Annotated in this window: 49 protein-coding genes (2 of these 49 cut by a window edge); 21 read left to right on the top strand and 28 right to left on the bottom strand. The window is 45.1% G+C overall.

Features of this window, described 5'->3' with window-relative positions; translation table 11 throughout:
- Positions 1-637: the 3' portion of a phosphoglucomutase/phosphomannomutase family protein gene (locus OCV19_RS02835; RefSeq protein WP_065676699.1), read on the top strand. 776 nt of this gene lie to the left of the window's left edge; 637 of the gene's 1,413 nt are visible here — the last part of the coding sequence; the start codon falls outside the window, past its left edge; the stop codon is at positions 635-637.
- 150 nt (positions 638-787) lie between these two features.
- Here OCV19_RS02835 and OCV19_RS02830 read toward each other — a convergent pair whose 3' ends face one another.
- The 5 genes from OCV19_RS02830 to glnK all read right to left on the bottom strand — a co-directional run bounded on the left by OCV19_RS02830 (position 788) and on the right by glnK (position 6,590).
- Positions 788-1,816, bottom strand: a complete 1,029-nt coding sequence (locus OCV19_RS02830) for an ABC transporter ATP-binding protein (protein ID WP_065676698.1) — start codon at positions 1,814-1,816, stop codon at positions 788-790.
- Positions 1,816-3,441, bottom strand: a complete 1,626-nt coding sequence (locus OCV19_RS02825) for an ABC transporter permease (protein WP_017059418.1) — start codon at positions 3,439-3,441, stop codon at positions 1,816-1,818. Before OCV19_RS02825 ends, OCV19_RS02830 begins: the two co-directional genes overlap by 1 nt.
- A gap of 244 nt (positions 3,442-3,685) precedes the next feature.
- Positions 3,686-4,699, bottom strand: a complete 1,014-nt coding sequence (locus tag OCV19_RS02820; RefSeq protein WP_065676697.1) for a Fe(3+) ABC transporter substrate-binding protein — start codon at positions 4,697-4,699, stop codon at positions 3,686-3,688.
- A 295-nt stretch (positions 4,700-4,994) separates the two neighbouring features.
- Entirely contained in the window at positions 4,995-6,224 is a 1,230-nt protein-coding gene (locus tag OCV19_RS02815) for an ammonium transporter (RefSeq protein ID WP_017059420.1), read from the bottom strand.
- A gap of 27 nt (positions 6,225-6,251) precedes the next feature.
- On the bottom strand, positions 6,252-6,590 hold the full coding sequence (glnK, locus tag OCV19_RS02810) for a P-II family nitrogen regulator (RefSeq protein ID WP_004738200.1): 339 nt from the start codon (positions 6,588-6,590) through the stop codon (positions 6,252-6,254).
- A gap of 331 nt (positions 6,591-6,921) precedes the next feature.
- Between glnK and OCV19_RS02805 the strand changes: the two genes are divergently transcribed.
- A protein-coding gene (locus tag OCV19_RS02805) for an IS5 family transposase (protein WP_261875687.1) occupies positions 6,922-7,682 on the top strand; the annotation gives its coding sequence in 2 pieces (ribosomal slippage) (positions 6,922-7,186 and positions 7,186-7,682; 762 coding nt in all).
- Between the two features lie 31 nt (positions 7,683-7,713).
- Here OCV19_RS02805 and OCV19_RS02800 read toward each other — a convergent pair.
- From OCV19_RS02800 to hrpB, 5 genes are all read right to left on the bottom strand, one after another.
- Positions 7,714-8,082 carry a YacL family protein gene (locus OCV19_RS02800; protein ID WP_019824378.1) on the bottom strand — a complete coding sequence of 123 codons (369 nt, stop codon included), beginning with the start codon at positions 8,080-8,082 and terminating at the stop codon, positions 7,714-7,716.
- 267 nt (positions 8,083-8,349) lie between these two features.
- Positions 8,350-10,938, bottom strand: coding sequence for a bifunctional aconitate hydratase 2/2-methylisocitrate dehydratase (gene acnB / locus OCV19_RS02795; RefSeq protein ID WP_065676633.1), 2,589 nt, complete (start codon positions 10,936-10,938; stop codon positions 8,350-8,352).
- Between the two features lie 272 nt (positions 10,939-11,210).
- Positions 11,211-13,544: a patatin-like phospholipase family protein gene (locus OCV19_RS02790; RefSeq protein ID WP_065676632.1), complete on the bottom strand. Its 2,334-nt coding sequence runs from the start codon at positions 13,542-13,544 to the stop codon at positions 11,211-11,213.
- 38 nt (positions 13,545-13,582) lie between these two features.
- On the bottom strand, positions 13,583-15,982 hold the full coding sequence (gene mrcB / locus OCV19_RS02785) for a penicillin-binding protein 1B (RefSeq protein WP_065676631.1): 2,400 nt from the start codon (positions 15,980-15,982) through the stop codon (positions 13,583-13,585).
- Positions 15,979-18,477 carry an ATP-dependent helicase HrpB gene (gene hrpB, locus OCV19_RS02780; protein ID WP_083994324.1) on the bottom strand — a complete coding sequence of 833 codons (2,499 nt, stop codon included), beginning with the start codon at positions 18,475-18,477 and terminating at the stop codon, positions 15,979-15,981. Before hrpB ends, mrcB begins: the two co-directional genes overlap by 4 nt.
- A gap of 34 nt (positions 18,478-18,511) precedes the next feature.
- Between hrpB and sfsA the strand changes: the two genes are divergently transcribed.
- The 7 genes from sfsA to panC all read left to right on the top strand — a co-directional run bounded on the left by sfsA (position 18,512) and on the right by panC (position 24,611).
- Positions 18,512-19,237 (top strand): DNA/RNA nuclease SfsA, encoded by a 726-nt coding sequence (gene sfsA, locus OCV19_RS02775; RefSeq protein ID WP_048612328.1) that lies wholly within the window; start codon positions 18,512-18,514, stop codon positions 19,235-19,237.
- Between the two features lie 135 nt (positions 19,238-19,372).
- Positions 19,373-19,819, top strand: a complete 447-nt coding sequence (dksA, locus tag OCV19_RS02770; protein ID WP_004738189.1) for an RNA polymerase-binding protein DksA — start codon at positions 19,373-19,375, stop codon at positions 19,817-19,819.
- 179 nt (positions 19,820-19,998) lie between these two features.
- The gene (gluQRS, locus tag OCV19_RS02765; protein WP_065676630.1) at positions 19,999-20,874 is read left to right on the top strand and encodes a tRNA glutamyl-Q(34) synthetase GluQRS; all 876 of its coding nucleotides are present in this window, start codon (positions 19,999-20,001) and stop codon (positions 20,872-20,874) included.
- A gap of 183 nt (positions 20,875-21,057) precedes the next feature.
- Positions 21,058-22,413 (top strand): polynucleotide adenylyltransferase PcnB, encoded by a 1,356-nt coding sequence (gene pcnB / locus OCV19_RS02760; protein ID WP_017059432.1) that lies wholly within the window; start codon positions 21,058-21,060, stop codon positions 22,411-22,413.
- Positions 22,410-22,895, top strand: coding sequence for a 2-amino-4-hydroxy-6-hydroxymethyldihydropteridine diphosphokinase (folK, locus tag OCV19_RS02755; RefSeq protein ID WP_004735459.1), 486 nt, complete (start codon positions 22,410-22,412; stop codon positions 22,893-22,895). Before pcnB ends, folK begins: the two co-directional genes overlap by 4 nt.
- A gap of 22 nt (positions 22,896-22,917) precedes the next feature.
- Positions 22,918-23,712, top strand: coding sequence for a 3-methyl-2-oxobutanoate hydroxymethyltransferase (gene panB / locus OCV19_RS02750; RefSeq protein WP_065676629.1), 795 nt, complete (start codon positions 22,918-22,920; stop codon positions 23,710-23,712).
- Between the two features lie 8 nt (positions 23,713-23,720).
- Positions 23,721-24,611: a pantoate--beta-alanine ligase gene (gene panC, locus OCV19_RS02745; RefSeq protein WP_048605734.1), complete on the top strand. Its 891-nt coding sequence runs from the start codon at positions 23,721-23,723 to the stop codon at positions 24,609-24,611.
- 107 nt (positions 24,612-24,718) lie between these two features.
- On the opposite strand, the gene OCV19_RS02740 is transcribed toward panC, so the two are convergent.
- The 3 genes from OCV19_RS02740 to OCV19_RS02730 form a co-directional block, all read right to left on the bottom strand.
- Entirely contained in the window at positions 24,719-25,489 is a 771-nt protein-coding gene (locus OCV19_RS02740) for an ABC transporter permease (RefSeq protein WP_010435987.1), read from the bottom strand.
- A 1-nt stretch (position 25,490) separates the two neighbouring features.
- Positions 25,491-26,408 carry an ABC transporter ATP-binding protein gene (locus tag OCV19_RS02735; protein WP_065676628.1) on the bottom strand — a complete coding sequence of 306 codons (918 nt, stop codon included), beginning with the start codon at positions 26,406-26,408 and terminating at the stop codon, positions 25,491-25,493.
- 335 nt (positions 26,409-26,743) lie between these two features.
- Positions 26,744-28,375 carry a SulP family inorganic anion transporter gene (locus tag OCV19_RS02730; RefSeq protein ID WP_170926823.1) on the bottom strand — a complete coding sequence of 544 codons (1,632 nt, stop codon included), beginning with the start codon at positions 28,373-28,375 and terminating at the stop codon, positions 26,744-26,746.
- 286 nt (positions 28,376-28,661) lie between these two features.
- On the opposite strand from OCV19_RS02730, the gene can reads away from it, so the two are divergent.
- Complete coding sequence (gene can, locus OCV19_RS02725; protein ID WP_017059437.1) at positions 28,662-29,330, top strand: carbonate dehydratase; 669 nt, start codon at positions 28,662-28,664, stop codon at positions 29,328-29,330.
- 74 nt (positions 29,331-29,404) lie between these two features.
- On the opposite strand, the gene hpt is transcribed toward can, so the two are convergent.
- Complete coding sequence (gene hpt, locus OCV19_RS02720; protein WP_017059438.1) at positions 29,405-29,935, bottom strand: hypoxanthine phosphoribosyltransferase; 531 nt, start codon at positions 29,933-29,935, stop codon at positions 29,405-29,407.
- Positions 29,936-30,272: 337 nt separating this feature from the next.
- Between hpt and OCV19_RS02715 the strand changes: the two genes are divergently transcribed.
- Positions 30,273-30,878 carry a LuxR/HapR/OpaR family quorum-sensing transcriptional regulator gene (locus OCV19_RS02715; RefSeq protein WP_019824386.1) on the top strand — a complete coding sequence of 202 codons (606 nt, stop codon included), beginning with the start codon at positions 30,273-30,275 and terminating at the stop codon, positions 30,876-30,878.
- A gap of 261 nt (positions 30,879-31,139) precedes the next feature.
- Here the strand turns inward: OCV19_RS02715 and lpdA are convergent, their stop codons facing one another.
- The 5 genes from lpdA to ampD form a co-directional block, all read right to left on the bottom strand.
- The gene (lpdA, locus tag OCV19_RS02710; protein WP_048659365.1) at positions 31,140-32,570 is read right to left on the bottom strand and encodes a dihydrolipoyl dehydrogenase; all 1,431 of its coding nucleotides are present in this window, start codon (positions 32,568-32,570) and stop codon (positions 31,140-31,142) included.
- 242 nt (positions 32,571-32,812) lie between these two features.
- Positions 32,813-34,705: a pyruvate dehydrogenase complex dihydrolipoyllysine-residue acetyltransferase gene (gene aceF, locus OCV19_RS02705; protein WP_065676627.1), complete on the bottom strand. Its 1,893-nt coding sequence runs from the start codon at positions 34,703-34,705 to the stop codon at positions 32,813-32,815.
- A 26-nt stretch (positions 34,706-34,731) separates the two neighbouring features.
- Positions 34,732-37,395, bottom strand: a complete 2,664-nt coding sequence (gene aceE / locus OCV19_RS02700) for a pyruvate dehydrogenase (acetyl-transferring), homodimeric type (protein WP_065676626.1) — start codon at positions 37,393-37,395, stop codon at positions 34,732-34,734.
- A 62-nt stretch (positions 37,396-37,457) separates the two neighbouring features.
- Positions 37,458-38,219 (bottom strand): pyruvate dehydrogenase complex transcriptional repressor PdhR, encoded by a 762-nt coding sequence (gene pdhR / locus OCV19_RS02695; protein WP_009847596.1) that lies wholly within the window; start codon positions 38,217-38,219, stop codon positions 37,458-37,460.
- Between the two features lie 483 nt (positions 38,220-38,702).
- The gene (gene ampD / locus OCV19_RS02690) at positions 38,703-39,302 is read right to left on the bottom strand and encodes a 1,6-anhydro-N-acetylmuramyl-L-alanine amidase AmpD (RefSeq protein WP_065676625.1); all 600 of its coding nucleotides are present in this window, start codon (positions 39,300-39,302) and stop codon (positions 38,703-38,705) included.
- Between the two features lie 83 nt (positions 39,303-39,385).
- Here ampD and nadC point away from each other — a divergent pair, with 83 nt between their 5' ends.
- The 8 genes from nadC to yacG all read left to right on the top strand — a co-directional run bounded on the left by nadC (position 39,386) and on the right by yacG (position 46,502).
- Complete coding sequence (gene nadC, locus OCV19_RS02685) at positions 39,386-40,276, top strand: carboxylating nicotinate-nucleotide diphosphorylase (protein WP_017065901.1); 891 nt, start codon at positions 39,386-39,388, stop codon at positions 40,274-40,276.
- Positions 40,277-40,530: 254 nt separating this feature from the next.
- Entirely contained in the window at positions 40,531-40,974 is a 444-nt protein-coding gene (locus OCV19_RS02680) for a type IV pilin protein (protein ID WP_065676624.1), read from the top strand.
- Complete coding sequence (gene pilB, locus OCV19_RS02675; protein ID WP_065676623.1) at positions 40,974-42,659, top strand: type IV-A pilus assembly ATPase PilB; 1,686 nt, start codon at positions 40,974-40,976, stop codon at positions 42,657-42,659. Before OCV19_RS02680 ends, pilB begins: the two co-directional genes overlap by 1 nt.
- 15 nt (positions 42,660-42,674) lie before the next feature.
- The gene (locus OCV19_RS02670; RefSeq protein ID WP_065676622.1) at positions 42,675-43,904 is read left to right on the top strand and encodes a type II secretion system F family protein; all 1,230 of its coding nucleotides are present in this window, start codon (positions 42,675-42,677) and stop codon (positions 43,902-43,904) included.
- 65 nt (positions 43,905-43,969) lie between these two features.
- Positions 43,970-44,839, top strand: a complete 870-nt coding sequence (locus tag OCV19_RS02665) for a prepilin peptidase (RefSeq protein ID WP_065676621.1) — start codon at positions 43,970-43,972, stop codon at positions 44,837-44,839.
- A gap of 2 nt (positions 44,840-44,841) precedes the next feature.
- Entirely contained in the window at positions 44,842-45,456 is a 615-nt protein-coding gene (coaE, locus tag OCV19_RS02660) for a dephospho-CoA kinase (RefSeq protein ID WP_065676620.1), read from the top strand.
- A gap of 26 nt (positions 45,457-45,482) precedes the next feature.
- Positions 45,483-46,223, top strand: a complete 741-nt coding sequence (zapD, locus tag OCV19_RS02655; protein WP_017063237.1) for a cell division protein ZapD — start codon at positions 45,483-45,485, stop codon at positions 46,221-46,223.
- An 81-nt stretch (positions 46,224-46,304) separates the two neighbouring features.
- Positions 46,305-46,502 (top strand): DNA gyrase inhibitor YacG, encoded by a 198-nt coding sequence (yacG, locus tag OCV19_RS02650; protein ID WP_010435916.1) that lies wholly within the window; start codon positions 46,305-46,307, stop codon positions 46,500-46,502.
- 298 nt (positions 46,503-46,800) lie between these two features.
- Here yacG and rplS read toward each other — a convergent pair whose 3' ends face one another.
- The 5 genes from rplS to ffh all read right to left on the bottom strand — a co-directional run bounded on the left by rplS (position 46,801) and on the right by ffh (position 50,415).
- Entirely contained in the window at positions 46,801-47,154 is a 354-nt protein-coding gene (gene rplS / locus OCV19_RS02645; RefSeq protein WP_004735514.1) for a 50S ribosomal protein L19, read from the bottom strand.
- A gap of 59 nt (positions 47,155-47,213) precedes the next feature.
- The gene (gene trmD, locus OCV19_RS02640) at positions 47,214-47,954 is read right to left on the bottom strand and encodes a tRNA (guanosine(37)-N1)-methyltransferase TrmD (protein ID WP_065676619.1); all 741 of its coding nucleotides are present in this window, start codon (positions 47,952-47,954) and stop codon (positions 47,214-47,216) included.
- Positions 47,955-47,980: 26 nt separating this feature from the next.
- Positions 47,981-48,535 (bottom strand): ribosome maturation factor RimM, encoded by a 555-nt coding sequence (rimM, locus tag OCV19_RS02635; RefSeq protein ID WP_017063236.1) that lies wholly within the window; start codon positions 48,533-48,535, stop codon positions 47,981-47,983.
- Between the two features lie 24 nt (positions 48,536-48,559).
- The gene (gene rpsP / locus OCV19_RS02630) at positions 48,560-48,808 is read right to left on the bottom strand and encodes a 30S ribosomal protein S16 (RefSeq protein ID WP_004410028.1); all 249 of its coding nucleotides are present in this window, start codon (positions 48,806-48,808) and stop codon (positions 48,560-48,562) included.
- Between the two features lie 212 nt (positions 48,809-49,020).
- Positions 49,021-50,415, bottom strand: coding sequence for a signal recognition particle protein (gene ffh / locus OCV19_RS02625; RefSeq protein WP_010435884.1), 1,395 nt, complete (start codon positions 50,413-50,415; stop codon positions 49,021-49,023).
- A 200-nt stretch (positions 50,416-50,615) separates the two neighbouring features.
- Here ffh and OCV19_RS02620 point away from each other — a divergent pair, with 200 nt between their 5' ends.
- On the top strand, positions 50,616-51,410 hold the full coding sequence (locus OCV19_RS02620; RefSeq protein ID WP_019825854.1) for a cytochrome C assembly family protein: 795 nt from the start codon (positions 50,616-50,618) through the stop codon (positions 51,408-51,410).
- A gap of 127 nt (positions 51,411-51,537) precedes the next feature.
- Positions 51,538-52,809 carry an HlyC/CorC family transporter gene (locus OCV19_RS02615; protein WP_019825852.1) on the top strand — a complete coding sequence of 424 codons (1,272 nt, stop codon included), beginning with the start codon at positions 51,538-51,540 and terminating at the stop codon, positions 52,807-52,809.
- A 114-nt stretch (positions 52,810-52,923) separates the two neighbouring features.
- Here OCV19_RS02615 and luxS read toward each other — a convergent pair whose 3' ends face one another.
- The 4 genes from luxS to OCV19_RS02595 all read right to left on the bottom strand — a co-directional run.
- A complete protein-coding gene (luxS, locus tag OCV19_RS02610; RefSeq protein WP_065676618.1) occupies positions 52,924-53,442 on the bottom strand; it encodes an S-ribosylhomocysteine lyase in 519 nt (172 codons plus the stop codon).
- A 24-nt stretch (positions 53,443-53,466) separates the two neighbouring features.
- A complete protein-coding gene (locus tag OCV19_RS02605) occupies positions 53,467-54,117 on the bottom strand; it encodes a transglycosylase SLT domain-containing protein (RefSeq protein ID WP_083994322.1) in 651 nt (216 codons plus the stop codon).
- Positions 54,118-54,127: 10 nt separating this feature from the next.
- Positions 54,128-55,696, bottom strand: a complete 1,569-nt coding sequence (gene gshA / locus OCV19_RS02600) for a glutamate--cysteine ligase (RefSeq protein WP_065676616.1) — start codon at positions 55,694-55,696, stop codon at positions 54,128-54,130.
- A gap of 99 nt (positions 55,697-55,795) precedes the next feature.
- Positions 55,796-57,671 carry the 3' portion of a M16 family metallopeptidase gene (locus OCV19_RS02595; RefSeq protein ID WP_065676615.1) on the bottom strand. It continues 983 nt past the right edge of the window, so the window shows 1,876 of its 2,859 coding nt (coding positions 984-2,859); its start codon lies beyond the right edge, outside the window; its stop codon occupies positions 55,796-55,798.

The raw sequence follows: 57,671 nt of genomic DNA, 5'->3' as shown, positions 1-57,671 counted from the left end.
TGAGAAGGGTCACTTCATTCACCCTAACGAAGTACTGCTGCTGCTTTACTACTACTTGCTGGAATACAAAGGCTGGAAGGGCTCTGTTGTTCGAAACATCGCAACCACACACCTGCTAGATAAAGTCGCAGCGGATCATGGCGAAAAGAGCTTTGAGGTTCCTGTAGGCTTTAAGCATATCAGCTCGCAAATGGAGGCCGATGACTCACTGATTGGTGGCGAAAGCTCAGGCGGTTTAACCATTCGTGGTCACATCAAAGGTAAAGATGGTGTCTTCGCGTCAAGCCTACTGGTTGAGATGATCAGCGTAACAGGTAAGAAATTGTCTGAGCTGCTTGATGAAATCTACTCTAAATATGGCTATGCCTACACCGCTGAAGGCGATTGTAAGTTTAAGCCTTCGGAGAAGGAAGCTCTCTACACTAAGATCTACGTAGAGAAACAACTGCCTGAATTTGAATACGAAATTGAAAAAGTCAGCTATGAAGATGGTGCTAAGGTGTACTTCAAGAATGGCGGCTGGGTGATTGCTCGTTTCTCAGGAACAGAGCCGTTACTACGAATCTTCGCAGAAATGGAAGATAAAGACACTGCAGAACGTGTTCTTCAAAAAGTGAAAGACTTCCTCTCTCTATAGGCTTATAGAGTGCAGCAGTTTTGTATGGGACTTAACAAATCACTGCCTTGTTAAAGCCTATAAGTGAAGAACTCTTGCCCAGTACTTTGATTAAAGTGCTGGGCTTTTTTATCGCGATTATTGTAACGATTAGTATCGCGTTATATCTCTTTAAAAAGCCAATACGCCTTTGGTATCCACTTTTACGTTGACCGGCATACCCACTTCAAGTGCTTCTGATGAGGTTGCTAATAACTTCTGACCATGCGCTTCGATTACATAACGACAGTGATCGCCCATAAATTGCTGTTCTAGCACTGAAATAGCACTGTCTTGTTCATAACTAGCTTGAATATGCTGTGGTCTTAAAAGAAGCTCACACGCACTGCCGAATTCAATCTCCGTTTGTGGTTTAGCTTCAACCACACCCAAGCTGGTTTCAAACTCCAGCTCTGAAATACGCTGTGCATTAAGGTAGCTACCGCCACCCAAAAAGTCTGCAACGAACTTACTCGAAGGATGGAAATATAACTCAGAGGCCGAACCATACTGCTCAATCACACCGTCGTTCATTACTGCCATCTTATCTGCAAACGCGAACGCTTCTTCACGGCTGTGAGTTACAAAGATAGCTGTGACACCCTGCTTCTTAAAGATCTTACGAATCTGAGAAATCAGCTCATGACGAACCTGAGTATCGATATTTGAGAATGGTTCATCCAATAATAATAAGTCTGGCTTGTACGCCAAAGAGCGAGCAATAGCGACACGCTGTTGTTGGCCACCTGAAAGTTGGTGTGGGTAACGGTCACCGTACTCATCTAAGTGAACCAGCTCCAGCATCTCTTGAACCTTGTCTTTCTTTTGCTGCTCAGAAAGGTCTTTCAAGCCAAAGCCGACATTCTGGTTTACCGTCAGGTGCGGAAACAGGGCGTAATCTTGGAAAATCATACCAATGTTACGCTGCTCTGGTGGCAACCAATTCTCGCCATCATCAATGGTTTGACAGTTCAAACTCATCACACCGCTACTTAATGGAAGTAAGCCCGCAATCGCCTTCAGTAAGGTCGTTTTACCGCAGCCACTCGCACCAAGAAGACAAACAATTTCACCATGCTCAACTTCTAACGAGAGCGCTTCCAAAATGGTTTGCGACTCATACTTACAAGTCAGATCTTTAATTGATAATGCACAACTCATTAGTTTTTCTGCTCCAAGGAACGGTTTACGATGATCAGAGGAATTAAACCCACCAACACCAATAATACAGCAGGCATCGCCGCCAATTCTAGGTGCTCATCTGAGGCATAGTTATAAACATAAGTCGCCAATGTCTCGAAGTTGAAAGGACGCAGCAGCAATGCCGCATTCAACTCTTTCATTGATTCGATAAACACCAGTAAACCAGCGATCAATGCGCCACGTTTAATCAAAGGTAAATGAACACGGCGTAACATCTGATTGGTATTGCAACCCATAGTTTTCGAAGCCATATCCAATGAAGGAGATACTTTACTCAAGCTACTTTCAATACTGCCAATTGCCACTGCCGAAAAGCGCACCACCATGGCAAAGATTAGCGCGAACATCGAACCAGAGAAGATCAAACCGGGTCGCCCCCACTCCATCACTTTCGCAATGTCATTGACCAAGTGATCCATGAACAAAACAGGTACCATCACCCCAATCGCTAACACGGTGCCTGGGACGGCATAGCCCATCGAAGCTAGGCGCATATAAGCCTGATTTTTCTTACTCGGACTAACGCGTTGGTTAAAGTTAACAATCATCGCGATAATCACGCCAATAATCGCAGCAGCTACCGAAACGTAAAGGCTATTGATGGCATACTCTCTGAATTCAGGGGTCCAGCTTTGAGCAAAATATTTGTAGGCGTAAATTATGAGCTGGCCAAGAGGGAATAAGAACGCAACGCAAACTAATCCCCAGCACCAGAATAGTGCCAGCCATTTTTTCCAACCAGAAAGGTCGTAACGAAAATCTTCGCGGCTGCTGAACTGATTCTGGAATAGCTTCTGCTTACGGCGACTGTATCGCTCTGAGCTCAACAGTAGGATCACGATAACCAGCATAATTGCCGATATTTTCGCTGCTGCCGTTAAGCTTGAGTAGCCTAGCCAAGTATCATAAACCGCAGTCGTTAAAGTATTTACTGCAAAGTAACTCACGGTACCAAAGTCACCGATGGTTTCCATAGCAACAAGCGATAAACCGACCGCCATTGATGGACGAACAAGTGGTAAGGAGATACGACGGAAGCTTTCCCAAGGTGAGCATTTTAACAAACGAGCGGATTGCAATAAGGAGACGTTTTGCTCCATAAATGCCGCGCGGCACAGCAAATAAACATAAGGATAGAGAACGAGAGATAGAACAATAATAGCGCCAGATAAGGTTCTAATATCCGGGAACCAATACTCACCGGGTCCCCACCCAGTAAGATCTCGCAGTAGAACCTGAACAGGGCCAGCAAAGTCGAACCAATCAGTAAAGATATAGCCAACGATATAGCCTGGCATTGCTAATGGCAGGACGAGTGCCCACTGCAAAACACGCTCTCCCGGAACACGGCACATTGCCATAACCCAAGCCGACGGAATACCAAAAACTAAAGACAGGAACATGGTTCCTATGACTAAAACCACCGTATTGTAGGCATAGGTCGGCATCACTGTGGACATCAGATGAGAAAATAGCTCATCTGTTTCTCCAACAGCCGTCGTAAAAATCGCTAAGATCGGTAAGACCAGTAATACAGCAATAATGCCGCTACTGGTGTTCCATAAATAATTCTTTTCTTTCATCGCCTAACTACAACGAGGCTTAATGAAACACAAATGCATTTGCAAATACATCTCATATCCTTTTAATGGTGGGGTTATTTATACCCATATACTCTAATGACTTCAAGGTGAGATGCTAATAACTCAAGGGATTAACGGGGTGCTTTGTATCAAAAAGTGATTTTCCAATAACAAACAACCCCAAGTAGCCAAAATGGCGACTTGAGGTTGTCATTTTACTTAGGCCGAAGCCTACCGTAATAAATTATAGATCGAACTTAACTTCGTCCAATAGCTTGATTGCAGCCGCGTGGTGGTTTGCAATTTCATCTAGAGAAACAGTATCCGCTTTGAACTCACCCCATGAAGCAACAAGCTCAGAAGGTTTAACGTCTGCTTTCACTGGGTATTCGTAGTTCACTTCTGCGTACATGCTTTGTGCTGTGTTACCAGATAGGAATTCCATTAGCTTAACGGCATTCTCTTCATTTGGAGAGTATTTAGCCATTGCCATACCAGAGATGTTTACGTGAGTACCTGTAGTCTCTTGGTTAGGGAAGTTAATGTAAACAGAGTCAGCCCAAGCTTTTTGCTCTTTATCATTAACCATCTTACCTAGGTAGTAGCTGTTACCAAGAGCAACATCACATAGACCTTCTTTAATCGCTTTAACTTGCGCGCGGTCGTTACCTTGAGGCTTACGTGCTAGGTTTGCTTTTACGCCTTCTAGCCATTCTTTCGTTTCAGCTTCACCTTTGTGAGCGATCATCGAAGATACTAGAGAAACATTGTATGGGTGCTTACCGCTACGAGTACAGATTTTGCCTTTAAATTCAGGCTTAGTTAGATCTTCGTAAGTGAACTCTTCACCTAGACGACCAACACGGTCACGTGAAGAATAAACGCTACGTGTACGAGTTGTTAGAGCGAACCACTCATTATCTGTATCTTGGTATTGAGCAGGGATGTTCTTTTCAAGTACATCGCTCTCTACAGATTGAACTAGACCTTGTTTAGTTAATTCAGATAGACGGCTGATATCTACAGTTAAGACAACGTCAGCTGGGCTGTATTCACCCTCTTGAGCTAACTTCTCTGCTAAACCTTTTTTAGCAAACTTAACGTTTACTTTAATACCAGTCTCTTTTGTGAACTCTTTGAACATTGGCTCAACAAGGAAAGGTTGACGGTAAGAGTATACGTTTACTTCTTCCGCAGCCATTGCTGTCGGGGCAATTACACCACACGCTAGAGCTGAAAGTGTTAGCAGTTTCTTCATTGTAAAATCCTTTATATCGAAATGATAATGTCTATCAGTTGCGTTATTATATTCATCATTAACATAATTACAATGACGACCAACAAAAAATCCGTCTACTCAGACCATTCAAACTCTCACTTTTGTAACAAACCATTTCAACTTTGTGTCTTGTCATTCCCCTTAAACAATGAGCCTAACTTCAACGTTCGTGTTTATATATTGTGCAACCATAAATACAACAAAGCCCCGCAACAAGAGTTGCGGGGCTTTCTTTGTCTAACCTAACCCATTCAGATTAGGCGACGACTGTTGATTATTTTACTGATACAAACTCAGGGTAAGCGCCGACACCACAATCGTGCATGTCCATACCTTCAAGTTCTTCATCTTCCGTTACTCGGATACCGATTGTTGCTTTAAGCACTGCCCATACTGCTAGGCTAGCACCGAATACCCATGCAAAGATGACCGCTGCACCCATTAGCTGAGCACCAAACGTTGCATCAGCATTGCTTAGTGGCACAGCCATTAGACCGAAGAAACCACATACACCGTGTACAGAGATAGCACCTACTGGATCATCAATCTTAGCTTTATCTAGAGCGATGATGCTGAATACAACCAATGCACCAGATACCGAACCAATCGCTACAGCAAATAGAGGTGATGGTGATAGAGGGTCCGCAGTGATTGCTACTAGGCCAGCTAACGCGCCGTTAAGAATCATTGTTAGGTCTGCTTTACCCCAAGTCGTTTTACATACTAGTAGTGCTGCGATTGCGCCAGCTGCCGCTGCTGCGTTAGTGTTAAGGAAGATTTGACCAACTGCTGTCGCGTTCTCGAAATCTGAAACCATCAATTGAGAACCACCGTTGAAACCGAACCAACCAAACCAAAGAATAAATGTACCTAGTGTTGCAAGCGGCATGTTTGAACCAGGAATCGGGTAGATTTCACCGTTCTTACCGTATTTACCTTTACGAGCACCAAGTAGTAGAACACCTGCTAATGCAGCTGCTGCACCGGCCATATGTACGATACCCGAACCTGCAAAGTCACTGAAACCCGCTTCTGATAGGAAACCACCGCCCCAAGTCCAGTAACCTTCAACTGGGTAAATGAATGCTGTTAGTACTACCGAGAAGATAAGGAACGACCAAAGTTTCATACGCTCAGCAACTGCACCAGATACCACAGACATTGCAGTTGCAACGAATACTACCTGGAAGAAGAAGTCTGATTCTAGAGAGTGGTCTGCGCCTTCACCTTGAGTTCCAATCAGAGTACCGAATGATGGCAACCAACCGCCTTCGCCGTTGTCGACATACATAATGTTGTAACCAACCACTAAGAACGCTGTACAAGCAATCGCGTACAAGCAGATGTTCTTAGTTAAAATTTCTGTGGTGTTCTTTGAACGAACTAGGCCAGCTTCAAGCATCGCGAAGCCTGCTGCCATCCACATTACCAACGCACCTGAAATGAGGAAGAAAAAAGTGTCTAGTGCGTAACGTAGTTCCGTTACTGTTGTTGTAAGTTCCATATTAAAGTCTCCAGTCCTTGTAATTCTTTAAAGTGCTTCAGCATCCATTTCACCAGTACGAATTCGTACGGCTTGGCTTAGGTCATACACAAAAATTTTGCCATCGCCGATTTTTCCGGTGTGTGCCGCTTGGCTAATCGCTTCAACAACTCGGTCAACATTCTCAGCTTGGGTAGCAATCTCTAGCTTCACCTTTGGTAGGAAATCCACTTGGTACTCTGCACCACGATACAATTCAGTGTGTCCCTTCTGACGACCAAAGCCTTTCACTTCAGAAACAGTCATACCTTCAATACCCACATCAGAGAGCGCTTCGCGTACATCATCTAATTTGAATGGCTTAACAATGGCATTTATTAATTTCATATTCGTTCCTTAAATTCTTACTTAATCCGTTAATTCTCTTATTACAATCCAAGTAGCGTGCCAAAAAGTTAAGTTCTTGATTTTAAATAATATAAAGATAACAAGGTCGTAATAACGAAAAAGGCCGCACCAATATGGTGCGGCCTTTTCACTATCTTAATGCGTAATGCTCTTATTGCTCCAGTTTTGGGCAACGGAGCCTTCAAAGCTCTGAGTGACTAACAAATAGGTATTAGAGACTAGGGCGTGTTGATCTTTCGTGAGTGTTTTTTGAACAGCATGGTAAAGAGTTATAATTTGCTTCGCCAAAAGTAAAACCATAACCAATACCATGCCAAGAACAATGCTAACTGATATTCGCTGGGAACTGCTACTCCAAGTTATGAAAAGTACAGGTCGTATTTACGATAAAACTGAACATCGAATGACATTTGAAGGAATACTTTATCGAATGAGAACAGGTATTCCTTGGCGAGATCTACCCTCTGAGTTCGGAGAGTGGAGTACCGTTTACAGACGATTTAATCTTTGGTCAAAGAAAGGGATTTTAGATAATCTTTTCAAAAGCTTATCTAACATGGCTGATTTTGAATGGTATTTCTTGATGGCTCTATAGTTAGAGCACATCAGCATAGTACAGGTGCAGCTACTGAAAGTTCAGAGCAAATAGGAAAAAGTCGCGGGGGCAACTCAACCAAAATTCACTTAGCCGTAGATAGTGGTGGCCTGCCGATTTGCTTTGATTTATCAGAGGGACAACGCCACGATATAGTGCATGCCGAAAGCTTAGTTGAGCAACTCGATGAAGTTAATACCATCGTTTGTGATAAAGGATATGACAGCGAACCTTTCCGTATTTTTGTTAAGGAACGTGGCGGAGAAACGGTAATTGCTAAACGCAATTACGGACAAGATATAGACAAAGACAGTATGGATTGGTGTTTATACAAGTATCGTCACTTGGTCGAAAATGCCTTTGGGAGAATTAAGCATTATCGAGCTATTTCAAGTAGATATGACAAGCTAGAAAGGAATTATGCCAGCATGTTATCGCTGGCATTCATGTTAATGTGGCTACCGATGTATTGTTGAACGCGAAATGTACAGCAAAGATCAACACGCCCTAGTAACCTAAAAAGTCCATCCAGCGTTCGATGAGCAGTTCGAAATCGTCGATTCCGCAGCTTGCTTGGCTTTCACAGTTATAGAAGTCGAATTCACTGCCCTCTTCCATCTCTTGCTCATGCGCTAACACGTTTTCTTGAATCGTTACTTCATCTTCATTGATCGCAAGGCTAATCTCTTTGCCAAGCAGCGTCACTTCATTACTCAGGTCCTGTCGAGATTGCTCAATAAGCGCCATCACATGATCTAGTTTCTGCTTATCTTTACCGATCTCTTCTTGTAACCAGCGGCCAACGATCTCGTGCCCCATACTGCACTTTACATAGTACTCGCCCATTAAAGTGTTTCTTGTAAATTCAAATTCCATAAAGGCTCCGCGCACTAATGACAGATAGGGTTAAAAATGAGGCGAGAGTATATAGCGAAGTCATCAAGAGATCGAGTCGCTCGTCTTCTAACATTCAGACATAAAAAAACGCCTACCGAAGTAGACGCTCTATCATTTGGGTTCCTCTAAATAGTTGGAGTGGCAGCTAGGCGACAAGTACGTTCATCCCTATGAGCATAGAAGCTCTATGTGATTAGGGTGAACGTACGCAGTCAACAACGCTGCCGCTACAAATATGACGAGGGACTAGGCTGGTTCCTGGAAGATAACCGTGTCTGCTTTTTCCGTGTACTGACCCATTTTATGGAAGTTCAGGTAACGGTATGTATCAGCAGCCGTTGCATTAATCTTCTCAGCGTACTCTAAGTACTCTTCTTTCGTTGGGATGCGACCTAGAATCGCACCAACAGCAGAAAGCTCAGCAGAAGCCAGATAAACGTTCGCGCCATTACCTAAGCGGTTCGGGAAGTTACGCGTTGACGTCGACATAACCGTCGAAGCATCAGCAACACGAGCTTGGTTACCCATACATAGTGAACAGCCAGGAGTTTCGATACGTACCCCAGCACGACCGAAGATGCCGTAGTAGCCTTCTTCTGTCAGTTGGTCTTTATCCATCTTCGTTGGCGGAGCCACCCATAGGCGAGTATTTAGTGAGCCGTTAAACTCTTCTAGCATCTTACCTGCAGCACGGAAGTGACCGATGTTGGTCATACAAGAACCGATGAACACTTCTTGAATCTCAGTACCTTGAACGTCAGCAAGAAGACGAGCATCATCTGGATCGTTTGGTGCACATAGGATTGGTTGATCGATGTCAGCAAGATCAATCTCGATAACGTGCGCGTATTCCGCATCTGAATCAGCAGATAGCAACTCAGGGTTCGCTAACCACTCTTCCATTGCTGTGATACGACGCTCAATCGTACGAACATCACCGTAACCTTCAGCAATCATCCACTTAAGCATAACGATATTCGAGTTCAGGTACTCATCGATAGACTCTTGAGATAGCTTAACCGTACAACCTGCAGCAGAACGCTCAGCAGATGCATCAGAAAGCTCAAATGCTTGCTCAACAGATAGGTGTTCAACGCCTTCAATTTCTAGTACACGACCAGAGAATTCATTGATCTTACCGGCTTTCTCTACCGTTAGTAGACCTTGCTTGATACCGTAAAGAGGAATGGCATGTACTAGGTCACGTAGCGTGATACCCGGTTGCATTTCACCTTTAAAGCGAACCAAGATAGATTCAGGCATATCAAGAGGCATAACGCCTGTTGCTGCAGCAAATGCTACCAAGCCAGAACCCGCAGGGAATGAAATACCTAGAGGGAAACGAGTATGCGAGTCACCACCTGTACCTACAGTATCAGGAAGAAGCATACGGTTTAGCCATGAGTGAATAACGCCATCACCCGGACGAAGTGAAACACCCGCACGGTTCATGATGAAATCAGGTAGCGTATGGTGAGTGTTTACATCGACTGGTTTAGGGTATGCAGATGTGTGACAGAAAGACTGCATTACAAGGTCTGCAGAGAAACCAAGACACGCCAGATCTTTAAGCTCATCGCGAGTCATAGGACCGGTCGTATCTTGAGAACCGACTGTCGTCATTTTAGGTTCACAGTACTGACCAGCACGCACACCTTCAACGCCGCATGCTTTACCAACCATCTTCTGAGCTAGCGTGTAGCCTTTATCAGATGCAGATGGGTCGATTGGTTTAGCAAACAGATCCGTTTCTTCTAGACCTAGAGCGTCACGAGCACGACCCGTTAGACCACGACCGATGATCAGTGGAATACGGCCACCAGCACGCACTTCATCAAGAAGTACTTTGCTTAGCTCAAAGTTTGAAATCACAGAACCGTTCTTGTGAACAACACCTTCGTACGGGTAGATATCAATGATATCGCCCATGTTCATGTCTTGTACGTTCAGTTCAATGGGTAGTGCGCCTGAATCTTCCATTGTGTTGTAGAAGATTGGTGCAATTTTACCACCAAGACAAACACCGCCAGTACGCTTATTTGGTACGAATGGGATATCTTCACCCATAAACCAAAGTACTGAGTTTGTTGCCGATTTACGTGAAGAACCTGTACCAACAACATCACCAACGTAAGCCAATGGAATGCCATCTTTTTGCATTTCTTCAATTTGTTTGATTGGACCAACGCTACCCTGTTCATCTGGAGTAATGCCATCACGTTCCATCTTCAGCATCGCTTTCGCGTGTACTGGGATATCAGGACGTGACCATGCATCAGGCGCTGGAGATAAGTCATCGGTGTTCGTTTCACCGGTAACTTTAAATACTTTAACGGTGATCTTTTCCGCTACTTTGTTTTTCGCTGTAAACCATTCAGCATCAGCCCAAGATTGAAGTACTTGTTGTGCAGATGCATTGCCCGCTTTCGCTTTCTCTTCTACGTCATAGAACGCATCGAACATCAGTAGAGTATGAGATAACGCTTTAACAGCGATTGGAGCAAGCTCAGCATCGTCTAGTAGAGATACTAGAGATTCGATGTTGTAACCGCCTTGCATGGTACCAAGCAGTTCTGCAGCTTTTGCTTTGCTTACTAGTGGAGAAGCTACTTCACCTTTAGTGATAGCCGTAAGGAAGCCAGCTTTTACGTAAGCAGCTTCATCTACACCCGGTGGAATGCGATTTTCTAGTAGGTCAAGAATGATTTCTTCTTCACCTTGAGGTGGATTCTTCAGAAGTTCAACTAGGCCAGCTACCTGCTCAGCATCTAGTGGTTTTGGAACAACTCCTTCGGCAGCACGTTCTTCGACGTGTTTACGGTAGGCTTCAAGCACGACTTTTTTCCTCTCATTGCGGTTCACTTCTTCCCTTCATAATTGTTAGTAAAATAAAGAAGTGAACATCCTTGGAAACTTGGCTCTCCATTGCCATTTTTGTCATTCAATTTGTATTGATGAGCGGCGTCATAGAGGCCAAACTGTGGGCGGTAGAATAGCAAATTTAACGTTAAATTAAAATCTTATCATTTTGACCAACATAGCAAGTTAAGACGAAAGTCCCACTATTTTTGCCTAATTACGCACTTAAATGGCGACTCTGCGCATGATTATTTGTAGGACGTACCTACAATCAGATACACCGAATCGAAGTTATCTTCGGTTCGGCCATAAGCTAAAATGATTGGCCCGATGGGTGAATCGACACCTGCGAAAACAGAACCCGCGGTGTACATTGGCGCTTCATCAATACTCAAATCATTGTTCGACCAAACACCACCATGTTCAATGGATGCCCCCACGTAGAATGGTGATTTAAAGAGACCGAAGTCATTTTCAAACCACTTATAGCGATAAATCAAACTGGTGTATGCTAAGTTTTGACCGATCAAGCTATTCCTTGGAATACCGGATAGATTGAGGAACCCTCCTAGCTCTTTGGGAGCGATTGGAAAAACAGAGTTTTTACTTTCTACAATGCCGTAATCAAGCTTTGCGACTAAAGTATGCTTCTCAATACTCTTTGCTGCCATGAAATTGGCCGAAAACTCATAAACCGTATCACTCTCAGACGTTAAATCCGATTCACCAAGAGAGCTGTCATTATCAAAATCATCATGAGAAACGAGGTACTCTAAATCGACAAAGTAACCCTTGGTCGGTAAGCTGAAATTATCCAAAGTATCCAGTCGGTAACCCATGAAGCCACCAATACGCTTGTAGCCACCACTGCCCAATGAAGGTAACGAAGAAACCTCAACATCCCCATCAGTATAACGAACACCAAATTTCAGCTCCTGCCACAAGGTTGGTTGATAGCCTAATGCCAATTCACCGACATATTCACTATACGTCATAGGGAGATAATCTTTCGTTACGTCCAGTGTCGGTTCTTCAATATCATCAATATCTGCGGGTAGGTTTCTGTTCTCTTTGCTGTAAACAACCGATGCCGAAGTAAACAGCTTTTGACTCGAAAAGAATGGCGAGTAAAGTTCCGCTTCAATTCGTTTGTCCGTTCCCATCTCGATATTGGTTCTTAGCTCTGCACCATGCTTATTAATATCAGTAAAGTTGGCTGAGACACCGAGCGAGTATTGGCTTGTAGTAGAGAAATCATCCTCAAGAAAGAAACGAAAGTTGAGGTAGTTTGGCCCCCAAGACTTTTCGTTCACATCAACCTGCAGTTGTTCCTCGCCATCTACAGTGTCAAATTCATAAGTCACCAACTCGAATCTATCTAGCGCATAGAGGTCTTGTACTTTAGATTCAATTTCACTGGTCTTCAGAACCTCTCCTGAATCAAGGTTTAAACGGTTTTCGATCAGCTTATCGGAATAGTGGGTATTGTTATTGATAACAACTCGGTCAACGACGGTCTGATCGCCGTGTTTTAGCTGTCTGCGTGCTTTTTGCTTGTCCTCGATATAATGCTGATAATCGGCATTTGAGAGCGATAGCTTAGAAAGTTCATCAGTATGCTGCTTAGCGGCTTCATAGCCCGCGAGGAAAGCCGATGGCATTTTATCAAATTCTGTCGTCTCCATTTCCCCAACATCTGGGCGCAGGAAGACATCATCGTCTGTTAGAGTTTCAGCTTGCTCTTGGGTGCTGCGTTGAACAAGATAATTAGAGAGTTGGTCAGCTGCAGCTAGAAAATTCGTGAAATCATCTTTGCCTTTGTAGTTGGTACTGATATCCACCGCAATGACAATGTCCGCGCCCATCGCTCTGGCAACGTCGATGGGCATGTTATTGGTGACACCACCATCAACCAGCATTCGACCATCTAGGGAATAAGGGGGAAGCGCGCCGGGTACTGACATACTCGCCATCATGGCATCAACAAGGTGGCCATGATCGATGACAACCTCTTCAAGTTCGATGATGTCAGTTGCGACTGAACGGTAGGGAATAGCAAGATGGTCAAAAGAGTCGAGTGGAGAGAGGTTACCTGTGGTCTCACGTAGAATACGCAACATATTCTGGCCTTGCACCACCCCTTTCCTAGCTTTGATTTCGCCCCAACCTAAACCGAGATCGGTGTTCAGTTGGTAGCGGTCTTCATACTCTTTGTCACGCACTCGGCGATCACTACGGTTAACGCGATCACGATAACCACGATTCCAATCAACCGTATAAATAAAGCTCTCGATCTCGTCTGCGCTCATCCCTGTCGCATAAAGACCACCAACGTATGAGCCCATACTAGTACCGGTAATATAATCCACCGGGATTTGCATCTCTTCTAAGGCTTTAAGTACACCAATGTGAGCTGCACCTTTGGCACCACCACCAGCAAGAACGACAGCAACGGTTGGCCTTTTATGAGCTTGTTCAGCTTGCTGAGATTGATCAACCTGTGTCGCGGTAGATGCAAACAGCTGAAAACTGATTACAGTGCCCACAATACCTAAGCCGCTCACTATCCAACGAGAAATCATTCTTTAAACTATCCTTGTCATTCTTTTCTGTTATGACTTTACCACTGAAAAAGCTTCTTTAGCCACTGTTTTGGTTGACTTTCACAGCCCTTTTTAATGTTTCCATTCTCATCCCAAACAGGCAGTTTCATCGCTCCATCACAGTCAAACTCTAAAGCCCCTTCAGAAGTTCGAGTAAAACTGGCCGTCGTAATCCCATTCGGCCAAGGCAGTAATAATTGCTCCGGAGTTCTATGTTTAAGATAATCGGCATAGACACGTAACGCACCACTTGAGCCCGTTAGTTTAGTTGGCTTATTATCATCGCGCCCTAGCCAGATAGTGGTGACTTCACGGCCATCAACACCCACGAACCAACTGTCTCGACTGTCATTACTGGTGCCCGTTTTACCGGCTAACCCTGCCCAAGCAAACTGACCTTGTAGGAAACGACCCGTACCTTCCGATACACCACGCTTCATCGCATAAGTTGTTAACCAAGCAGCTTGCTGATCAACACTTTGCGATACGCGAGGGATTGATTGATATAAAACCTCGCCATCATTATCAACCACAGAACGAAGAGCAGACAAAGGTGCGATACGACCAGAGTTGGTAATGGTTTGGTACATCTGCGCTACTTGGAACGGAGTCAGTGAGAACGAACCCAAAAACATCGACGGCACTGGGCGTATCTCATTTTTATCGACACCCAGCTTTTCAATCGTATCCGAGACGCTATCAATGCCTAACTGCATGCCCAAACGAACGGTAGGTACGTTGTAAGACTTAGAAAGCGCCACATACAAGGGCACATCTCCGCGGAACTTACGATCGAAGTTTCTTGGGCTCCATACGCTGCCTTTACTGCCTTTCAAGCTCAGTGGCGTGTCCTTCAGTGTTGTCGCCAACGTGTACTTTTGGGGTTGTTCTAAGGCGGTTAAGTAGATTGCAGGCTTAACCAAAGAACCAATAGGACGACTCGCATTCAAGGCACGGTTAAAACCATCGTAGCCAGTACGTTTACCACCGACCATAGCTCGGATTTCACCGGTATTTCTATCCACGGCAATAGCTGCAGCTTCCAGTTTGTTACCTGCGGTTTTCGATAAATCAGGCACCTTACGTGCAATCGACTTCTCTAACTTGTCTTGGGAAACCGGATCCAAAGAGGTAAAAACTCGAATGCCTTTTTTCGCTTCAAATCGATCGCCGACATACTTCTTAAGCTCAATATTGACTTGCTGGAAGTAAGCGGGCTGACGGCTAGCAATACGTGGGTTGTCTTGAATATCCAAATCACGACTCGCCGCTTCTTCGTATTGTCGCGGAGTTAATATGTCTTGCTGCATCAACAAGCGAAGCACCAGATCGCGTCGAGTCTTAGCACGCTCAGGATAACGAACCGGATTGTAATACGAAGGTCCCTTTACCATACCGACAAGCAGTGCTAGCTGATCAATACGGAGCTCTTGAATAGGTTGACCGAAGTACAAGCGAGACGCCAAACCGAAACCATGAATCGCTTGCCCGCCATTTTGCCCAAGGTAAACCTCGTTTAAGTAAGCCTCTAGGATTCGGTCTTTGCTGTAACGATGGTCTAAGATAAGCGCAATGTAGGCTTCACGAACCTTACGCCACAATGTACGTTCACTGGACAAGAACAGGTTCTTCGCCAACTGCTGAGTCAGCGTACTACCACCTTGTACCGTGCGCCCGGCTTTAACATTCACCACCATCGCACGAGCGATCGCCAATGGCGAAACCCCATCATGTTGATAGAAATTTCTGTCTTCGGTCGCCAGTAGCGCATCAACCATCACTTCTGGGAATTGGTTACGTTTTAAGAACAGTCGTTGCTCGTCGTTGCTTTTCTCAAGCATGCCCAGCATTTTCGGCTCAACACGCAAATACCCCATGTCGCCTTTCTTCTCTAACGACTGAATTCGAGTTAACTCGTTACCGTTGAAATGCAGCATCACATGACGATCCGCTTCGGGTCCATCGACAAACTCGAACGGACGACGAATCATTTCAATCTTGGTTGAAGAAGAGGAGTATTCGCCCGGGTGACGAGGCGCGTTCACCTTACGATAATTAAGCACATCGAGCTCATTCTTAACCTGCACCAAACTCACTGGAGTTCCAGGAGACAGGTCTAGTACTCGCGCATAAACCACGGTTGGCAAATCAAACAGCTGACCTTCAAAACGCTGCTTGACCACAGAATCAAGATAAATACCGACAAACAACAGCAATGCCGCGAGCGCTATGCCCGCTTTCCAAGAAATACCCCACAGGATCTTCAACCAACCTCTTTGACCTGACTTCTTAGCCTTAGGTTTGGTCTTTTTCGCAGCCGCTCTTGGTTTTCTTGGCTTGGCTTTGGTCGCGGGTGACTTCTTTGTTGGCGCTTTTTTAGGTGGTGCCTTTTTTGGCGTTAACATTTTGGTCATCATCGATTCAACTGTCGTTTGGTTTTAGTGGTTGCTACATGGTTAGCAGGGTCATCCGGCCAAGGATGTTTTGGGTAACGGCCTTTCATCTCTTTTTGTACTTCTTTGTACGCGCCAGCCCAAAAGCCAGCTAAATCTTGAGTAATTTGCAGTGGTCGCTGTGCTGGAGAAAGTAGCTCAAGCACGACTTTTTTACGCCCTTGCGCAATCAATGGCGAATCTTGTTCACCAAAGACTTCCTGCATTCGCACTGAGATCACGGGTTCAGACTGACATTGATAACGAATGATCTTCTTGCTGCCTGTCGGCATCACATAGTGCGTTGGTAACCATTGGTCTATCTCTTGATTCAAAGGCCAGCCAAGATAAGCAGACAACGCCTGCTCAATCGAAACACTAGTCAGCCCTTTTGCCGACTTAATGCCATTCAGATAGGGTGATAGCCACTCATCAATATGTTCAACCAAACTCGCGTCATCCATCGCTGGCCAATCATGTTCAGGCATCCAAAGCTGAGCGCAGCGTACACGCTCAACCAGCTGTTTAGCCGAAGGTGTCCAATGTAATCGATCCAGCCCGCATCGAGCGACATAGTTGAGCAGCGCTTGGCTCGCCTGATTCGAATCGGGATCGGGTAAAGCTTTGGTGCTGATAATCAGTTTGCCCAGGGACACTCGCTGCTCGGCAACTAAACGGCCACGCTTCTCATCCCAATCGGCGTAATCGGAACGCACAAACAGTTTGGGAAATTGAGCTTCTAGCTGCGCAATATCAACCGCGGTGGCCAAGAAAATCTGACTGGCTCGCCCTGTGCTGCGCATCAAATCAATCACTACGATATAGTCATTGTTCGCCAATGGATCATCGTCACGAACCTCGGCGCCGTGGCCATTAGCAAGACGGAAAGCACTGCTGGTCGCGCTTCTCACTTGTGCAATCCGGTCCGGGAAGGCAAAACAAAGCACTAATGGTAGCAATGATTCGTCAGCTTGTGACAAATCTAAGTGATGATTGAGTTTGCTGGCGAGACTTTTCGCTCGCTGCATCACCACGTTATTTTTCGAATGTTTTCTTTGCTTAAGTCGGTGCAACGAATGCTGAATATCTGTGACGTTGCGTTCAGGCTCTTCAAGTAAAGCGGCGGCGACAATCGCAGCATTCAGCAATGCTTGGCCGTTCTGTTGCGCTTTTATCAGCATGCTGGCGATACGTGGTTCAAGGCCTAAACGTTGAGCCAGTTTACCTAGCGCCGTAAATTGACCATTGCTGTCTAATATATCAAGGCTTTGCAGCAGTTGCTTGGCTTGCTCCACTGCAGCTTGGGGCGGAATGTCTAACCATTGCAACTCGTCTGCATTCGCAGCGCCCCATTGCGTAAATTCAGACACCAGCGAAGACAAATCAGAATGAAGAATCTCAGGCTCTGGTACAGCAGGTTGCTGCATTAGTTGCGTTTCGCTGTACAAACGAACGCACAAGCCCTCTTCAATTCGTCCTGCACGACCCGCTCGTTGTTCAGCAGAAGATTGTGAGATTTTCACTTGCTCGAGCTTGGTGATACCAGTTTTCAAATCAAACTTAGCGACTCTTTCAAGCCCGGAGTCCACCACTAATCGAATACCTTCGATAGTCAAAGAGGTTTCCGCGATATTGGTGGCCAATACCACCTTTCGACGCCCTTTCTCTGATGACGCGATCGCTTTCTGTTGTTGAGGAAAGCTAAGTTGCCCATAAAGAGGGCAAACATCGATATCACTGGCCAGTTGTTCTAGTTGAGATTCCACCTGCTTAATCGCAGAAACGCCCGGCAAAAAGGCCAGAAGTGAGCCTGACTCTTTCTCCACCAGAGAACGAATCACGTTAGCCATTTTAGGGGCTAGATATTCATTTGCGCCAAGAGGCTGATAACGGAAATCGACCGGAAAGGTGCGACCTTGTGATTCAACGTATTTGGCATTCGGTAGCAAAGTTTGCAGTGTTTGTTGATCTAAGGTTGCCGACATCACAACCACTTTTAGATCATCACGCAACGCATCTTGGATCTCCAAACTAAACGCCAATGCGGTATCGGCGTGAATGCTGCGCTCGTGAAATTCATCAAAGATCACCATATCAACCCCAGTTAATTCAGGGTCGGTTTGGATCATTCTTGTCATTATCCCTTCGGTGACGATTTCCAAGCGAGTTGCACTGCTGGTTTTAGATTCACCACGAACTCTAAAGCCAATGCTCTCTCCCACCTTTTCTCCCAATTGGCTCGCTAAGTAAGTGGCAATATTCCTTGCAGCCAAACGCCTCGGTTCAAGCATGATGATTTTGCCTTGAACGGCGTTGGTCTTAACTAACTGTAAAGGGAAGAATGTTGACTTACCCGCACCGGGAGCGGCCTTTAGAATAAGTTGAGTGTGTGTTTCTACGCCAGCGAGCAGATCTGGCATCACAGCTTCTATGGGCAGTTGTGGCAATGGGAGAACCTTGTGGTGTAATGTTGGCAACATTGTACATAAAAACCTACCTGTCTAAATAAGTAATATGCACTTCAATCCGCCATTAGAGCCAGCGACTCTTATTAAACGCTATAAACGCTTTCTCACTGACATCCAACTTCCTGACGGCAGCGAACGCACTATTCACTGCGCTAACACTGGAGCGATGACAGGATGTGCGACTCCTGGCAATACGGTGTGGTACTCAACCTCCGATAATGCAAAAAGAAAGTACCCAAACAGCTGGGAGATCTCAGAAACAGACAAAGGTCATCGTATTTGTGTAAATACTGCGCGGGCAAACCAGCTAGCAGTGGAAGCAATTGAAAATGGGACTATAGTTGAACTCTTAGGTTATAACGCGTTACGAACCGAAGTGAAATATGGCAGTGAGAATAGTCGCATTGATATTCTGCTTGAAGATAACGAAAAGCCGCCTTGCTATATCGAAGTGAAAAGCGTCACTTTGCTCGACGAGCTAGAAACGTCAACTAAAGGGCAAGGTTTTTTCCCTGATGCGGTCACAACCAGAGGCCAAAAACATCTGCGTGAACTCACAGAAATGGTCGAATCTGGAAATAGAGCCGTACTTTTATTCACTGTTTTACATTCAGGTATTGAAAAAGTGTCTGCGGCACACCATATAGACGCCAAATATTCGTTATTACTAAAACAAGCACAAGACGCTGGAGTTGAAGTGCTTTGCTATAAAGCAGAGCTCAGCAGTACTCAAATACAACTAAAACAAGCTGTTGAATTTATCAATAGCTAGGCAAAGATGCTGAACTAATCACATTGATTGCAAGTTTGAATAAGAGTATTTGCCACCATTCGTTCTTTCTGCTATAGATACCCGCCTTAAAATTAGCTGCTTTGCAGTTGACTAGGTGTAAATAGGAGATGCTGTATGCCAGAATCTAAGAAAAAAGCGCTAGGCATCCTAGCCATCGCAGGTGTTGAACCGTACCAAGAGAAGCCAGGTGAAGAGTACATGTCACCTGAGCAAACGGAACATTTTACAAAAATTTTAGCAGCTTGGCGCAACCAGCTCAGGGAAGAAGTTGATCGTACTGTGCACCACATGCAGGACGAAGCAGCGAATTTCCCAGACCCAGTTGACCGTGCTTCTCAAGAAGAAGAATTCAGCCTAGAGTTACGTAACCGTGACCGTGAGCGTCGTCTTATCAAAAAAATTGAGAAGACACTAGACAAGATCGAAGAAGACGATTTCGGCTTCTGTGATTCTTGCGGTATCGAGATTGGCATTCGTCGCCTTGAAGCTCGTCCAACTGCTGATCTTTGTATTGACTGTAAAACACTTGCAGAGATCAAAGAGAAACAGATGCAAGGTTAATTCTTGCAGATGTAAAGAAAGGGAGCCTTGGCTCCCTTTTTTGTTTGTTATCCAAGCGAAGTATTTCACACGCTTGATAGTAAATAGCAGCTTTAAGCCTTAGTTCTACGCATTAAAGCTCTTGTTAAACGTCTTAAGAATCGGCTACTGCGGTACCATTTAGATTAGGTTGTTCACTCATGAATTATATCGGGCGCTTTGCACCATCACCGTCAGGTCCTCTTCATTTTGGCTCACTTGTTGCTGCTCTTGGTAGCTACTTTCAAACGAAATCTAACCAAGGAAAATGGTTAGTTCGTATGGAAGACCTAGATCCGCCAAGAGAAATGGCCGGCGCTGCAGACCTCATTCTTAAGACGCTTGAGGCTTACCACCTATTTTGGGATGGTGAAGTCGTTTATCAAAGCCAGCGTCATGGCTTCTATCAAGCTCAAATCGATCAATGGGTCGCTGACAATCAAGCCTACTACTGCCAATGCACCCGTAAGCAGATAAAGGCTTTGGGTGGCTTTTACAATGGTCACTGTCGAGATGCAGGCTTAATCGATTCAGGCGAACAGGCGGTGCGCTTGTGCATGGACTTTCCAGTGGAGTCCTTTGATGATGTGCGCCACGGCACCATTCAAATCCCTAAAGCATTAGCTGCAGAAGATTTTATTATTAAACGCAGAGATGGATTGTTTGCCTATAACTTGGCCGTTGTTCTTGATGACATCGACCAAGGAGTGACAGAAGTCGTAAGAGGCGCAGATCTGATAGAACCAACTGGTCGACAAATCAGTTTGTATAAGACGCTCAAGCAAAAAACAGTGAGCTACTTGCACTTACCATTGGCAACCGATGGCTTGGGGAATAAACTGTCAAAACAGAACCATGCCACCGCGATAGATCTCGATAACCCAAAACCAACGTTACTCAACGCGATGCGATTCTTAGGTTTTGATATCCCGACGGCTCTTTGTGAGGCTTCAATGGATGAGATTTTATTGTGGGGCTGCCAACAATGGAACGTCAGTCAGTTACCTGATAGTTTACAAAAAGAGCACTGTAATTAGCTCGAAACTCACGGCAAATAGCAAAAACGACACATAAAAATGCCATAACCAACCACTGTGGTTAAGCAGACGATGTTCTCAAATGGCTCGCGCTAAGCTATTATTAGCCGCAATTAAACTCTGCACTACCACTTTGGACTAAGAGAAAAACAAAGTTGGCGATACCTACTTTGTTCTAAACTAATGAATACAAACGACAATACCCCAAGCGAACAACGCGGATTCCACGAATTAGCTCTGAATATTTATACTCGTCAAGAGCACAATATTTCACGCAAGCAGATCAGCGACAACGCACTAAAAGTGCTATATCGCCTGAATGGTGCGGGTTTTGACGCATTTCTAGTCGGTGGTGGTGTGCGCGATATCTTATTAGGCTCTCAGCCAAAAGATTTTGATATTGCGACCAACGCAACGCCAGAGCAGATCAAACACCTCTTCAGAAACTGTCGCCTTATCGGTCGCCGTTTCCGCTTGGCACATATCATGTTTGGTCGTGACATCATTGAAGTCGCAACTTTCCGTGGTCACCACCAAGAACCATCGAAAAACGTTTCTGCACAATCGAAAGAAGGCATGCTACTGCGCGATAACGTGTACGGCAGTGTTGATGAAGATGCAGAGCGTCGTGATTTCACGATCAACGCGATGTACTACAACATTGCAGACTACAGCATCCACGATTACGCGGGTGGTGTAGAAGATTTAGAAGATAAACTGATCCGCCTGATTGGCGATCCAGAAACGCGCTACCGCGAAGACCCAGTACGTATGCTACGTGCAATGCGCTTCGCCGCTAAACTGGATTTCGACATCGAAGAAGACACAGCTGACCCGATTGAAGAGTTAGCTCACCTTCTGAGAGATATCCCTGCTGCGCGCCTTTACGAAGAATCTCTAAAATTACTGCAGTCAGGTCACGGTTTAGAAACCTACCACCTGATGCGCGAGTACAACCTGTTCCAACAGATGTTCCCAGCAGTAGCTGAGCACTTCACAGAAGATTACGACTCTCACACAGAGCAGATGCTTGATTTAGTTCTCGATTCAACCGACCTTCGCATCGAAGACGGTAAGCGAGTAAACCCAGCATTCATGTTCGCAGCGATGCTTTGGTACCCAATGAACAAGCTGGCAGACAAACTTGTCGCTGAACAGGGTATGGCACACTACGATGCGATCATGGAAGCAAGTAACATCATTCTTGATCAGCAAGTAAAGTCTATTGCGATTCCTCGTCGTCACACCGCAACCATTCGCGAAGTTTGGCAACTGCAACTTCGACTGCCTCGCCGCAACGGTAAACGCGCAGTTCGTCTAATGGAGCTCAACAAGTTCCGTGCAGGCTACGATTTCCTAGAAATGCGTGGTGAGATTGAAGGTGGCGAAACCAAAGAGTTAGCAAAATGGTGGGAGCGTTATCAGACTGCAGGTCGCAACATGCGTCAAGCAATGGCTAACGACGTTGCAGCACCATCAAAGTCAGGCCATCGTCGCCGTAAGACTTACCGAAACAAAAAGAGTAAGCAATCAGAATGATAACTGCTTACATTGCGGTCGGCAGCAACCTTGCCGACCCAGTTAGCCAAGCAAATTTGGCTATCGAAACGCTAAAAAGCCTACCGCGATCAACGTTTATTGCGACCTCTCAGCTATATAGTAGCACTCCAATGGGGCCGCAAAATCAACCAGACTACATCAACGCGGTAGTCGCTATCCAAACCGAATTAACGCCAATTGAACTACTTGATTGCACTCAAAAGATCGAACTAGAGCAAGGGCGCGTCCGTAAAGATGAACGTTGGGGACCAAGAACCTTGGATCTCGACATTGTGCTATACGGCAATGAGGTGATCGATTCAGAGCGCTTAATCGTTCCTCATTATGGAATGAAAGAACGAGAGTTTGTACTCTACCCGCTTGCTGAAATCGCACCAAGTTTACAACTCCCTGATGGGACTGAGCTGACAGAACTGCTGAAAATAGTAGATAAGAACGGGCTCAATGTTTGGCAACAATAGCCAAGCGCATTAAGGAAAACCAATGAAAAAAGTAACCATTAACGACCTGATCAAATGCAAACGTGAAGGTCGTAAATTCGCGACTTCGACAGCTTATGATGCGAGCTTTGCTCAATTATTCGAAAGCCAAGAAATACCAGTTCTGCTCGTCGGTGATTCACTGGGTATGGTTTTACAAGGCCATAACGATACATTACCAGTAACCGTTGAAGACATTGCTTACCATACTCGCTCAGTGCGTGCTGGTAGCCCAAATTGTCTTCTTATGGCTGACATGCCTTTCATGAGCTACGCAACGCCAGAACAAGCTTGCGAGAGCGCAGCGACTTTGATGCGTGCTGGTGCGAACATGGTAAAAATCGAAGGCGGAAGCTGGTTGGTTGATACTGTGAAGATGCTAACAGAACGTGCGGTACCAGTATGTGCACACTTAGGCTTAACGCCTCAGTCTGTGAACATTTTTGGTGGTTACAAGATTCAAGGTCGTGACGACGAGCAAGCCGACAAAATGGTTGCTGACGCGTTAGCACTGCAAAACGCAGGCGCTCAAATCGTTCTACTTGAATGTGTACCGGCTTCATTGGCAAAACGAATTACAGAAGCTTGTGACGTACCGGTTATCGGTATCGGCGCAGGTAATGTTACCGATGGTCAGATCTTGGTTATGCATGACATGTTCGGTATTTCTGCGAACTACATGCCGAAATTCTCTAAGAATTTCCTAGCAGAAACAGGTGATATGCGTAAGGCAGTAGCTCTATACAAAGAAGAAGTAGAGAGCGCGCGCTTCCCTGATGAAGCTCATACAATCGCTTAGGAGTAAGTATGCAAACTTTTGCTGAAATAGCGGCTCTTCGTGAGCAGATTAAACAGTTTAAGCGTGATGGACGTACGGTTGCTTTTGTTCCGACAATGGGAAACCTGCATGAAGGCCACCTGACTCTGGTAAAGAAAGCTCGTGAACTGGCCGACATCGTTGTGGTAAGCATCTTTGTAAACCCAATGCAGTTTGACCGTGCCGACGACCTAAACAACTACCCTCGCACGTTAGAAGCAGATTTAAGTAAGCTAACAGGTGAAGGTGTTGAGCTAGTATTTACACCAACGCCAGAGGTGATGTACCCAGATGGATTAGACAAACAGACGTTTGTTGAGGTCCCTGGCATATCTCACATGCTTGAAGGTGCCTCTCGTCCAGGTCACTTCCGTGGTGTATCAACCATTGTCACTAAACTGTTTAATATCGTTCAGCCAGACTTTGCATGCTTCGGCGAGAAAGACTTTCAGCAACTTGCTGTTATTCGCCAGATGACCACTGATTTAGCGTTAGACATTGAAGTTGTCGGCGTTGCGACCGTTCGTGAAATGGATGGTTTGGCAATGAGCTCTCGCAATAGCAACCTAACGATTGACGAGCGCCAACGAGCGCCAGTTCTAGCGCGTACTATGCGCTGGATCAGCAGTGCCATTCGTGGTGGCCGCGATGATTACGCATCAGTGATTGAAGATGCAACTGACCAGCTGCGCGCTGCAGATCTTCAACCTGACGAAATCTTCATTTGTGATGCTAAGACGCTGCAAGCGATCACTTCAGAATCCACTCAAGCAGTGATTCTAATGTCGGCTTTCCTAGGTAAGACCCGTCTTATCGATAACCAAGTTCTCGATTTGGTAACGGAAACCAAAGAAGAAGTGAAAGAAGAAGCAACTGAATAGTCGGATTCTGCTCTTAACGCAAAACAAAAACACCAAACGCAAAAACATAAAAAAGGTCGATGTTATATCGACCTTTTTCTTTACCTGCTACTTAGATAAACCAAAGGTTAGCTACGTAAGCCGATACCCTTTGTCACTAAGTAGTGCGCAATGCCATACAACAGCACGATAAACACGCCTAGTACGCCGAACGACGTCACGATCCCCACATCAGACACACCCAAGAAGCCATATCTGAACGCGTTTACCATGTACACGATAGGGTTCAACTTCGATACGCCTTGCCAGAATTCAGGCAATAAACTGATCGAGTAGAACACACCACCAAGGTACGTCAGCGGCGTTAAGATAAAGGTTGGGATAATAGATATATCATCAAACGTGCGCGCGAATACCGCGTTAATCAAGCCACCCAAAGCGAATACTACCGACGTTAAAAATACCGTCGCAATGATCACGCCCCAATGGTCAACTTGCAGGTCGACAAAGAACAACGACACGAAGGTTACGATAGTGCCCACTAACAAGCCACGAACCACGCCGCCCATTACGAAACCTGCGATAATCACGTAATTAGGAACGGGTGCTACAAGTAACTCTTCAATGTTCTTTTGGAATTTGGCACTAAAGAACGATGAAGCAACGTTGGAGTATGAGTTGGTGATCACCGACATCATGATCAGACCGGGAACAATGTATTCCATGTAGCTAAAGCCGTTCATTTCACCAATACGCGCACCAATCAGGTTGCCGAAGATAATGAAGTAAAGCGTCATGGTAATCGCTGGCGGCACCAGAGTTTGCACCCAGATACGAGTAAAGCGATTGATCTCTTTGGTCAACAAACTGCAGAAAGCGGTCCAATATAGGCTGTACATATTATTTACTCCCCTCACGGACGATACTCACAAATAGCTCTTCTAGACGGTTTGCTTTGTTACGCATAGAGAGGACTTTAACCTGTTGCTCGCTCAATTGAGCAAAAATGGTATTCAAACCTAGGTTCTTGTCGATTTCGATTTCTAGCGAACCATTGACCATCACTTGGCTATTCACACCTTCAAGCTTAGGTTCAGTCGTACCCTCTTCCAGATCCAGAATAAAGGTCTCCGCACTCAATTTGCCCAACAGCGCTTTCATTGTTGTGTTCTCAATCAGTTCACCGCGATTGATGATACCAATGTTGCGACACAGCATTTCTGCTTCTTCTAGGTAGTGCGTGGTCAAGATAATGGTAATGCCCTGCTTCTCATTGATATCTTTTAGGAATTCCCACATTGAACGACGTAGTTCAATATCAACGCCTGCTGTTGGTTCATCAAGGATCAACAAATGAGGTTCATGCATCAATGCACGCGCGATCATCAAACGACGCTTCATACCACCAGACAAGTTACGCGCACGTTCGCCACGCTTTTCCCACAAATCGAGTTGAGATAGGTACTTTTTCGCTCGCTCTTTCGCTAAGGCTTTTGGCACGCCGTAATAACCCGCTTGTTGCAGCACGATCTGTTCAACGGTTTCGAACGGGTTAAAGTTAAACTCTTGAGGCACAAGGCCTAAGTTCTGCTTCGCCAACTCCAGATCGGTATCAATGTCGTAGCCGAACACTTTAACCTTGCCTGACGTTTTATTTACCAGTGAAGAGATAACACCAATGGTGGTTGATTTACCCGCACCATTTGGACCAAGTAGTGCGTAAAAGTCGCCTTTTTCTACTTGTAAACTAACGCCCTTAAGAGCCTCGAAGCCCCCAGCATAAGTTTTTCTTAATTGCTCAATTTCTAATGCATACATAGAGATAGACTGCCATTTGCTATAGATAAGATGTAGACGACCGAGCTTGAGGAAGAGAGTAATGCTTAAAACGAGCTAGCAGAAAACTAACCCAAACTTGTTTACTCGGCCATTTTGCAAACAAGTTTATCGTTGATTGACGATTAATACAAATATCGTGTGAGAGTTTCTTTCGAAAACAAATAAGCATCTTGGTTAACTGAAGACTAAATCAACGTTCAATAAATATAAAAATGCCGCTAAGTGATTCACTTAACGGCATTAATGATCAGTCTTGAAGTGAGCGTCTATGGCTTATTCATATCAGCTCATTCATGTTCGCTTGTTACTGAAAATTAAACTGACTCAAATTGATGTTCATCTCTATCGACATAGCTTGTTGCTGCCGTCAGGGCTTCATATCTAAATCGATAAGTGTTGGATTCCGGCACTAGGTCAATCACGTGGAACTTCTCTAGTTGCTGACGAGTATTCTCATTAGGACACAGCAGGTACACCTCACACTGCGCATCCAATGCATCTTTAATCGCATTCTCTAGCGCAAGACCAACAGTGACATCAATCATAGGGACATCGGTCAGATCTAGAATCATCGCTTCATAGTCAGAGATACTTGAGTGCTGACGTGAAATCGCCTTTGAGACACTGAATATCATCGGCCCTGATAGATAGAAGAACAACACTTTACCATTAGCACTATCGAGTAACTGACGTTCGCTATCGGTCAATGGGATATCGTCTTCATCATCACCATCACTGATCGCCTTAACTTGTCTGGCTTGCTCTCGGCTCAACCTTTCAATAATCAGAATGTTCGAGATAAACACGCCCAGTCCAACGGCAATAATCAAATCGACAAACACAGTCAGTAGCATCACGCCGTACATCACACCCATACCGGCATAACTCACCTTGTGTGCGCGCTGGATAAAACTCCAATCTAGGATATTGAAACCAACATACATCGCGATACCAGCCAGCACTGCCATAGGAATCGGTTCTGTTAAGCCACCTGCAACCAATACCACTAACGCAAGTACTAAAGCTCGAATAACACCGGAAAGCGGAGAACGCGCTCCCACCTGAATATTAGTCACAGTACCCATAGTGGCGCCCGCGCCAGGTAGCGCACCAAACAGGCCAGAGATCATATTGGCAATGCCTTGCCCGCGAAGTTCTTTGTCTGAGTCATGCTCTTTACGAGTCAGCGAATCTCCGATAACCGCGGTCAGAAGCGTATCAATGCAGCCAAGCGTACCCAGTACCAAGGCATCAATAACCATGGTCGTGAACTGTTCAGCGCTGATCGTAGGAATAACGAGCGTAGGCAAACCAGCTGGGATTTCACCAATACGGCGAATAGAGTCGGTATCAAAAATAATGACGGACAAGAGAGTCACAGCAACCAAAGCGACCAGTTGAGCAGGCACATACTTACGATATTTGGCTGGAAAACCGAAAAGAATACCGAGCGTCAATGCTCCTAAAAACAGTTCGCTCACTTTTAGGTTTGCGAGCGTATCAGGAAGTGCGGAGAGCGTGCCCATCACCCCACCAGAAGGTGCGGCATGTCCTAATAAAGGAGACAACTGAAGAATAATTAGAATAACGCCGATACCGGACATAAATCCGGAGATCACGCTATATGGCATCAAAGTAACGTATTTTCCGAGCTTTAACGTACCAAGCAATATCTGAAATGCACCAGCCATCATCACGACGGTGAAGGTCATTGCCATGCCAGTTTCAGGGTATTTCGCGACCATGCTGGTCATTACGGCTGTCATGATCACCGTCATCGGGCCGGTCGGTTCAGAGATCAGGCTGCTCGATCCACCAAACAATGCCGCAAATAGGCCAACCATGATGGCGCCCCAAAGGCCGGCTTCCGCGCCCGCACCAGAAGCAACACCAAATGCCAATGCTAAAGGTAATGAGATGATGGCTGTAGTAACACCACCAAACATGTCCCCTTTGAGATTGATATCCGTAAAACGACTTCCAAACAAAACACACCTTCCTGATGATGAAATGACAAACCTTATCACTTTAACAAATGTATCAAGTGTTCAGAAAGTGTTAATTCAATCACATTATTCATGTCTTATAACCAGATCATAGCTTCTACGCTAAGTTAATGATTTTAACGACGAGTACACGTCAGATGAGTACTATTTGACACAGTTTTTACGAGATTGAATTTGTAACATTGTGTATAGTTGAGATTCTTAATTAAGGGATGTAAGACGCAAAATGCCAGAGATTAAACAGCTTTTTGAAAACAACTCTAAATGGTCAGAAGAAATTAGATCTCAACGACCTGAGTATTTTACAACGCTTGAAGAGGGTCAAAGCCCTGGTTTTTTATGGATTGGCTGCTCAGATAGCCGTGTTCCGGCCGAGCGTCTCACTGGTTTGTACTCTGGCGAACTGTTTGTTCACCGAAATGTGGCAAACCAAGTGGTTCATACCGACCTAAACTGCCTCTCAGTGGTACAGTACGCCGTCGATGTACTCAAAGTTAAACACATCATTGTCTGCGGTCACTATGGCTGTGGCGGTGTTAACGCGGCGATTGATAACCCTAAACTTGGTCTTATCAACAACTGGTTACTGCACATCCGTGACAATTACCTAAAATACCGTAAGCAAATCGAGGGGCTTCCTCGTGAGCAATGGGGTGACAAGTTGTGCGAAATTAACGTCGCAGAACAGGTTTATAACCTAGGCAATTCAACCATTATGCAAAATGCGTGGGAGCGTGGCCAAGACGTTGAAATCCACGGTGTGGTTTATGGTATTGGCGATGGCAAGCTGCAGGACCTTGGCGTACGTTGCTCAAGTAACGATACCCTAGAGAACAGTCACTTAGATGCATTGAATAAGATCTTAACGACGCCTCTTCTTAGTCAACAAAGCTAGCCCATTCCGTCATATATACAAAAAGCCCGCTTGATGCGGGCTTTTTAATGACTTCTAAACCACAAGCGTAATGATTACTCTTGAGGTACTACCTTACCGATGTACGGTAGGTGACGATATTTTTGTGCGTAGTCGATACCAACACCAACAACAAACTCGTCTGGGATTTCAAAACCAATCCATTTTGTATCTACAGTCACTTCACGGCGAGAAGGCTTGTCTAGTAGCGTACAAATTTCGATAGACTTAGGACCACGTAGGCTCAGAATCTCTTTTACTTTAGTCAGCGTGTTACCTGTATCGATAATATCTTCTACAAGTAGAACGTCTTTACCTTGGATATCATCATCAAGGTCTTTCAAAATACGAACATCACGTGAGCTTTCCATGCCGTTGCCGTAGCTAGACGCGGTCATGAAATCAACTTGGTGCGTTAAATCGATAGCACGAGCAAGATCTGCCATAAAGACAAAAGATCCACGCAATAAGCCAACTAAAACTAGATCTTCACTACCGTTGTAGTGTTCCGTGATCTGTTTGCCTAGTTCGTTCACTCGATCCTGAACTTCTTGCTCAGAGATCATGACTTCAACTGTATGCTTCATACTGCTCTCATTCTATTTGGTGATTGCGACGAATGTTGACAGTTTCGTCAGTTGTGTCGCTCAATTTTGTGCGTAAGTCTAGCACTGCTCAAATACCCACACCACCTTATGGTTCGAATTTACTGTCAGATTATCAATGAAATGTGCACTTGTGCTTTGTCTGATAGTCGCCTCCTTTCACATCAATGTGGATCACGCTTTATGTATCAAGTTTGATGTAACTGTCTATTAAATAAGCTCAAAGGATTGACCATTCGCATATGCACCATTACACTCATCTTGGCTTAAATAATAATAAAATCATTAATATAAAAAAATCGTTGGCAAGGAAAATAAAATGGACTCAATCTCTAAGAGACCTAGAACTAGGCTTTCACCTTTAAAAAGAAAACTTCAGCTGATGGAAATCGCGCTTGAAGTGTTCTCTCGTCGCGGCATTGGCCGTGGTGGTCACGCTGACATTGCAGATATCGCTCAGGTATCAGTAGCAACAGTATTTAACTACTTCCCTACTCGTGAAGATCTGGTTGATGAAGTGCTTAATCATGTTGTCCGTCAATTCTCAAACTTCCTTTCAGACAATATCGATCTAGATATTCACGCAAAACAAAACCTACATAATATTGCGACTGAAATGGTGACACTAGTAGCTCAAGACAGCCACTGGTTGAACGTATGGTTCGAATGGAGCGCATCGACTCGTGATGAAGTATGGCCACTGTTCGTAACAACAAACCGCACTAACCAAATGTTAGTCCAGAACATGTTTAGTAAAGCGATTGAGCGCGGCGAAGTTTGTGACGATCACGATCCTAAGCATCTAGCGAACCTATTCCACGGCATCTGCTACTCGCTATTCATCCAAGCGAAACGTGTAGAAACACCTGAAGAGCTTTCAAGCTTAACAGATAGCTACTTAAACATGCTGTGCATTTATAAATAGATTCGAGATTCGAGATTCGAGATTCGAGATTCGAGATTCGAGATTCGAGATTCGAGATTCGAGATTCGAGATTCGAGTAAATAATTTAAGGGTTGGCCTAAGCGGTCAACCCTTTTTTGTAGAATGGAATGGCTCTTCGCATCCCGAAGCGCAGCGTACTCGCATCTCGGAGTGAAACGTTCCTGCGCCTTACTTCAGACATAAAAAAACCGCTGACGAATCAGCGGCTTTTAAAAACATTAGCGAGTGACTAAAGAAGAATTACTTCTTCTTTTTCACTGCTTTCTTGTTTGGAAGGTCAGTGATTGAACCTTCGAATACTTCCGCAGCTAGACCAACAGACTCGTGTAGAGTTGGGTGAGCGTGGATAGTAAGAGCGATATCTTCTGCATCACAACCCATTTCGATTGCTAGGCCGATTTCGCCAAGAAGTTCACCACCGTTAGTACCAACAACAGCACCACCGATTACACGATGAGTCTCTTTATCAAAGATCATCTTAGTCATACCGTCTGCACAGTCAGAAGCGATTGCACGACCAGAAGCAGCCCAAGGGAAAGTAGCAACTTCGTAGTTGATGCCTTCAGCTTTCGCTTCTTTCTCAGTCTTACCTACCCAAGCAACTTCTGGCTCAGTGTACGCAATTGATGGGATTACTTTAGGATCGAAGTAGTGCTTCTTACCAGAGATAACTTCAGCAGCTACGTGACCTTCATGCACACCTTTGTGAGCAAGCATTGGTTGACCAACAACGTCACCGATCGCATGGATGTGAGGAACGTTTGTACGCATTTGCTTATCAACATTGATGAAACCACGCTCATCAACTTCGATACCCGCTTTTTCAGCGTCGATAAGTGCACCGTTTGGAACACGACCGATAGCAACAAGAACAGCATCGTAGCGCTCAGCTTCAGCTGGTGCTTTTTTGCCTTCCATTGAAACGTAGATACCATCTTCTTTCGCTTCAACTGCTGTTACTTTAGTTTCAAGCATTAGCTTGAACTTGTTCTTAATACGTTTTGTGAAGACTTTAACGATGTCTTTATCCGCAGCAGGGATAACTTGATCGAACATCTCTACAACTTCAACTTTAGAACCTAGAGAGTGGTAAACCGTACCCATCTCAAGACCGATGATACCGCCGCCCATGATAAGCAGTTTTTCAGGTACTTCGTTTAGTTCTAGTGCATCCGTAGAATCCCAAATACGTGGGTCTTCATGTGGGATGAAAGGAAGTTTGATTGGGCGAGAACCCGCAGCAATGATTGCGTTGTCGAAGTTAACAGTTGTTGCTTCGCCTTCGCCTTCAACAAGAATGCTGTTAGGACCAGTGAACTTACCGAAACCGTTAACAACAGTAACGTTACGCATCTTAGCCATACCGCCAAGACCGCCAGTTAGTTGATCAACTACTTTTTCTTTCCAAATACGGATCTTGTTGATGTCCGTTTGTGGCTCGCCGAATACAACGCCGTGCTCTGCCATCGCTTTAGCTTCTTCAATTACTTTAGAAACGTGAAGAAGTGCTTTTGATGGAATACAACCAACGTTTAGACATACACCACCAAGAGTGCTGTAACGTTCAACTAGTACTGTTTCTAGACCTAAATCCGCACAACGGAATGCCGCTGAGTAACCAGCAGGACCTGAACCAAGTACAACAACTTGGGCTTTAATTTCTTTGCTCATTGTGACCTCTTGTAGTCATTATCCCTAACAGGCTGAGTAGATGTTCTTAAAATTATTGGGCTTTCAAACAGGAAACATTTTACAGAGATGTTAACAGTGTGAAAGTAGCTTTAAGTTAGCCTGTGAGCTAGACAACAATTCCCTATCAGATTATGAGAAATGCAGGAAACTGTTCTCTAAAAATAGTCTTTATATAAAGAATTAAGGTGACCCGAAAGTCACCTTAATAATTACTTTCTCAATTACAGTACTAGACGACGAATGTCAGATAGTGCGCTGTTTAGGAAAGTAATGAAGCGTGCACCTTCAGCACCATCGATCACACGGTGGTCGTATGATAGAGACAGTGGAAGCTGTAGACGTGGTTGGAACTCTTTACCATTCCAAACTGGCTTAATTTCAGACTTAGATACACCTAGGATACCTACTTCTGGAGCATTTACGATTGGAGTAAATGCAGTACCGCCAATACCACCAAGGCTAGAGATTGTGAAACAACCGCCTTGCATGTCTGCCGCTGTTAGCTTACCAGAACGTGCTTTCTTAGAAACAGCCATTAGCTCTTCTGATAGCTCGTAAATACCTTTATTGTTCACGTCTTTGAAGACAGGAACAACTAGACCGTTTGGTGTATCAACAGCGATACCCACGTTTACGTACTTCTTAAGAATGATGCTTTCGCCATCTTCAGAAAGAGAAGAGTTAAACGCTGGGAATGCTTCTAGCGCTTTAGCGACAGCTTTCATGATGAACACAAGTGGAGTGATCTTCATGCCAGTGTCTTTCTTCGCTTCGATTGCGTTCTGTTCTTTACGGAATGCTTCTAGCTCAGTGATGTCTGCGTTGTCCCACTGTGTAACGTGAGGGATCATTACCCAGTTACGGTGCAGGTTAGCGCCAGAGATCTTCTTAATCTTAGAAAGCTTCTGAACTTCAGTTTCGCCGAACTTGCTGAAGTCAACTTTTGGCCATGGTAGTAGACCAAGAGCAGAACCGTCGCCGCCTTTGCCAGATGCAGCTGCACCAGACTCAAGACGCTTAAGTGCATCTTTAACGTAAGACTGAACGTCTTCTTTAAGGATACGGCTCTTACGACCAGTACCTTTAACCTTAGAAAGGTTAACGCCAAATTCACGAGCTAGACGACGAACTACTGGAGAAGCGTGAGCGTAGTCACCGTTCTCTTGGAAGTCGCCAGCTGCTGCTGGAGCCGCTGCAGGTGCTTCTGCTTTAGGAGCAGGTGCCGCCGCTGGAGCTGCTGCTTGTGCAGGTGCTGCAACAGGAGCAGGAGCTGCGCCTTCAACTACGAAAGTCATGATTAGAGAGCCAGTTGACACTTTGTCGCCAGCTGCAATCTTGATTTCTTTTACTGTACCAGCGAATGGTGCAGGCACTTCCATTGAAGCTTTGTCGCCTTCAACAGTAATTAGAGATTGCTCTTCTTCTACTGTATCGCCAACCGCTACCATGATTTCAGTAACTTCTACTTCGTCACCACCGATATCAAGAACGTTTACTTCTTTCTCAGCAGATGCTGCTGGAGCCGCTGCAACTGGTGCTGCCGCCGCAGGAGCCGGAGCTGCTGCAGGTGCTGAACCAGCCACTTCGAATACCATTACTAGAGAACCAGTAGAAACTGAATCACCAGAAGCGATCTTGATTTCTTTAACGATACCAGCGAATGGTGCAGGAACTTCCATAGAAGCCTTATCGCCTTCAACAGTAAGAAGAGATTGCTCTTCTTCTACTGCGTCACCGATAGCAACCATGATTTCAGTTACTTCAACTTCATCACCGCCGATGTCTGGTACGTGAACTTCTTTAAGCTCAGCCGCCGCTGCAGGAGCTGCAGCAACTGGTGCCGCCGCTTCAACTGCTGGCGCAGCCGGTGCTGCAGCAGCACCTTCCGCTTCGAAGATCATGATAAGAGAACCAGTAGAAACTGAATCGCCTTCCGCTACTTTGATTTCTTTAACGATACCCGCTTGAGACGCTGGAACTTCCATTGAAGCTTTGTCGCCTTCAACAGTGATCAGTGACTGCTCTTCTTCAACCTTGTCACCAACGTTTACAAGAATCTCAGTTACTTCAACCTCGTCAGCACCGATGTCTGGTACATTAATTTCGATTGTCATTGTATTTACCTACCTTAATGCCAGTCTTATGCGTATTGCGGGTTAGTTTTTTCAGTGTCGATATCGAACTTAGCAATTGCTTCAACAACTACTGATTTCTCGATGTCACCACGTTTAGCCAGTTCAGTTAGAGCTGCAACTACGATGTAGCCAGCGTTAACTTCGAAGTGACGACGTAGGTTTGCACGGCTGTCAGAGCGGCCGAAACCATCTGTACCAAGTACTTTGTAAGACTCAGTTGGCATGTACGCACGTACTTGCTCAGCGTAGTTCTTCATGTAGTCAGTCACTGCGATTGCAGGTTCTTTACCAAGAACAGTCGTGATGTACGGTACTTTCTCTTCAGCTTCTGGGTGAAGCATGTTGTCACGCTCTACCGCTTGGCCGTCACGAGTTAGTTCGTTGAACGACGTTACAGAGAATACGTCAGATGCTACGCCGTACTCTTCGCTTAGAATTTCAGCGGCTTTACGCGCTTCGTTCATGATAGTACCAGAGCTCATTAGTTGAACTTTGCCCTTAGCACCAGCGTGAGATTCAAGCTTGTAGATACCCTTACGGATGCCTTCTTCAGCGCCTTCTGGCATTGCTGGCATTGCGTAGTTCTCGTTCATTACTGTTAGGTAGTAGTAAACGTTCTCTTGCTCAGGACCGTACATGCGACGGATACCGTCTTGCATGATTACTGCTAGCTCGTAAGCGAACGTTGGGTCGTAAGAGATACAGTTAGGGATAGTGTTCGCTTGGATGTGCGAGTGACCATCTTCGTGCTGTAGACCTTCACCGTTCAGTGTTGTACGACCTGCAGTAGCACCTAGTAGGAAGCCACGAGCTTGTTGGTCGCCTGCTAGCCATGCCATGTCACCAATACGTTGGAAACCGAACATTGAGTAGTAGATGTAGAACGGGATCATCGGTAGATCGTTTGTGCTGTATGAAGTTGCAGCAGCAACCCATGAAGCCATAGAACCTAGTTCGTTGATACCTTCTTGAAGAACTTGACCAGACGTTGCTTCTTTGTAGTAAGAAACGATGCCTTTATCTTCAGGTGTGTATTCTTGACCGTGTGGGTTGTAGATACCAACCTGACGGAATAGACCTTCCATACCGAATGTACGAGCTTCATCACAGATGATAGGAACGATGTTCTTACCAATGTTCTTATCTTTAAGAAGGATGTTTAGCGTACGTACATAGGCCATAGTTGTAGAGATATCACGCTTCTGTTCACCTAGTAGAGGTGCGAATGCGTCTAGCTCAGGAACTTTGAATTCTTGAGTAAATTTAGGCAGACGTGCTGGCGTGTAACCTTGTAGGACTTTACGACGAGCATGTAGGTATTCGTACTCAGCAGAACCTTCTTCTAGAGTCAGGTAAGGAAGCTCAGACACTTTCTCATCAGAAAGGATGTCTTGTAGGCCTAGACGGTCACGTAGGTATTGTACGTGAGTCATGTCCATCTTCTTAACACCGTGAGCGATGTTCTTACCTTCTGCAGCTTCACCCATGCCGTAACCTTTAACTGTTTTAGCTAGGATTACTGTTGGCTTGCCACCTGTCTCTTTTGCATTGTTGAATGCAGCGAACAGTTTAGAAGAATCGTGACCACCACGCTTCAGTTCGAAGATTTGGTCGTCAGTCATGTCTGCAACTAGTGCAGCTGTTTCTGGATACTTACCAAAGAAGTGCTCACGTACGTATGCGCCATCTTTAGATTTGAATGTCTGGTAGTCACCATCGATAGTTTCGTTCATTAGTTGAAGAAGCTTACCAGTCGTGTCTTTAGCTAGTAGAGAATCCCAGTTGCTACCCCAGATAACTTTAACAACGTTCCAACCTGCACCTTTGAATAGGCCTTCAAGTTCTTGGATGATGCTACCGTTACCCATTACAGGGCCGTCTAGACGCTGTAGGTTACAGTTGATTAGGAAACATAGGTTGTCTAGCTTCTCACGCGCAGCGAAAGAGATAGCACCACGTGACTCTGGCTCATCCATCTCACCGTCACCTAGGAAAGCGTATACACGTTGAGCAGAAGTATCTTTAAGACCACGGCCGTCAAGGTACTTAAGGAAGCGCGCTTGGTAGATCGCAGAGATCGGACCTAGACCCATAGATACTGTAGGGAACTGCCAGAACTCAGGCATCAGTTTAGGGTGCGGGTAAGAAGGGATACCTTTACCATCAACTTCTTGACGGAAGTTATCTAGCTGCTCTTCAGTTAGACGACCTTCAACGAATGCACGAGAGTAGATACCTGGAGAGATGTGACCTTGGTAATAAACTAGATCGCCACCGTCAGTCTCGTTTGGAGCACGGAAGAAGTGGTTGAAACATACTTCGTAGAACGCTGCTGCTGACTGGTAAGAAGCCATGTGACCACCAAGGTCTAGGTCTTTCTTAGAAGCACGCAATACGATCATGATTGCGTTCCAGCGAATAATCGAACGAATACGACGCTCAAGAGTTACGTCACCAGGGTAAGCTGGCTCTTGTGCTGCTGGAATTGTGTTGATGTAGTTTGTGTTGATGCCTGTAGCCATATCAACACCATCTAAACGCGCTTTATCTAGAACTTGTTCTAGTAAAAACTGTGCACGTTCTACACCTTCTTCACGTACTACTGACTCAAGAGCTTCTAACCAATCTTGAGTTTCCAGAGCATCAACGTCATGCTTCATGTCAGACATGGCGATCTATCCTTTTTGTTAGTTGGATTCTACTAAACACGTAAAAAGCCGAAGTATTACGGCTATTTACCCTGTTGAATTCGACGTAAAGAACGTTCGCGACGCGATTCTTCTTTGGTCAAATCCATCAATGTTTCTTCGATGTAAGCTAAATGAGAGTGTGACATTTCACGTGCCTGTTCTGGCTGTCCTGAAACGATCGCATCTACAATGTTAGCTCGATGTATACTCACTTTCTCCACAACGTCTTTACGACGATGCAACAGCTTTAAATTTTCTAAGACGTTTTGTTCAAGTAACGGAGCCAAACTACGAACAATGTGCAGTAACACCACATTGTGCGCTGCCTCTGTTAAAGCAATAAGAAAAGCCATCACCGCTGCAGATTCGGCTTCAATATCGCCCTTATCTTGCGCACCGCGAATTTTCTCTTGGCATGCTTGAATTCGAGCAAAGTCTTCATCAGTGCCACGCAATGCCGCGAAGTAAGCCGAAATCCCTTCCATCGCATGACGCGATTCCAACAAGTCTAGTTGGGTTTCAGAATGGGAGGACAACAAATTAAGCAAAGGATCTGAAAAGCTTTTCCAGATATTTTCGCTAACAAACGTACCTCCACCTTGACGGCGAGTAAGCAGGCGTTTTGCTTCTAAACGTTGTATCGCTTCTCGGATTGAAGGACGAGACACATCGAACTGTTTCGCCAGTTCACGCTCAGGCGGCAGCTGCTGCCCTGGAGCCAGTGTTCCTTCCACTATCAACCTTTCTAACTCTTGCTCGATAACATCGGAGAGTTTTGGCTGACGAATCCTTTGATAAGCCATAGTTTGTTGTTCTTCTTTTTCTTCGCTGACAATTGGTAATACCAATTTTAAGTTGGGCAGAAATTAACATAATTAAAACGCCACTGTCCAGTGTAAAATTGACCTGCATCATAGAACGCAGTGTGAATTAACCATGATTTAACAAATGAAATTTAAAACAGCAACCAAATTGGTCTTACCATTTACAGGGGTAATACTTTTGGGGAGGTTTCGTGCTAGAAAGTTTCAGGATAAAAATGAATTGTTTCAGAAAGATTAGTGCCACTTGTTTAAAAATCGAACCAAGCGCACATTTAGGGTGGAAATTCTGTTCATAAACTTTAATAAATGGGTGTTTGATAAGCTCGTCACACTCTCAATTTATCGATGCTCTTCTCTCCACCACTTTCTTTACATAGCAACAACAAAAATTCACAAGTCATTATGCTAGGCGTTGACTATTCAACGCCCAACAGCGGTAAGGTCATAACCAAAAACTAAGACTTAAGCTTTTAGCTTTCCTTTAAACTTCTTCCAATCGAACACCAAGCCAGGGTCAGTTTTACGCAGAGGCGCTATATATTGATGGCCAGTGATGCGTTCGGTGGTGATTTGAGGAAAAGTGGATACAATCGTTTCTGTTAATTGGGCAAGCGCTTGATACTGCTGCTCGCTATACGCCACAAAGTCACTGCCCTCGAGTTCAATACCAATCGAATAATCATTACATCTGTCACGCCCTGCAAAGCTCGAATGGCCGGCATGCCAAGCTCGGTCTAAGAACGAAACGAACTGCACCACTTCGCCATCACGACGAATCAAGCAGTGCGCCGATACGCCCATTTGGTGAATCACCTTAAAAAATGGGTGTTCCGACGAGTCTAGCTTGCCTGTAAAAAACTGTTCGATGTAAGGCCCACCAAATTGCCCCGGAGGCAAACTAATGTTGTGGACCACCAGCAGAGAGATATCCTCGACACTAGGTCTAGCATCAAAATACGGGGAAGGAACATGCCGAGCGTTGTCGTACCATCCGTTGGAGCTGATCGTCATCTTGGTCTCACTTTCTTTTCTGCTAGCACAATAAGATGTGACCTTGCCCATAGAGCAGTCGCGCTAGCCTCTTTAATTTGAAGTTAAGCAAGAGTATCATTCCATTCCCACTCCCTTTCAAGATTAGATTTGCGATGAAAAACACACATAACAGCCACCAACGCCTTGACTACTTAAAAGAGCAACTGCCTCTAGAGATCACTCGTGCAGTCGCTGAGACCATCAAAGAAGATCTAGGTGGCACGTTAGATCCAGCGGCTGATATTACGGCAAGTCTAATCCCTGCAGACGCAATCAACAGCGCAACCATCATTACCCGTGAGCACGGTGTATTCTGTGGTAAAGCGTGGGCTGATGAAGTGTTTAAGCAACTGGGCGGTGAAGTGACTATCGAGTGGAATGTAGAAGATGGCGACAAAGTTGAACCAAACCAAACGCTTTGCACGCTAACAGGCCCAGCACGCGCGCTATTAACCGGTGAGCGTAACGCAATGAACTTCATTCAAACGCTATCTGGCTGTGCGACGACTACGGCTATCTACGCAGACAAAATTAAACATACAGAGTGCCGCCTGTTAGATACTCGTAAAACGATTCCTGGCCTGCGCAGCGCACTAAAATACGCAGTCGCTTGTGGTGGTGGCTTCAACCACCGTATCGGTGTTTTCGATGCGTACCTAATCAAAGAAAACCACATCATCGCGTGTGGTGGCATTGAGAAAGCTATCTCTACAGCAAAAGAGCTAAACCCAGGTAAACCAGTAGAAGTTGAAACCGAAAGCCTAGAAGAGCTAGAGCAAGCAATCAGCGCTGGCGCAGACATCATCATGCTAGATAACTTTACTACAGACATGATGCGTGAAGCAGTGAAGATCAACGCAGGTCGTGCGGCACTAGAGAACTCAGGTAACGTGACTCTAGATACGATTGCAGAATTTGCTGAAACGGGTGTTGATTACATCTCGGTAGGTGCACTAACTAAGCACCTAAAAGCAATGGATCTATCAATGAGATTCAAAGCGTAATTTATTGAAATATAAATAACTTATTCATAAAGGCACGGTTAAACACCGTGCTTTTTTATTGCCTAAATTATCAGTATTTCAATCAGTTATTTAAGTTGATCGCATAAATTTGCGCACTATATGAAACACCACACTAATAAATACAAAACCACTCGCGACCACACCTGAACACCATTCCACTTCCCTATTCCGACTTCTATCCTCTCAATCAACCAGTGCCTGCACTGAAACAAACTAAAGAATGGAATGAGACAATGAAGAACAAAAGTAACAGAACAAATCAGAAAGGTTTTACGTTGATTGAATTAATGATTGTAGTGGCGATCATTGGCGTGCTATCGGCAATTGCTGTACCTGCATATAAAGATTATGTCGCCAAATCAGCAGCCTCTTCTGCATTAGCCACATTAAAATCACTCCTAACTAATGCCGATTTATATGCTCAAAATAATAGCGGCACTACTACAAATCTAGGTGAGTTTGGAGGCTCAGCTACAATGAACCCTCTAGGAACAATTTCAGCGTCAGTTGCGGGAGCTGGAGCTGCGTCTACTGCATCTTCAACATTAACGTTCACCTTCGACAGTGATGCTGCAGTGTCAGGAGCTCTCAAATACTCAAAAACTCCAACAACGCCATGGGTTTGTGCAAATAATACAAGTCCTGTAATTGAGCTAGATAGTTGTGTTGCTCCATAATGCTCACCAACCTCCCAACCGTTCTTCGTCAGGCTGACTTACTTAGCCTGACTCAAGAACAAGCCGTTGCGGAACATATTCAAGCTTCAGGTGTTTCTACGCCTGAAGCTTTGCTCGTTCTAGACATCTTCACAGGCGAGAGTCTCGCACATAAGATTCAGGCCATCTTCGGTTTGCCGCTAGTACAACTTGCCAACACTGACTATGAAATCTTGTGCGACCAATTAGGGCTTCGCGAGCTGATCACTAAATATCGCGCCATTCCAATTTCAGTTTCTAGCTCAACTCTTACACTCGCCTCGGCCGATCCAACCGACTTACAAGCGGAAGACGACTTTCGATTCGCGACAGGGTTGCAGATCGAATTGGTCGTCGCCAACTACTCAGAACTAGAAGGCGCAATACGAAAGCTGTATGGCCGTTCGATTTCCGGGCAAGACTCTAAACGTAAAGAGATCACTCAAGATGAACTCGCTAACCTAGTTGAGGTTTCTGACGACGAGATAACATCGATTGAAGACCTCAGCCAAGACGATTCCCCTGTCAGCCGCTTTATCAATCAGATACTGGTTGATGCGGTGCGTAAAGGCGCATCAGATATCCACTTCGAACCTTATGAAGAGCACTACCGAGTACGACTGCGTTGTGATGGCATCCTTGTTGAAATACAACAACCCGCTTCCCATTTAAGTCGCCGTTTATCTGCTCGTCTGAAAATACTCGCCAAGCTTGATATTGCCGAACGTCGCTTGCCTCAAGATGGTCGTATTAAGTTGCGCTTGAACGACGACCTCGCGATTGATATGCGTGTATCAACATTGCCTACCTTGTGGGGTGAGAAGATTGTACTTCGACTGCTTGATAGCAGCGCTGCTAATTTAGATATCGATAAGTTAGGTTACAGCGAAGATCAAAAAGTACTCTACCTCAATGCCCTGAAGCGCCCACAAGGGATGATCTTAATGACAGGGCCAACCGGCAGCGGAAAAACCGTCTCCCTTTATACTGGCCTTCGCGTTCTTAACACTACGGAACGCAACATCTCAACAGCTGAAGACCCAGTGGAAATTAACCTGTGTGGTATCAATCAAGTACAAGTAACACCTAAGATCGGCTTTGGGTTTGCTGAGGCACTGCGATCATTTTTACGACAAGACCCTGATGTTGTGATGGTTGGAGAGATCCGCGACTTGGAAACGGCAGAGATCGCGATCAAAGCATCGCAAACGGGTCACCTGGTTCTTTCGACGCTGCACACTAACTCCGCCGCAGAAACCGTCACTCGACTCGCTCATATGGGGATAGAACCCTTTAACCTCGCTTCATCACTAAGTTTGATTATCGCCCAACGACTGGCAAGACGATTGTGCAACCATTGCAAAGAAGTTGACGACTCGCCAGACATATTTCTGCGTCACTCGATTCCTAACAGCCAAACCATCTACAAAGCTAACACTCAAGGTTGTAATGAGTGTAATCAAGGATACTCAGGTCGCGTTGGTATCTACGAAGTTATGCCTTTGACCGACAAACTCAAGACAAGTCTTATCAGTCAACCCAATGCGCTGGCGATTGAAGATCTCGCGCGCCGAGAAGGCATGCGAACATTGCAAGAGTCAGGTCTGGATAAACTGCTTGAAGGCACCACCAGCTACCAAGAACTGCAACGTGTTCTGTACCTATAACCCAATGGAGCACCAATGAGTAGCAAGTCCAAACAATCACAACTAAAAAGCTATCACTGGAAAGGCATTAATAGTTCCGGCAAGAAAGTGTCTGGGCAGACCTTAGCGCTCACCGAATTGGAAGTACGAGAAAAGCTCAAAGAGCAGCACATTCAGATTAAGAAAATCAAAAAGAAAAGTATTTCAGCCGTCACTCGTTTAACCCATAGAGTCAAAGCCAAAGACATCACTATTTTGACTAGGCAGCTTGCTACTATGCTCGCCACTGGCGTGCCTATCGTACAAGCCATCAAGTTAGTGTCAGACAATCACCGAAAAGCTGAAATGAAATCAATTTTATCGCATATCTGCAAAGGTGTAGAAGCCGGAACGCCAATCTCAAAAGCGATGCGAACTGCAAGCCGCCACTTTGATGACCTCTATACTGATTTAGTCGCCACAGGTGAACTGTCAGGCAACCTCGCACAAGTGTTCGAACGCTTAGCGACCTATAGAGAAAAAAGCGAGCAGTTAAAGTCCAAAGTCGTCAAAGCACTGATCTACCCCGCGATGGTGGTCACCGTTGCACTGACCGTTTCTTATTTAATGCTGACTATGGTGATTCCAGAGTTTGAGTCGATGTTTTCCGGCTTTGGCGCCGACCTGCCTTGGTTCACCCAACAAGTACTCTACCTTTCCCATTGGATGCAGGCTTACAGTTTTTATGCGGCTGTCGGCATCGGGCTTGTTGTCCTGATTATTTACCAACTGTGTCAGCGTTCCCACTCGATCAGACTGTCTGTTAGCCGGCTAGGATTACGCTTTCCTGTTCTTGGTGGCGTATTAGCCAAAGCCTCTATTGCCAAATTTAGCCGAACCTTATCAACCAGCTTTAGTTCTGGCATTCCGATTTTAATGAGCCTCAAAACCACAGCCAAAACCGCAGGCAATCTTCATTATGAATCGGCCATCATTGAAGTTCACCGAGAAACGGCTGCAGGCATGCCGATGTATATCGCAATGCGCAATACCAATGCCTTCCCCGAAATGGTGTTACAGATGGTGATGATTGGCGAAGAGTCTGGCAACCTTGATGATATGCTCAATAAAGTAGCGTCGATTTACGAGTTTGAAGTAGACAACACAGTCGACAATTTAGGCAAGATTCTAGAGCCACTGATCATCGTGTTTTTAGGCACTGTCGTTGGCGGGCTTGTGGTTGCGATGTACTTACCGATCTTTAATCTTATGAGTGTGTTAGGATAGTTAAAGCAACTAAACACCCATGAGCAGCAACCTCTGCTCACCTTGATTAAGTGGTAAAGGACACTATGGAAGTATTTCACTACTATCCTTGGCTATTCACCGTATTAGCTTTCATTTTTAGCCTTCTTATCGGCAGCTTCCTCAACGTAGTCATACACCGTTTACCGATTATGATGGAACGCGAATGGCAACAAGAGTGCTCGGAATATTTTTCTCAATATAAAATTCCAGCGCCAGAGGGAAAGTTCAATCTCAGCATTCCTCGCTCTACCTGCCCGAAATGCAAAACCCAATTAAGAATCGTCGATAATATTCCAGTCTTAAGCTGGTTGTTCTTAAAGGGTAAGTGCCACAGCTGTGCTAATCCAATCAGTGCTCGCTACCCTTTGGTCGAACTGCTTACCGCAATACTTTGCACAATGGTTGCTAGCCACTTTGGTTTCAGTTACTACGCCATTGCTTTGATTTTTTTCACCTTCGCACTGATTACCGCGACCTTTATCGATCTCGATACTATGTTGTTGCCTGATCAAATTACCTTGCCTTTGGTATGGTCCGGTATCGCTTTAGCACTGTTTAATATCAGCCCAGTATCGCTGCAAGATTCTGTGGTTGGCGCAATGGCTGGCTACCTCGCTTTATGGTCTGTTTATTGGTTGTTCAAACTACTCACAGGTAAAGAAGGCATGGGTTACGGTGACTTCAAACTCCTGGCTGCACTTGGTGCATGGCTTGGTTGGCAACACCTACCGATGATCATCCTTTTATCTTCACTCGTAGGCCTTGTGTTTGGTTTGATTCAACTTCGCCTGAAACAGCAAGGCATAGATAAAGCCTTTCCGTTCGGCCCTTACCTTGCAATTGCGGGTTGGGTAAGCTTGATGTGGGGTAACGACATCATGGGTTGGTATTTCACTTCTGTACTAGGAATTTAACCATGGCAATCATTATCGGATTAAGCGGTGGTATCGCCAGTGGCAAAACCACGGTCGCTAACCTGTTCAATGAACATTTTAATATTGATATTGTTGATGCTGATATCGTGGCACGTGAAGTGGTTGCGCTGGGCAGTGACGGCTTAAAACAGATTACAGAACACTTTGGTGAGTCTATCTTGCTTGACGATGGAACACTCAACCGAAGTAGGCTGCGTGAGCTGATCTTCTCAGATCCTAAAGAAAAGCAGTGGCTCAATGATCTTCTTCATCCCATGATCCGTGACAAAATTGACAGTGACCTGTCTAAAATCACATCCCCGTATGGTTTATTAGTTGCACCGCTATTGGTGGAAAACCAAATGCAAGGCATGGCCGATCGCGTATTAATTGTTGATGTGCCAACAGAAGTTCAAATAGAACGTACGATGAGTCGTGATAATGTTTCTAGGGAACAAGTTGCATCAATTTTAAAATCACAGGCTTCAAGAGAACAACGCTTAGCAGTTGCAGATGACGTGATTAAAAACCATACTAAAAACCAAGAACTTTTGCCTCAAATCACAGATTTACATCAAAAGTATCTGGCAATCAGTGCTGTAGATGGGTCAGAATAGAACAATGTTGAATGAAGGTTTGCTCGATGATCACCCATAAATTTGAACATCCTCTAAATGAGAAAACACGCATCTACTTAAGAGTTGAATCACTCTTGAGGCAGCTACACTTGTCTTCTACATTTTCCGATGCTCAACAGTATCAACTCTTTTTCCGTTCCATCTTTGATCTGATTGAAATCTTCGAACAGATCCAACTCAAGAGCGAACTCGCAAAAGATATTGAGAAACAACGTGTAACCTACAAAAGTTGGTTGGATGTTGAAGGTGTCGATCAAGAGATGCTGACATCACTGCTTAATGACATTGGTAATATCTATCGTGATCTGATGCAGGCAGAGCGTTTTGGCCAGTCACTTAAAGAAGACCGCTTCCTAAGTGCAATTCGCCAACGCTTTAATCTTCCAGGTGGCTCATGCTGCTTTGATTTACCGGCACTGCATTATTGGCTGCACCTTCCTCTTGATAAGAGAATGCGAGATGCTAAAGCTTGGATGGATAGCTTACAGCCTCTGTATGAAGCGCTAACACTGTGGTTGAAGCTCACCAGAGAAACGGGTCACTTTAAAGAGCAAATCGCTCGTGCTGGCTTCTTCCAGAGCGATGCCGATGAAGCGAATATCCTTCGTCTTTCTATTCCGATGCAATACGGTGCCTACCCGATGATCTCAGGTCACAAGAATCGCTTTGCTGTTAAATTCATGAGCTTTGAAACTGGGCAAGCCTGTACTCAAGACATCGAATTTGAATTGGCGATCTGCACCTAATTAATTTCCTTTTATAGTTTGGCTTGAGTCCTCACTCGAGCCTAAACTCACTATTATTACACCTTCAAATTAAGAATCACTATGTCGAAGAAAATCACCATCGTTAAATGCCCTCAATGTAATGCCGACGTTGAGTGGGGTGAACAAAGCCCGCACCGCCCGTTTTGCAGCAAACAATGTCAGATGATTGATTTCGGAGAATGGGCTGACGAAGAGAACAGCATCGCTGGTGCACCAGACATGTCGGATAGCGATGGGTGGTCGGAAGATCCGTACTAGGCGAGTAGCGAGTAGCGAGTAGCGAGTAGCGAGTAGCGAGTAGCGAGTAAATTTTTAAGGGTTGGCGTTTAACGTCAATCCTTTTTTATTGTCTATAACACGGCGCTAGTAGAGATTCCCTACTCCTTCCTTCGTCAGTCTAGGGAATGACGGTTGCATTTAAGCCTGTACTACTGTCGTCATCCTCATGAGTGAGGTACGAGCAAATTGGGGATCTCTTACCTGCTAAGCTCCAAATAACAGACACAAAAAAGCGGAGCCAAATGGCTCCGCTTTTATCGATAGAATGCAAAAAGAATTACTTCTTAGTAAGCTTCTCTTTAATACGAGCTGACTTACCAGAACGCTCACGTAGGTAGTACAACTTGGCACGACGTACTGCACCACGGCGTTTAACTTCGATGCTATCAACCATTGGAGAGTGAGTTTGGAACGCACGCTCTACGCCTTCACCGTTCGAGATCTTACGAACTGTGAATGCAGAGTGTAGACCACGGTTACGAATAGCGATTACAACGCCTTCGAAAGCCTGTAGACGCTCACGGTCACCTTCTTTTACCTTAACCTGAACTACAACAGTGTCACCTGGTGCGAATTTAGGAAGGTCTGATTTTAGTTGCTCTTCTTCAAGAGCCTTGATGATGTTGCTCATTTGTATAAATTCCTAGAATAAACTGATACTAAATTTAATAGGTTACTGCTTGCTTTTCGTTAAGAGCGTTGCTCTTTAATGAATTCAGCCAGTAATTGTTCCTGTTCGTCAGTCAGAGCTAGGTTTTCCAGGAGTTCTGGTCTTCTTAGCCAAGTTCGGCCCAACGATTGTTTTAATCGCCAGCGACGAATGTCCTTATGGTTTCCAGACTTGAGTACCGATGGCACATCTTTATCGTCTAGCACCTCAGGGCGCGTATAATGGGGACAATCTAGCAAACCATTTGCAAAAGAATCTTCTTCTGCTGAAGCGAAATCTCCAAGTACACCCGGAACAAACCGAGATACTGAATCAATCAGCGTCATGGCTGGCAATTCGCCACCCGTCATCACAAAATCTCCAATCGACCATTCTTCGTCAACTTCAGATTGAATGATGCGCTCATCTACCCCTTCGTAGCGACCACAAATAAGAAGTAAATTCTCGTTTGTTGCCAGCTCTTCAACACCTTTCTGGTCGAGTTTACGACCTTGAGGTGAAAGATAGATAACTTTCGTCTTTCCCGGTGCTGCTTGCTTGGCAGTTGTGATAGCGTCGCGCAAAGGCTGAACCATCATTAACATGCCAGGACCACCACCGTAAGGTCTGTCATCAACAGTGCGATGTTTATCATGAGTGAAATCACGAGGATTCCATGTCTCAATAGATAAAAGACCTTTTCTAACCGCTTGACCTGTTACTCCAAAATCAGTAACAGAACGGAACATTTCAGGAAAAAGGCTAATAATGCCAACCCACATGTGTTCTCTCGCTCTGTAATTTGGAGTTAGAATCCAGGATCCCAGTCAACTTCGATCCGGCGAGCTTCGCGATCAACTTTCTTGATCACTTGCTCTTCAAGGTACGGTACTAACCGTTCCTTTTGGCCAAAAGCATCTTTAAGATTTGCTTTGATTACTAGAACATCGTTCGAGCCAGTTTCTAATAGGTCAGTGACCTCACCAAGGTCGTAACCTTTAGTGGTAAAAACTTGCATACCGAACAATTCGCGCCAGTAGAATTCATCTTCTGACAATTCAGGTAACGAAGCAGGGTCAATAGCAATTTCAAAGTTAGTCATCAGTTGCGCGTCTTCACGAACATCTAATCCCGCTAGCTTACATACATAACCTTGGCCATGACGTTTCCAGCTCTCAACTTTGTACTCAACCCACTTCCCCTTTAGGTTTAAATACCAAGGGCTGTAATCAAATATGCTTTCAGCATTGTCTGTGTAGGAGAACACTTTAAGCCAGCCACGAATACCATAGGTAGACCCAAGTTTACCCATGACAATTCTATTGTTTTGCTCGCTCATAGTTTCTTTACCCTTCATCGACATAAGCTATTTCTCTTTAAAAAAGAATTAAGCCGCTTTTTGAGCGTCTTTAACTAGCTTAGCTACACGATCAGATAGAGATGCGCCTTGACCAACCCAGTGGTTAACACGATCTAGGTCTAGACGTAGACCTTCTTCTTGACCTTGAGCAGTAGGGTTAAAGAAACCTACTTTCTCGATGAAACGGCCAGTTGCAGCGTTACGGCTATCCGCAACTACGATTTGATAAAATGGGCGCTTCTTTGCACCGTGACGTGCCAAACGAATGGTTACCATGTCGTCCTCTTTGCTTTCTTAATAAAATAATTAACCCCAAGTATAAGTAAATAGCTTGGGGTCTCGTGCCAAATTAAAGCCCCGGAATTTTACTCTTATTCCGGTGCAATGCAAGGGCTTTAGCTATTTTTTCACCAACATAGCTGCCGTACACTTTCTGTGACACGGCTAACACTATGAAAAGTAACGTAGCTAAAGCTTACATTTGTAGATTATCGACCAAACGGGTTAAAGCCACCACCCATTCCGCCCATACCTCCACCGCCGCCCATCATGCCTTGCATGTTGCGCATCATGCCTTTCATGCCACCTTTCTGCATTTTCTTCATCATCTTCTGCATTTGGGTGAACTGCTTAAGCATACGGTTTACATCTTGTACCTGTGTACCTGAACCAGCGGCAATACGCTTTTTGCGTGAACCTTTGATTAGGTCAGGGCGTTGACGCTCTTTCATAGTCATAGAGTTGATGATCGCTTCCATTTGCTTGAACATCTTGTCATCAACTTTATCTTTAACGTTATCTGGTAGCTGAGACATGCCTGGAAGCTTATCCATCATGCCCATCATGCCGCCCATGTTTTGCATCTGACCAAGTTGTTCACGGAAGTCTTCAAGGTCAAAGCCTTTCTTCTCTTTGAACTTCTTAGCCAGTTTCTCTGCTTTCTCGGTATCAACGTTTTTCTGTAGGTCTTCAATAAGAGACAGTACGTCGCCCATACCTAGGATACGAGAAGCAACACGATCTGGGTGGAACGGTTCTAGTGCGTCAGTCTTTTCACCAACACCTAAGAACTTAATCGGTTTGCCTGTGATATGACGAACAGACAGAGCAGCACCACCACGCGCATCACCATCAACTTTCGTCAAGATAACACCGGTTAGTGGTAGCGCATCGCCAAAGGCTTTTGCAGTATTCGCAGCATCTTGACCTGTCATTGCATCAACAACGAACAGTGTCTCTACGGGTTTAATTGCAGTATGAAGCTCTTTGATCTCGCCCATCATCTCTTCATCGATAGCCAAACGACCAGCAGTATCGACAAGTAGCACGTCGTAGAATTTCTTCTTCGCGTGGTCGATTGCAGCGTTTGCAATATCAAGAGGCTTTTGATCAGCTGAAGATGGGAAGAAGTCTACGCCAACATCGCTTGCTAACGTTTCAAGCTGTTTGATCGCCGCTGGACGGTAAACGTCGGCAGACACAACCAAGACTTTCTTCTTGTCACGCTCAGTTAGAAGCTTAGATAGCTTACCTACCGATGTGGTTTTACCCGCACCTTGTAGACCCGCCATTAAGATAACGGCTGGCGGCTGCGCTGCTAGGTTAAGAGCCTCGTTAGACTCACCCATCACCGCTTCAAGTTCAGCTTGAACGATCTTAATGAATTCTTGACCAGGCGTTAAAGATTTAGAAACCTCAACACCCACAGCGCCTTCTTTTACGCGCTTAACAAAATCGCGGACAACGGGCAGTGCAACGTCGGCTTCAAGTAGCGCCATACGCACTTCACGCAGCGTCTCTTTAATATTGTCTTCGGTCAGACGACCTTTACCGCTGATGTTCTTCAGCGTTTTGGATAGACGATCCGTTAAATTATCAAACATAGTTTTCTCTTCGCTCAAAACTGCGACTATTACTGTGAGTATACATTAGCGCGGATTAGAGTCATACCCGTTGTAGAGCGTTAATCATCCGTGCTTGTGACGTGAGACATTATTCACTTGGAATTGAATGAGGTTCGCCATAGCCCCAAAGAGCGATGCGAGGTATAATTCGCCAATTAGTAATCATTTAAATGGATACCATGGACAGTCTTATTGCGATCGCAGCAGCCTTTCTTTATACAATGGCGATTTCCACGATCATTCCAGGTCTCGTGCACCAAACAGGAATCCGTGTAAAAACGGTGTTTATCAGCGCATTACTTGCTCTAGCTTTCCATGCTTGGTTGCTTGGCGATTTGATTTTTAATGCCAGTGGTCAAAACCTCAGTATCTTGAACGTTGCTTCATTAATCAGTTTAATCATATCTGTGGTTATGAGCGGCGCTATGCTCAAAACTCGTTTGTGGTTTATCTTGCCCGTCGTTTATAGCTTCGCGGCACTGAACTTGATGGCTGCTACTTTTCTTCCAAGCACCTTCATAAAGCATCTAGAGAATGACCCAAAACTGCTCGTGCACATATCTTTGGCTCTATTCTCATACGCGACACTGACTATCGGCGCGCTATACGCCCTGCAACTCGCGTGGCTAGATCACAAACTTAAAAAGAAAAAAGCGTTGGTGATCAACCCTAACCTACCTCCTTTAATGATGGTGGAGAGACAGCTTTTCAAGATCATTCTGATTGGTAATGGCTTATTAACGGGTACTTTGTTAACCGGCCTCATCTTCGTACAAGATATGTTTGCTCAAGGAAAAGCGCACAAGGCTGTGCTGTCTTTTATCGCTTGGGTTATCTACTCCATCCTTCTATGGGGTCACTATCAGAAAGGTTGGCGTGGACAAAAAGTCACGTGGTTTGCACTCGCGGGTGCCAGCATGCTCACATTAGCCTACTTCGGTAGTCGCTTCGTTCAGGAAATCATCCTGAACTAGTCTGTAAAATAAAGGCAAGGTCTCACATACCTTGCCTTTAAAATATTGAGTGCAATACATTCAATTGACATCTCGACCATGTTCGGTCATAAATTAATCAAGATACACAAATAGGAAAAGAATAGTTTTGGACGACATATCAACGGGTATCTTATTTGCGCTACTCGCGTGTCTCATTGTAATTTCTGGTTATTTCTCTGGTTCCGAAACGGGCATGATGTCCCTGAACCGCTACCGTTTAAAGCACTTGGCCAATACGGGTCATAAAGGTGCCAAACGTGTAGAAAAACTTCTGAACCGCCCAGACAGATTGATTGGTCTCATTCTTATCGGCAACAATCTCGTCAACATTCTTGCATCTGCGATCGCTACTATTCTTGGTATGCGCATCTACGGGGATATCGGTGTGGCTATCGCTACTGGTACCCTAACTCTCGTGATCCTCGTGTTCGCCGAGGTAACACCAAAAACCATCGCTTCTCTATTTCCTGAACGTGTATCTTACGCGAGTAGTATCCTTTTAATGATACTGATGAAGGTGCTGTCACCATTGGTGATCTTGGTCAACTTCATTACCAACGGCTTCATTCGTATCTTAGGTGTCAAAGCCAGCCACGATGCGACCGACCACTTAAGCTCAGAAGAGCTTAGAACCGTGGTAAATGAAGCAGGTAGCCTAATTCCTCAGCGTCACCAAGATATGTTGGTGTCTATTCTGGATTTAGAGCACGTCACCGTGAACGACATCATGGTGCCACGTAATGAGATAACTGGTATCGACATCAATGACGATTGGAAATCTATCGTTCGTCAATTGACCCACTCGCCTCATGGCCGCGTGGTGCTGTACCGTGACCAAATAGATGAAGTGGTCGGCATGCTTAGGCTGCGTGAAGCTTACCGCCTGATGCTTGAAAAGAACGAATTCAATAAAGAGACACTGCTGCGTGCCGCAGATGAGATCTACTTTATTCCTGAAGCGACACCACTCAACATTCAGCTACTTAAGTTTCAACGCAATAAGCAGCGCATCGGCTTGATTGTTGATGAGTATGGCGACATCAACGGCTTGGTTACATTAGAAGATATTCTAGAAGAGATCGTAGGTGAGTTTACCACCTCAATCGCCCCAAGCTTATCTGAAGAGATTACTCCGCAAAGCGATGGCAGCTTCTTGATTGAAGGCAGTGCCAATATCCGAGATATCAACAAAGGCTTACAGTGGGCACTGCCTACCGATGGCCCAAGAACCCTGAATGGTTTGATACTGGAACATCTTGAAGATATTCCAGAGAGTCACCTCAGTGTTCAGGTTGCCAGCCACCCAATGGAAATTGTTGAGCTTGAAGAGAACCGCATCAAACTGGTTCGCGTGTTCCCACAGATCGTGAACGGCTAACTGAGTTATCACTGAATCTCTGTCTCGCCCTAAAATACGTTGACGAAAAAGGCCCGGTTCATTGAACCGGGCCTTTTAATACTAACTCACCGCATCAAGGTGAACGAACAACGACTAGTCGATTTTAAGCTCTTGCAGCATAGACTCTGGCAGTGCCAGTTCATCATTCTTGTTTACCGAGATACCTGCTGTAATGATCGCATTCGCGATCTCTTTCGCTTCATCCAAAGAGTGCATTGCTGCGGTACCACATTGGTATTCGTTCAGCTCAGGGATCTTATTCTGGTTCTCAACTTTCAGTACGTCTTGCATCGCTGCCAACCAACCGTCAGCCACTTGTTGCTCTGTAGGCGTACCAATCAGGCTCATGTAGAAACCCGTGCGACAGCCCATCGGTGAGATATCGATGATCTCTACATCTGAACCGTTCAATTGATTACGCATGAAACCAGCGTATAGGTGCTCTAGAGTATGGATACCTTTCTCAGATAGGATGTCTTTGTTTGGCGCAGTAAAACGCAGGTCAAACACAGTGATGGTATCCCCTTTTGGGGTTTGCATTGTTTTAGCAACACGAACTGCTGGTGCGTTCATGCGTGTGTGATCAACAGTGAAACTATCTAATAAAGGCATTGCTCTTCTCCATGACGGCTGGCTTTAGAAAAACCAGCTTCGATTGTCTTCTAGTTCTTTGCGGCACTGTTTCAGCTGCCATCCATAATCTTTTGCTTGCTGTTCGACTTTGCGTGCCACCTTAATCAGCGATGGCTTGCTGTTGTATGACTTACGCTTATAACCACCACGGCCTTCATGATAAGCCAGATATTGGTTATATGGGTCCCATAGTGAGATGCCCAATTGACGACGCGTCTCGCTGGTATACCAACCGATGAACATCAATGCATCATCAAAGTTGGTTCTTGAGCCACCGTTATTGGTCGCCTTTTGGAAATCTTCCCAAGCAGGATCTTGAGCTTGTGCATAACCGTAGGCACTGCTTACACGCCCCCACGGTATAAAGCCAAGAATGTAATCTTTCGGTGGACGCGCATCATGACGATAGCTACTCTCTTGTTTCACAAAAGCCATCGCGACGTTAATCGGCGTGCCCCACTCTTCTTGCATATCCAAGGCATCTTCATACCATGAAGGGTGCTCTCGAAAGATGCTACACAAATTATCTTGCTGCTTTGGCGGTGGCGTTGCACATCCAACCAATAGGCTAGAGACAACACCAACAGTTGCTACAGGTAACCATTTACTACTCACTCGAGTAGGCTGACCTAATAAGGCTTGCTTCCTTTCCACCAAAGTCTCGCTATGCTTTTAAATACGAAAAATAATCCGCTAAGAAGCTATCAAAATCTTGAGTGCTTGCTTCTTCACTTTGTTGCTGAGCAGTCACAGAGCGTTGAACTTCTGCTTCCATCAACTCAGCTGAATATACTTTGTATTGGTGCGCTTTGTGTTGCTGAGCGTACGTTTTACCTAACGCGCAACCCACTTTACCTAAGCCACCTAACTTCTTAGTCTCTTCTAGCAACTGGCCAGAAATGGTCAGCTCTGGGTTATCAATCCAAGCTTCAAGCGTATCGCACGTTTCTTGGTATGCACGACAACCTTGTTCAGCGTCCATCATCTCGGCAATAGAGCGCAGATCTTTGAAGACACGCTTCGCCCAATCTTGCAGAGACAATCGCTCACCATGACAACCGATTTGCAGTTCTAGACCAACCTGACGACCTTCTAAGATCACCTTGTTCCAGTTATCGCGCCAGCATTCAAGCTCACAGTTATCCATCTCAGCAGAGTCCGTTAGCACACTCCACGTTAGGAATAAGTCTAGGAAGCGAACCTGCTGTTCATTGATACCAATTGAGCTGAATGGGTTTACGTCTAAAGAACGAACCTCAATGTACTCAACACCACCACGTGCCAATGCTTCAGATGGCTTCTCACCACTCTTCGCGACACGCTTAGGACGGATTGGAGCGTAAAGCTCATTCTCAATTTGCAATACGTTGCTATTCAATTGACGGTATTCACCATCAACCTTAGTGCCAATCTCGGCAAATTCTTCTGATGGCGTGCGAATCGCTTGATTCAAACCTTCAAGGTATTGGTCTAGGCTGTTGAAACCAATCTTCAATACGCTTTGCGCACTGTTGGTGTAGCCAAGGTCGCTCAGGCGCAGTGCCGTTGCTTTTGGCAGATACAGCGTCTCGCCAATCTTTTCAAAAGGTAGCTTTGTCTCTCTGCCTTTGATGAAAGAAGGACATAGTGCAGGTGAAGCACCGAAGAAGTATGGGATTAACCAACCAAAGCGGTAGTAGTTACGAATCAAACCAAAGTAAGCATCTGACTTAGATTCACAACGCGCTTCTTCGGTTTGCTCTCCAAATAGGCAATCCCAAAAACTATCAGGGAAAGAGAAGTTGAAGTGAACACCAGAGATAATCTGCATCAGGCTACCGTAACGACGTTTTAAGCCTTCACGATATAGCGTCTTCATCTTGCCGTTGTTAGAGGTGCCGTATTGCGCTAGCTGAATGTAATCTTCACTGCCTACATAACAAGGCATAGAAAGCGGCCATAGTTTTTCGCCATCTAACTTGGTTTGTGTGAAGTGATGGATATCAGATAACTGATTCAAAAGCGTCGGAACGTCGTTAGAAACAGGCGTAATAAACTCCAGTAGCGACTCAGAAAAATCGGTCGTTACCCATCCGTTCATCAACGCAGATCCCAAAGCCTTTGGGTGCGGCCCAGTCGCAAGGTGCCCATCTTCCGTGTAGCGTAACGTTTCCCTTTCAACACCACGACCAAATTGAGAGAAGGTCTTAGGGTTGGTTGCAACTTGCTTTAGTCGCGCAGCAAAATCAGTCAAAATTCAGTTCACTTATCTTATATCGTTCTGATTAGAACTATCATAAATTAGGCCGGAGGAGAAAAATAGAGTCTTTTCCCTCCCCCTTTAATGTGTACTCTAACGAATGATTTCAAGCTCTTCTATTGGAATATCTAACTTTTCTAATTGCGGGCGAAGCGAAGTCGCGTCACCAACAACGATTATTTGATAATCATTCGGGTCAAACCATTTCTTAGATAGCTCGTTTAAGGTCTCTTTTGAAACCGTTTCAACTATCTGATTACGCTGTTGTAGGTAATCTTCATCAAGGCTCAATGCAACAATATTACTCAACAACCCAGCCTTTTGGCTTGGCGTTTCGTATTTAAGTGCATCTTGTTGACCGACGGCAAGGCGCATAAATTTCACCTCTTCGTCAGTTAATCCACTCTGACTAAACTCGTTCAGCTCATTAATAAACTCTTGAATCGATGGAACCGTGGCATTCGCTCTTACCTGTGCACTGAATACCACCGCGCCCGTTTCACGAGTACTCGCAAAGTAGCCGCTTGCACCGTAAGTGTAGGCTTTGTCTTCACGTAGGTTCTGGTTGATACGGCTATTGAAGTTACCTGCTAAGTTAAAGTTAGCTAGCTGACTCAAATATAGTTCACCCGTCGCATCAAACGGCAGGCCTTTACGAACCAAGCGAACAATGCTTTGCGGCGCACCCGGTTTGTCGACTAAGTACAGGTGCTGACCAGAAAGCTCTTTGACGATCTGTGGACGCGTTAATGGTGCCGCATCGCCTTGCCACTGCTCAAAGAATTGTAGCTGTTTCCCTACCTCTTTCTTCGAGATATCTCCCACAACAACAATATTGGCACCTTCTGGTGTGTAATGTTGCGCATAGAATTTTTTCACATCGTCTAAGGTCAATTTCGATAGAGATTCCTTAGTGCCATCACTTGCACGAGCAAAAACAGTGTCACCAAACAGCACTTCACGGGTTGCCTGAGAAGCCATCCAGCTTGGCTGCTGATGCTGATACACAACGCCTTCTAGCATCTGTTTCTTAACGCGCTCGAAATCTTGCTCATCGAACTTAGGCTCGAATAGAACCTCTTGCACAATCGCTAAGGTTTGAGGCAAGTTTTTCTCTAGCGCCGAGACTGAAATATCTGTGGTGTAGCTGCCCGCACTAATGCTCACGCTGCTACCAAGTTTATCTAAGGTCGCTTGTAACTCTTCAACGGTTCGTTTGGTTGAGCCTTCTTCCATCATCGAAGCCGTTAGGTTTGCTAGGCCTTCTTGCCCTTTGCGAACATAACGCTCGCCAGCTGGAAGTTGAATCTGTAGCTGTACTGTCGGTGTTTCGCTGGTCACAGTACCAATCAAGTCCGTGCCATTTGCAAAGTGCATGTGGTACAACTCAGGCATGGTCGCCTCAACACCAAAGTTCACTTCTGGCATCACACTGCGATCAAAAGTATTCGGTGCCTTTCTGAAATCCAGTTGATCTTCCGTCACCTTGTTGTATTCCGGCAACGTACGTGGTGGCGTGGTAAAGGTCGCTTCACGAACTGCCAAATCGAGCTTTTTCTTAGGAACCACACTCAAGGTAACCATGTGCTTACCTTCGATGAAATCTTGGTATGCCTTACTTACGCTCTCAGGCGTCACCGCTCGGATTTGGTCGAGTTGTGATTCAATGCGATCAGGCTGACCATAGAAGGTTTGGTTAGACGCGAGTTGCGACACCTTACCTTTAACGCTTTGCAATGCAAAAACAGCATTCGCTTCTGCCATGCCTGTGATCTGGTCTAAACGCTCTTGTTCAACACCCTCTTTCGAGAATTGCTCTAGGGTATCCATCAGATCTTTATTGAGAACCGTCAAATCGCCTTTTTCACCTGAGTTGCCCATTGCATACACGTACATGGTACAAGCGAGCTCAGCACAATCATGGAAAGATCCAGCGCTTACTGCCTTCTGCGTTTTTACGAGGTTTTGA

This window comes from Vibrio celticus, from assembly GCF_024347335.1.
In the GTDB taxonomy this organism is placed as follows: domain Bacteria; phylum Pseudomonadota; class Gammaproteobacteria; order Enterobacterales; family Vibrionaceae; genus Vibrio; species Vibrio celticus.
Note: the sequence above shows the minus strand (reverse complement) of the source record. Positions and strands in the feature narration are given on the sequence as shown.

What these genes read in the sequence shown, in the direction of transcription:
- panB (WP_065676629.1), top strand. Translation starts at nt 22,918, where the DNA reads ATGAAAAAAGTAACCATTAACGACCTGATCAAATGCAAACGTGAAGGT.
- zapD (WP_017063237.1), top strand. Translation starts at nt 45,483, where the DNA reads ATGATCACCCATAAATTTGAACATCCTCTAAATGAGAAAACACGCATC.
- OCV19_RS02830 (WP_065676698.1), bottom strand. Translation starts at nt 1,816, where the DNA reads ATGAGTTGTGCATTATCAATTAAAGATCTGACTTGTAAGTATGAGTCG.
- coaE (WP_065676620.1), top strand. Translation starts at nt 44,842, where the DNA reads ATGGCAATCATTATCGGATTAAGCGGTGGTATCGCCAGTGGCAAAACC.
- mrcB (WP_065676631.1), bottom strand. Translation starts at nt 15,982, where the DNA reads ATGATGACCAAAATGTTAACGCCAAAAAAGGCACCACCTAAAAAAGCG.
- sfsA (WP_048612328.1), top strand. Translation starts at nt 18,512, where the DNA reads ATGCACTTCAATCCGCCATTAGAGCCAGCGACTCTTATTAAACGCTAT.
- dksA (WP_004738189.1), top strand. Translation starts at nt 19,373, where the DNA reads ATGCCAGAATCTAAGAAAAAAGCGCTAGGCATCCTAGCCATCGCAGGT.
- rpsP (WP_004410028.1), bottom strand. Translation starts at nt 48,808, where the DNA reads ATGGTAACCATTCGTTTGGCACGTCACGGTGCAAAGAAGCGCCCATTT.
- OCV19_RS02730 (WP_170926823.1), bottom strand. Translation starts at nt 28,375, where the DNA reads ATGTTTGGTGGTGTTACTACAGCCATCATCTCATTACCTTTAGCATTG.
- trmD (WP_065676619.1), bottom strand. Translation starts at nt 47,954, where the DNA reads ATGTGGGTTGGCATTATTAGCCTTTTTCCTGAAATGTTCCGTTCTGTT.
- hrpB (WP_083994324.1), bottom strand. Translation starts at nt 18,477, where the DNA reads ATGTTGCCAACATTACACCACAAGGTTCTCCCATTGCCACAACTGCCC.
- OCV19_RS02680 (WP_065676624.1), top strand. Translation starts at nt 40,531, where the DNA reads ATGAAGAACAAAAGTAACAGAACAAATCAGAAAGGTTTTACGTTGATT.
- aceF (WP_065676627.1), bottom strand. Translation starts at nt 34,705, where the DNA reads ATGACAATCGAAATTAATGTACCAGACATCGGTGCTGACGAGGTTGAA.
- luxS (WP_065676618.1), bottom strand. Translation starts at nt 53,442, where the DNA reads ATGCCTTTATTAGATAGTTTCACTGTTGATCACACACGCATGAACGCA.
- OCV19_RS02815 (WP_017059420.1), bottom strand. Translation starts at nt 6,224, where the DNA reads ATGGAACTTACAACAACAGTAACGGAACTACGTTACGCACTAGACACT.
- pcnB (WP_017059432.1), top strand. Translation starts at nt 21,058, where the DNA reads ATGAATACAAACGACAATACCCCAAGCGAACAACGCGGATTCCACGAA.
- panC (WP_048605734.1), top strand. Translation starts at nt 23,721, where the DNA reads ATGCAAACTTTTGCTGAAATAGCGGCTCTTCGTGAGCAGATTAAACAG.
- rimM (WP_017063236.1), bottom strand. Translation starts at nt 48,535, where the DNA reads ATGTCGATGAAGGGTAAAGAAACTATGAGCGAGCAAAACAATAGAATT.
- aceE (WP_065676626.1), bottom strand. Translation starts at nt 37,395, where the DNA reads ATGTCTGACATGAAGCATGACGTTGATGCTCTGGAAACTCAAGATTGG.
- hpt (WP_017059438.1), bottom strand. Translation starts at nt 29,935, where the DNA reads ATGAAGCATACAGTTGAAGTCATGATCTCTGAGCAAGAAGTTCAGGAT.
- OCV19_RS02620 (WP_019825854.1), top strand. Translation starts at nt 50,616, where the DNA reads ATGGACAGTCTTATTGCGATCGCAGCAGCCTTTCTTTATACAATGGCG.
- OCV19_RS02735 (WP_065676628.1), bottom strand. Translation starts at nt 26,408, where the DNA reads ATGTATGCATTAGAAATTGAGCAATTAAGAAAAACTTATGCTGGGGGC.
- OCV19_RS02820 (WP_065676697.1), bottom strand. Translation starts at nt 4,699, where the DNA reads ATGAAGAAACTGCTAACACTTTCAGCTCTAGCGTGTGGTGTAATTGCC.
- pilB (WP_065676623.1), top strand. Translation starts at nt 40,974, where the DNA reads ATGCTCACCAACCTCCCAACCGTTCTTCGTCAGGCTGACTTACTTAGC.
- OCV19_RS02790 (WP_065676632.1), bottom strand. Translation starts at nt 13,544, where the DNA reads ATGATTTCTCGTTGGATAGTGAGCGGCTTAGGTATTGTGGGCACTGTA.
- OCV19_RS02800 (WP_019824378.1), bottom strand. Translation starts at nt 8,082, where the DNA reads ATGGAATTTGAATTTACAAGAAACACTTTAATGGGCGAGTACTATGTA.
- ampD (WP_065676625.1), bottom strand. Translation starts at nt 39,302, where the DNA reads ATGGGCAAGGTCACATCTTATTGTGCTAGCAGAAAAGAAAGTGAGACC.
- gluQRS (WP_065676630.1), top strand. Translation starts at nt 19,999, where the DNA reads ATGAATTATATCGGGCGCTTTGCACCATCACCGTCAGGTCCTCTTCAT.
- ffh (WP_010435884.1), bottom strand. Translation starts at nt 50,415, where the DNA reads ATGTTTGATAATTTAACGGATCGTCTATCCAAAACGCTGAAGAACATC.
- rplS (WP_004735514.1), bottom strand. Translation starts at nt 47,154, where the DNA reads ATGAGCAACATCATCAAGGCTCTTGAAGAAGAGCAACTAAAATCAGAC.
- yacG (WP_010435916.1), top strand. Translation starts at nt 46,305, where the DNA reads ATGTCGAAGAAAATCACCATCGTTAAATGCCCTCAATGTAATGCCGAC.
- can (WP_017059437.1), top strand. Translation starts at nt 28,662, where the DNA reads ATGCCAGAGATTAAACAGCTTTTTGAAAACAACTCTAAATGGTCAGAA.
- OCV19_RS02825 (WP_017059418.1), bottom strand. Translation starts at nt 3,441, where the DNA reads ATGAAAGAAAAGAATTATTTATGGAACACCAGTAGCGGCATTATTGCT.
- nadC (WP_017065901.1), top strand. Translation starts at nt 39,386, where the DNA reads ATGAAAAACACACATAACAGCCACCAACGCCTTGACTACTTAAAAGAG.
- OCV19_RS02665 (WP_065676621.1), top strand. Translation starts at nt 43,970, where the DNA reads ATGGAAGTATTTCACTACTATCCTTGGCTATTCACCGTATTAGCTTTC.
- OCV19_RS02670 (WP_065676622.1), top strand. Translation starts at nt 42,675, where the DNA reads ATGAGTAGCAAGTCCAAACAATCACAACTAAAAAGCTATCACTGGAAA.
- lpdA (WP_048659365.1), bottom strand. Translation starts at nt 32,570, where the DNA reads ATGAGCAAAGAAATTAAAGCCCAAGTTGTTGTACTTGGTTCAGGTCCT.
- pdhR (WP_009847596.1), bottom strand. Translation starts at nt 38,219, where the DNA reads ATGGCTTATCAAAGGATTCGTCAGCCAAAACTCTCCGATGTTATCGAG.
- folK (WP_004735459.1), top strand. Translation starts at nt 22,410, where the DNA reads ATGATAACTGCTTACATTGCGGTCGGCAGCAACCTTGCCGACCCAGTT.
- OCV19_RS02740 (WP_010435987.1), bottom strand. Translation starts at nt 25,489, where the DNA reads ATGTACAGCCTATATTGGACCGCTTTCTGCAGTTTGTTGACCAAAGAG.
- glnK (WP_004738200.1), bottom strand. Translation starts at nt 6,590, where the DNA reads ATGAAATTAATAAATGCCATTGTTAAGCCATTCAAATTAGATGATGTA.
- OCV19_RS02715 (WP_019824386.1), top strand. Translation starts at nt 30,273, where the DNA reads ATGGACTCAATCTCTAAGAGACCTAGAACTAGGCTTTCACCTTTAAAA.